49 protein-coding genes, 1 tRNA gene, 1 other RNA gene and 1 pseudogene (2 of these 52 only partly in view) are annotated in these 57,399 nt (G+C 69.7%); 18 read left to right on the forward strand and 34 right to left on the reverse strand.

Annotation, left to right across the window (positions count from 1 at the left end):
* The 4 genes from JOD64_RS06565 to JOD64_RS06580 form a co-directional block, all read left to right on the forward strand.
* Window positions 1-682, forward strand: the 3' portion of a protein-coding gene (locus tag JOD64_RS06565; protein WP_204941418.1) for an FAD-dependent monooxygenase. 557 nt of this gene lie to the left of the window's left edge; only the last 682 of its 1,239 coding nucleotides appear in the window; its start codon lies beyond the left edge, outside the window; it ends in the stop codon at window positions 680-682.
* A gap of 113 nt (window positions 683-795) precedes the next feature.
* Complete coding sequence (locus JOD64_RS06570) at window positions 796-1,725, forward strand: expansin EXLX1 family cellulose-binding protein (RefSeq protein WP_204941419.1); 930 nt, start codon at window positions 796-798, stop codon at window positions 1,723-1,725.
* Window positions 1,726-1,774: 49 nt separating this feature from the next.
* Window positions 1,775-2,305, forward strand: coding sequence for a hypothetical protein (locus JOD64_RS06575; RefSeq protein ID WP_204941420.1), 531 nt, complete (start codon window positions 1,775-1,777; stop codon window positions 2,303-2,305).
* 148 nt (window positions 2,306-2,453) lie between these two features.
* Window positions 2,454-5,249, forward strand: a complete 2,796-nt coding sequence (locus tag JOD64_RS06580) for a TIM-barrel domain-containing protein (protein WP_204941421.1) — start codon at window positions 2,454-2,456, stop codon at window positions 5,247-5,249.
* A 696-nt stretch (window positions 5,250-5,945) separates the two neighbouring features.
* Here JOD64_RS06580 and JOD64_RS06585 read toward each other — a convergent pair.
* From JOD64_RS06585 to rnpB, 6 genes and pseudogenes are all read right to left on the reverse strand, one after another.
* The gene (locus tag JOD64_RS06585) at window positions 5,946-6,209 is read right to left on the reverse strand and encodes a hypothetical protein (RefSeq protein ID WP_204941422.1); all 264 of its coding nucleotides are present in this window, start codon (window positions 6,207-6,209) and stop codon (window positions 5,946-5,948) included.
* Window positions 6,210-8,841: 2,632 nt separating this feature from the next.
* Window positions 8,842-9,060: pseudogene (locus JOD64_RS06590) on the reverse strand (tyrosine-type recombinase/integrase); the annotation flags it as partial.
* Window positions 9,061-9,568: 508 nt separating this feature from the next.
* Entirely contained in the window at window positions 9,569-10,240 is a 672-nt protein-coding gene (locus JOD64_RS06595) for a hypothetical protein (protein ID WP_204941424.1), read from the reverse strand.
* Between the two features lie 32 nt (window positions 10,241-10,272).
* Window positions 10,273-11,175: a hypothetical protein gene (locus tag JOD64_RS06600; RefSeq protein ID WP_204941425.1), complete on the reverse strand. Its 903-nt coding sequence runs from the start codon at window positions 11,173-11,175 to the stop codon at window positions 10,273-10,275.
* Window positions 11,176-11,543: 368 nt separating this feature from the next.
* Window positions 11,544-11,930 (reverse strand): hypothetical protein, encoded by a 387-nt coding sequence (locus tag JOD64_RS06605; RefSeq protein WP_239559438.1) that lies wholly within the window; start codon window positions 11,928-11,930, stop codon window positions 11,544-11,546.
* 194 nt (window positions 11,931-12,124) lie between these two features.
* Window positions 12,125-12,540, reverse strand: an RNA gene (gene rnpB / locus JOD64_RS06610) — RNase P RNA component class A.
* 130 nt (window positions 12,541-12,670) lie between these two features.
* Between rnpB and JOD64_RS06615 the strand changes: the two genes are divergently transcribed.
* Window positions 12,671-13,432 carry a sulfite exporter TauE/SafE family protein gene (locus tag JOD64_RS06615; RefSeq protein ID WP_204941427.1) on the forward strand — a complete coding sequence of 254 codons (762 nt, stop codon included), beginning with the start codon at window positions 12,671-12,673 and terminating at the stop codon, window positions 13,430-13,432.
* 13 nt (window positions 13,433-13,445) lie between these two features.
* Here the strand turns inward: JOD64_RS06615 and JOD64_RS06620 are convergent, their stop codons facing one another.
* A complete protein-coding gene (locus JOD64_RS06620; RefSeq protein WP_204941428.1) occupies window positions 13,446-14,678 on the reverse strand; it encodes an MFS transporter in 1,233 nt (410 codons plus the stop codon).
* A 54-nt stretch (window positions 14,679-14,732) separates the two neighbouring features.
* On the opposite strand from JOD64_RS06620, the gene JOD64_RS06625 reads away from it, so the two are divergent.
* The gene (locus JOD64_RS06625; RefSeq protein ID WP_204941429.1) at window positions 14,733-15,191 is read left to right on the forward strand and encodes a MarR family winged helix-turn-helix transcriptional regulator; all 459 of its coding nucleotides are present in this window, start codon (window positions 14,733-14,735) and stop codon (window positions 15,189-15,191) included.
* Between the two features lie 70 nt (window positions 15,192-15,261).
* Here JOD64_RS06625 and mctP read toward each other — a convergent pair whose 3' ends face one another.
* The 9 genes from mctP to JOD64_RS06665 all read right to left on the reverse strand — a co-directional run bounded on the left by mctP (window position 15,262) and on the right by JOD64_RS06665 (window position 24,892).
* Window positions 15,262-16,911 (reverse strand): monocarboxylate uptake permease MctP, encoded by a 1,650-nt coding sequence (mctP, locus tag JOD64_RS06630; RefSeq protein WP_204941430.1) that lies wholly within the window; start codon window positions 16,909-16,911, stop codon window positions 15,262-15,264.
* A complete protein-coding gene (locus JOD64_RS06635) occupies window positions 16,911-17,153 on the reverse strand; it encodes a DUF3311 domain-containing protein (RefSeq protein ID WP_204941431.1) in 243 nt (80 codons plus the stop codon). Before JOD64_RS06635 ends, mctP begins: the two co-directional genes overlap by 1 nt.
* A gap of 241 nt (window positions 17,154-17,394) precedes the next feature.
* Window positions 17,395-19,851, reverse strand: coding sequence for a M14 family zinc carboxypeptidase (locus tag JOD64_RS06640; RefSeq protein ID WP_204941432.1), 2,457 nt, complete (start codon window positions 19,849-19,851; stop codon window positions 17,395-17,397).
* 107 nt (window positions 19,852-19,958) lie between these two features.
* Entirely contained in the window at window positions 19,959-20,099 is a 141-nt protein-coding gene (locus JOD64_RS33910; protein WP_372434088.1) for a putative leader peptide, read from the reverse strand.
* Window positions 20,100-20,128: 29 nt separating this feature from the next.
* Entirely contained in the window at window positions 20,129-21,388 is a 1,260-nt protein-coding gene (locus JOD64_RS06645; RefSeq protein ID WP_204941433.1) for a bifunctional RNase H/acid phosphatase, read from the reverse strand.
* Window positions 21,389-21,391: 3 nt separating this feature from the next.
* Window positions 21,392-22,129 (reverse strand): zinc ribbon domain-containing protein, encoded by a 738-nt coding sequence (locus JOD64_RS06650; RefSeq protein WP_204941434.1) that lies wholly within the window; start codon window positions 22,127-22,129, stop codon window positions 21,392-21,394.
* Window positions 22,119-22,955 carry a Nif3-like dinuclear metal center hexameric protein gene (locus JOD64_RS06655; protein ID WP_372434227.1) on the reverse strand — a complete coding sequence of 279 codons (837 nt, stop codon included), beginning with the start codon at window positions 22,953-22,955 and terminating at the stop codon, window positions 22,119-22,121. The genes JOD64_RS06650 and JOD64_RS06655 overlap by 11 nt, the downstream gene beginning before the upstream one ends.
* Before the next feature lie 118 nt (window positions 22,956-23,073).
* The gene (locus JOD64_RS06660) at window positions 23,074-23,646 is read right to left on the reverse strand and encodes a flavoprotein (protein WP_204941436.1); all 573 of its coding nucleotides are present in this window, start codon (window positions 23,644-23,646) and stop codon (window positions 23,074-23,076) included.
* A 16-nt stretch (window positions 23,647-23,662) separates the two neighbouring features.
* On the reverse strand, window positions 23,663-24,892 hold the full coding sequence (locus tag JOD64_RS06665; protein WP_204941437.1) for a helix-turn-helix domain-containing protein: 1,230 nt from the start codon (window positions 24,890-24,892) through the stop codon (window positions 23,663-23,665).
* Between the two features lie 250 nt (window positions 24,893-25,142).
* On the opposite strand from JOD64_RS06665, the gene JOD64_RS06670 reads away from it, so the two are divergent.
* The gene (locus JOD64_RS06670; RefSeq protein ID WP_204945937.1) at window positions 25,143-25,814 is read left to right on the forward strand and encodes a bifunctional DNA primase/polymerase; all 672 of its coding nucleotides are present in this window, start codon (window positions 25,143-25,145) and stop codon (window positions 25,812-25,814) included.
* A 266-nt stretch (window positions 25,815-26,080) separates the two neighbouring features.
* Here the strand turns inward: JOD64_RS06670 and JOD64_RS06675 are convergent, their stop codons facing one another.
* The 5 genes from JOD64_RS06675 to JOD64_RS06695 are packed head-to-tail and all read right to left on the reverse strand — an operon-like array spanning window position 26,081 to window position 32,361.
* Window positions 26,081-26,803 (reverse strand): FAD:protein FMN transferase, encoded by a 723-nt coding sequence (locus JOD64_RS06675; protein ID WP_204945938.1) that lies wholly within the window; start codon window positions 26,801-26,803, stop codon window positions 26,081-26,083.
* 49 nt (window positions 26,804-26,852) lie between these two features.
* Complete coding sequence (locus tag JOD64_RS06680; RefSeq protein WP_204941438.1) at window positions 26,853-27,449, reverse strand: FMN-binding protein; 597 nt, start codon at window positions 27,447-27,449, stop codon at window positions 26,853-26,855.
* Between the two features lie 12 nt (window positions 27,450-27,461).
* Complete coding sequence (locus JOD64_RS06685; RefSeq protein WP_204941439.1) at window positions 27,462-28,874, reverse strand: ferredoxin reductase family protein; 1,413 nt, start codon at window positions 28,872-28,874, stop codon at window positions 27,462-27,464.
* A complete protein-coding gene (locus JOD64_RS06690) occupies window positions 28,871-30,253 on the reverse strand; it encodes a DUF1501 domain-containing protein (RefSeq protein WP_204941440.1) in 1,383 nt (460 codons plus the stop codon). The genes JOD64_RS06685 and JOD64_RS06690 overlap by 4 nt, the downstream gene beginning before the upstream one ends.
* Before the next feature lie 8 nt (window positions 30,254-30,261).
* The gene (locus JOD64_RS06695; RefSeq protein WP_204941441.1) at window positions 30,262-32,361 is read right to left on the reverse strand and encodes a DUF1800 domain-containing protein; all 2,100 of its coding nucleotides are present in this window, start codon (window positions 32,359-32,361) and stop codon (window positions 30,262-30,264) included.
* 431 nt (window positions 32,362-32,792) lie between these two features.
* On the opposite strand from JOD64_RS06695, the gene JOD64_RS06700 reads away from it, so the two are divergent.
* Entirely contained in the window at window positions 32,793-33,050 is a 258-nt protein-coding gene (locus JOD64_RS06700; protein WP_110565672.1) for a DUF3040 domain-containing protein, read from the forward strand.
* A gap of 4 nt (window positions 33,051-33,054) precedes the next feature.
* Here the strand turns inward: JOD64_RS06700 and JOD64_RS06705 are convergent, their stop codons facing one another.
* Window positions 33,055-33,963, reverse strand: coding sequence for an SWIM zinc finger family protein (locus tag JOD64_RS06705; RefSeq protein ID WP_204941442.1), 909 nt, complete (start codon window positions 33,961-33,963; stop codon window positions 33,055-33,057).
* Window positions 33,963-37,427 (reverse strand): DEAD/DEAH box helicase, encoded by a 3,465-nt coding sequence (locus JOD64_RS06710; RefSeq protein ID WP_204945939.1) that lies wholly within the window; start codon window positions 37,425-37,427, stop codon window positions 33,963-33,965. The genes JOD64_RS06705 and JOD64_RS06710 overlap by 1 nt, the downstream gene beginning before the upstream one ends.
* 191 nt (window positions 37,428-37,618) lie before the next feature.
* On the opposite strand from JOD64_RS06710, the gene JOD64_RS06715 reads away from it, so the two are divergent.
* Window positions 37,619-38,491 carry a carbohydrate kinase family protein gene (locus JOD64_RS06715; protein WP_204941443.1) on the forward strand — a complete coding sequence of 291 codons (873 nt, stop codon included), beginning with the start codon at window positions 37,619-37,621 and terminating at the stop codon, window positions 38,489-38,491.
* 23 nt (window positions 38,492-38,514) lie between these two features.
* Here the strand turns inward: JOD64_RS06715 and JOD64_RS06720 are convergent, their stop codons facing one another.
* On the reverse strand, window positions 38,515-39,033 hold the full coding sequence (locus JOD64_RS06720; RefSeq protein ID WP_204941444.1) for a DinB family protein: 519 nt from the start codon (window positions 39,031-39,033) through the stop codon (window positions 38,515-38,517).
* Between the two features lie 82 nt (window positions 39,034-39,115).
* Here JOD64_RS06720 and JOD64_RS06725 point away from each other — a divergent pair, with 82 nt between their 5' ends.
* Window positions 39,116-39,322, forward strand: a complete 207-nt coding sequence (locus tag JOD64_RS06725) for a DUF8847 domain-containing protein (protein WP_204941445.1) — start codon at window positions 39,116-39,118, stop codon at window positions 39,320-39,322.
* 8 nt (window positions 39,323-39,330) lie between these two features.
* Here JOD64_RS06725 and JOD64_RS06730 read toward each other — a convergent pair whose 3' ends face one another.
* Window positions 39,331-40,473: a polysaccharide pyruvyl transferase family protein gene (locus tag JOD64_RS06730; RefSeq protein ID WP_204941446.1), complete on the reverse strand. Its 1,143-nt coding sequence runs from the start codon at window positions 40,471-40,473 to the stop codon at window positions 39,331-39,333.
* Between the two features lie 90 nt (window positions 40,474-40,563).
* Complete coding sequence (locus JOD64_RS06735; protein ID WP_204941447.1) at window positions 40,564-41,043, reverse strand: GNAT family N-acetyltransferase; 480 nt, start codon at window positions 41,041-41,043, stop codon at window positions 40,564-40,566.
* A gap of 237 nt (window positions 41,044-41,280) precedes the next feature.
* On the opposite strand from JOD64_RS06735, the gene JOD64_RS06740 reads away from it, so the two are divergent.
* The gene (locus tag JOD64_RS06740; RefSeq protein ID WP_204941448.1) at window positions 41,281-42,024 is read left to right on the forward strand and encodes an SDR family NAD(P)-dependent oxidoreductase; all 744 of its coding nucleotides are present in this window, start codon (window positions 41,281-41,283) and stop codon (window positions 42,022-42,024) included.
* A gap of 149 nt (window positions 42,025-42,173) precedes the next feature.
* Here JOD64_RS06740 and JOD64_RS06745 read toward each other — a convergent pair whose 3' ends face one another.
* Entirely contained in the window at window positions 42,174-42,722 is a 549-nt protein-coding gene (locus tag JOD64_RS06745; protein ID WP_204941449.1) for a hypothetical protein, read from the reverse strand.
* 230 nt (window positions 42,723-42,952) lie between these two features.
* Between JOD64_RS06745 and JOD64_RS06750 the strand changes: the two genes are divergently transcribed.
* From JOD64_RS06750 to JOD64_RS06770, 5 genes are all read left to right on the forward strand, one after another.
* Window positions 42,953-43,723 (forward strand): IclR family transcriptional regulator, encoded by a 771-nt coding sequence (locus JOD64_RS06750; RefSeq protein WP_204941450.1) that lies wholly within the window; start codon window positions 42,953-42,955, stop codon window positions 43,721-43,723.
* Between the two features lie 401 nt (window positions 43,724-44,124).
* On the forward strand, window positions 44,125-45,561 hold the full coding sequence (locus tag JOD64_RS06755) for an extracellular solute-binding protein (RefSeq protein WP_239559439.1): 1,437 nt from the start codon (window positions 44,125-44,127) through the stop codon (window positions 45,559-45,561).
* On the forward strand, window positions 45,558-47,594 hold the full coding sequence (locus JOD64_RS06760) for an ABC transporter permease (RefSeq protein WP_204941451.1): 2,037 nt from the start codon (window positions 45,558-45,560) through the stop codon (window positions 47,592-47,594). The genes JOD64_RS06755 and JOD64_RS06760 overlap by 4 nt, the downstream gene beginning before the upstream one ends.
* 62 nt (window positions 47,595-47,656) lie before the next feature.
* On the forward strand, window positions 47,657-48,061 hold the full coding sequence (locus tag JOD64_RS06765; protein WP_204941452.1) for a PNPOx family protein: 405 nt from the start codon (window positions 47,657-47,659) through the stop codon (window positions 48,059-48,061).
* Window positions 48,037-48,333 carry a GYD domain-containing protein gene (locus JOD64_RS06770; protein WP_204941453.1) on the forward strand — a complete coding sequence of 99 codons (297 nt, stop codon included), beginning with the start codon at window positions 48,037-48,039 and terminating at the stop codon, window positions 48,331-48,333. The genes JOD64_RS06765 and JOD64_RS06770 overlap by 25 nt, the downstream gene beginning before the upstream one ends.
* A gap of 270 nt (window positions 48,334-48,603) precedes the next feature.
* Here JOD64_RS06770 and JOD64_RS06775 read toward each other — a convergent pair.
* The 6 genes from JOD64_RS06775 to JOD64_RS06800 all read right to left on the reverse strand — a co-directional run bounded on the left by JOD64_RS06775 (window position 48,604) and on the right by JOD64_RS06800 (window position 53,517).
* Window positions 48,604-48,678, reverse strand: a tRNA-Val gene (locus JOD64_RS06775).
* A gap of 77 nt (window positions 48,679-48,755) precedes the next feature.
* Window positions 48,756-49,220 (reverse strand): peroxiredoxin, encoded by a 465-nt coding sequence (locus JOD64_RS06780; RefSeq protein WP_204941454.1) that lies wholly within the window; start codon window positions 49,218-49,220, stop codon window positions 48,756-48,758.
* A gap of 87 nt (window positions 49,221-49,307) precedes the next feature.
* The gene (locus tag JOD64_RS06785; protein WP_204941455.1) at window positions 49,308-49,745 is read right to left on the reverse strand and encodes a DUF3052 domain-containing protein; all 438 of its coding nucleotides are present in this window, start codon (window positions 49,743-49,745) and stop codon (window positions 49,308-49,310) included.
* A 113-nt stretch (window positions 49,746-49,858) separates the two neighbouring features.
* Window positions 49,859-52,423 (reverse strand): thiamine pyrophosphate-dependent enzyme, encoded by a 2,565-nt coding sequence (locus tag JOD64_RS06790; protein WP_204941456.1) that lies wholly within the window; start codon window positions 52,421-52,423, stop codon window positions 49,859-49,861.
* A gap of 51 nt (window positions 52,424-52,474) precedes the next feature.
* On the reverse strand, window positions 52,475-52,879 hold the full coding sequence (locus JOD64_RS06795; RefSeq protein ID WP_204945941.1) for a MarR family winged helix-turn-helix transcriptional regulator: 405 nt from the start codon (window positions 52,877-52,879) through the stop codon (window positions 52,475-52,477).
* Between the two features lie 233 nt (window positions 52,880-53,112).
* Entirely contained in the window at window positions 53,113-53,517 is a 405-nt protein-coding gene (locus tag JOD64_RS06800; RefSeq protein ID WP_204941457.1) for a YjbQ family protein, read from the reverse strand.
* Window positions 53,518-53,814: 297 nt separating this feature from the next.
* On the opposite strand from JOD64_RS06800, the gene aceE reads away from it, so the two are divergent.
* Window positions 53,815-56,553, forward strand: a complete 2,739-nt coding sequence (gene aceE, locus JOD64_RS06805; protein ID WP_204941458.1) for a pyruvate dehydrogenase (acetyl-transferring), homodimeric type — start codon at window positions 53,815-53,817, stop codon at window positions 56,551-56,553.
* Window positions 56,554-56,722: 169 nt separating this feature from the next.
* Here aceE and JOD64_RS06810 read toward each other — a convergent pair whose 3' ends face one another.
* Window positions 56,723-57,172, reverse strand: coding sequence for an SRPBCC family protein (locus tag JOD64_RS06810; RefSeq protein WP_184177423.1), 450 nt, complete (start codon window positions 57,170-57,172; stop codon window positions 56,723-56,725).
* Between the two features lie 186 nt (window positions 57,173-57,358).
* On the opposite strand from JOD64_RS06810, the gene JOD64_RS06815 reads away from it, so the two are divergent.
* A protein-coding gene (locus JOD64_RS06815; RefSeq protein ID WP_204941459.1) for a GH1 family beta-glucosidase crosses the window boundary here: on the forward strand, window positions 57,359-57,399 show its start. Its footprint extends 1,309 nt past the window's final position; only the first 41 of its 1,350 coding nucleotides appear in the window; the start codon lies at window positions 57,359-57,361; the stop codon falls past the right edge of the window.

A 57,399-nucleotide genomic window follows, 5' to 3' on the forward strand; every position in this document is an offset into this window, starting at 1 on the left:
CGTGCCGGATCCGGGTGACCTGAACGACTGGTTCCTCATGTACAACGCGCCCGGCGGGCGGGTCGCGGGGATCCGCCCCGAGCGGGGTGGCACCGCGAAGGCCATGCTGAGCTTCACCTCGCCGCCACTGGAGTACGACCGGCGCGACGTACGCCAGCAGCAGCGCCTGCTCACCGACGCCTTCGCGGGGGTGGATTGGCGGGTGCCGGCACTGCTGGATGCGCTGCCGGACGCGCCGGACTTCTTCTTCGACAGCATCTGCCAGGTGCACGTGCCGAACTGGTCGCGGGGCCGGGTGACGCTGCTCGGCGACGCCGGGTACTGCGGCTCGCCGCTGACCGGTATGGGCACCAGCATGGCGTTGGTCGGGGCGTACGTGCTCGCCGGCGAACTGGCCTCGGCCGGCGGCGACCACGGGCGGGCGTTCGCGCGCTACCAGGAGGTCATGCGCGACTACGTCCGCCAGTGCCAGGAGTTGCCGCCCGGCGGGATCGGCGGGTTCGCGCCCCAGAGCCGGCTCATGATCTGGGCGCGGAACCAGTCGATGCGGATGATGGGGCACTGGCCGATGCGCGACATCCTCGCCCGACAGTTCCAGAAGGCGGACGCCATCACGCTGCCCGACTACGCCACCGCCTCGGCCTCCCGGCCCCACGGCGCGGCACACGGTCAGGTCGGGTAGCCGCCGGACGAGACCCGCCACTCTCAACGGATTGCGCCCCCGCCGCTCCGGCGAGTGACGGTCCGCTCGACGGCTTTGCGCCGCCGCGGCATGGTGCGGCAACATCAGGCGCCGTGACGGCACCAGACACGGTTCCCGAGAACGACGCCCCGGCCGGCAACAACGGCACGCAGCGGTCGAGTCGGCGGGTCAGACACTGGTTGGTCGGTGCCGGAGTCACCGCCCTGGCCGCCGTACTCGGCATCACCCTCGCCGTACGCGGCGGCGCCACCCCGGCCTGCGCCGCGCCACCAACGGGAAGCGCCGTCCACAAGGGAAAGGCCAGCTACTACGACGCGGGCCGCTCCGGCGGCACCTGCTCCTTCCCGAGCCCTCCGGCGGACCGGCTCTACGTGGCCCTCGGCGCATCCGAGTACTCCGGGGCGGCGGCCTGCGGCAGTTACCTGGACGTGAGCGGCCCGAAGGGCCAGGTCCGGGTCCTCGTCATGGACCAGTGCGGCGGCTGCTCACCTGGCAAGATCGACCTCTCCGAGGAGGCGTTCGCCAAGATCGCCGACCGGGCGCAGGGCATCGTGCCCGTGACGTACCGGGCGGTGGTGAACCCTCCGCTCGACGGAGGGCTCACCTTCCGGATGAAGCGCGGCGCCTCGCAGTATTGGTTCGCGGTGCAGATCGGCAACCACGGCAACCCACTCCGCTCGGTCGAGGCCAAGGGCCCGACCGGCGGTTTCCGCAAGGCGGCGCGTCAGCACGACAACTACTGGACCGTCGAGGGCGGCCTCGGCCCCGGGCCCTACAGCATCAGGGTCACCGACGTGTACGGGCGCCAGGCGACCGCCACCATCCGGATGGTCGCGAAGCAGGTCCAACGCAGCACGGCCGCCCTCGCCGGACCCGACGCCGCCCGTACGCCGAGCAGTTCGCCCTCGGCCCCGCCGACCCCCACCGTCGCGCCCTCCCCGACCTCGGCGGAGACGAGCGCACCGGCGCCGACCGTCGAAGCCCTCGCCGGCGCGGCCCCGCTCGACGCCCCCCGCTGCTGACCTATCCTCCCGGCGATCTAGGGCGGTGCACGGTTCTAGAGTGGCCGGCGTGCGGATCAAAGCCGTTGCCGGGACGACCACACTGATGCTCCTCCTGACCTGTGGGGTTGGCTGTGTGCCCTCGGCTCCGCCACCGCACCCGACGAACACTGACCTGACGAGGGCCTGGTGCGGGTCCTCCGGCGACCGGATCGACCTGCGCCAGGACGGGTCGTCGCGGCTGAGGCTGATCTCGGACGCCTACCTCTCGCACCTCCTCGACGACCTCCGCGACACCTGGAGCGACCAGTACGTCTGGGGCACCTACTTCGACGGCCGCCGGCCCGCCTCGGCGCAGGGCACCTGGCTGTTGAGCGAACACGAGCACGAAGACGACGACCATGACGACGAGCACCGATGGGTGCGACTCGACTTCGGGGAACGCACGGCCGCAGCGACACGCGACCCGGAATCCCCGGAGCGCTACAGATTCGGCGACGCGCTGCTGGTCAGCCACGACGGCAACGGGTTCGAGTTGTTGGCCCTCAACGGGAGGCCTGACCAGGGATGGTCGAGCCGGTTCACGCCCTGCGCTGATTGATGGGCGGGGTAACAGCGGCATCTGCCGACGTGCACGACCGTTGACGAAAGAGAGAAGGGACACCCGCCAGGGCCGGTTGACATGTGTTTCGGTCCAGTGACAGCGTTGTCATCGACTCATTTCTTCCATATGAGACGAGGGGCGCATCTTGCTCTATCGGGATTCACGCCGCCGCAGCGCTACAGCAGCCGCCGCAGCCGGCATTCTCATCACGGGGCTGATCCTCGCTCCGTCCGCGCCGGCCCAGGCCAGCCATCACAAGGCGCAGGACGGAGCCGTCCGGTCGGGTGACGCACGTTTCGAGGTGCTGTCCCCGACCCTGATCCGCACCGAGTACCAGAAGGACGGCAAGTTCACCGACGCCGCCACGTTCAACGCCATCGGGCGCGATGACTTCTCCCGTACGCGTTTCACGAAGCACGTCGAGCACGGTTGGCTCACCATCGAGACCGACGCGATGACGTTGCGTTACCAGGTCGGCTCGGGCACGTTCACCGCCGACAACCTCACCGTGCAGCTCAAGACCGGCAAGCAGGTCGTGCAGGGCAGCCCCTGGGCCGGCCACACCGCTCCGGACTGCGCGTTCGGCGCCCTCTGCGAGGCCGAATCGCTGCAGCTGAGCGGTCCCGGCGTGGCCACCGACCACCGGGGATACACCGGGCGCGGCTTCGCGGCCGGTTTCGCCTCGTCCGGCGACTCGGTCAAGTTCGCGCTCGACGCTCCGGAAGACGGCACCAAGCAGCTCACCGTCCGCTACGCCAACAGCGCTGGCGGCGACGGCCAGACCGTGGCCCGCACCCTGACTGTTCAGGTCGACGGCGACGCCGGCCACACGCTGACGCTGCCGCCCACCGCGAACTGGGACACCTGGGGCACGGCCAGCGTGCCGGTCGACCTCACCAAGGGCCGGCACGAGATCAGCGTCGTGCGGGGTCCCAATGACTCCGGCAACGTGAACGTCGACAGCCTCGCGGTGGTCAACGCGGGTGACTCATTCCCGGCACCGGCCACGCCCCAGCCGCAGCCCCTGCGGTTCGGCACGCTGGGAGAGGCCGAGACCGGCGCGCTGACCGGCGGTGCGAAGCCCGCGAACGACCACAACGGCGCTTCCGGTACGGGATTCCTGGCCGGCCTGGAAAGCACCACGTCCAGCGACACGCTGACCGTGACGGATGTTCCGTCCGCAGGTCGCTACCAGGTGCAGATCCGCTACGCCAACGGCCAGGCCGGCTCGCAGCCGAGCCAGGCGCGCACCATGTCGGTCACGGCGGGAACGGCGGCGCCGGTCACGGCGACCCTTCCGCCGACCAGCGGGTGGGACTACTGGAACACCGTTTCCGTCCCGGTCGACCTCAACAGTGGCACCAACACCGTGACGCTGGGTTGCCCCACGGACGCCAGCTGCAACGTCAACGTGGACACGGTCGCCGTCACGAGCGCGGCCTCCCCGCTGCTCGCCCCGCACGCGCCGCTCGGCGGCTACCGCCGGGGCCTGGATGGCGTGTCCGGTTCCGCACTCACCGCTCCGGGCCTGCTCTACCAGGACGGCTGGTACCTGCTCGACGACTCGGCCTCGGCCCTGAGCAACACCAAGCCCCGGCCCGCCGCCGAGCAGGACGGCTACGTCTTCGCGTACGGGCAGGACTTCAACCGTGGCTTGAAGGACCTGGCGACCCTGACCGGGCCCACGAAGCTGCTGCCGAAGTGGGCGTACGGGGTGTGGTACTCCGAGTACTACGACCGCACCGCGACCGAGTTCCAGGACCTGGTGACCCGGGCCAAGGCCGAGGGTGTGCCGATGGACGTTCTTGTCCTCGACACCGACATCAAGGCGCCGGACAGGTGGAACGGCTGGAGCATCGACCCCAGCCGGATCCCGGACCCGAAGGCGTTCTTCGACTGGGCCAAGAAGCAGGGCCTGCACACCGGCATCAACATCCACCCGAGCATCCTTGGCTCGGACCCGAAGTTCGCGCAGGCGCAGGCCACCGCGAAGGGCAAGCTGCAGCGCGTCGGCTGCAACGGCGGTGCCGACTGCTACGCGTTCGACTTCGGCGACCCGGACCAGCTCAAGGCGTACATGCATCTCCACGACGAGATGGTGCCGAAGGGCAGCAAGGGCCCGGACCTCTGGTGGTTGGACTGGTGCTGCGACAACACGAAGTCCTCGCTCGCCGGGGTGACCGGGGACGCATGGATCAACCAGCAGTACGCCGACAAGACCGGTTTCGCCTTCTCCCGGGCGTACGGCTCGTTGCAGGCCGGCGGCTACAGCAGCCCGACCCCGGTGTCGACCGGACCGTGGGCCGACAAGCGCACCACGCTGCACTTCACCGGTGACACCACCTCCAACTGGGAAACCCTGCAGATGGAGGTCGGCTACACGCCGGGCGAGTCGGCCGCGACCGGACTGGCCGCGGTCAGCCACGACATCGGCGGGCACACTGGCGGCCTGCAGGAGCCGGGCACCGAACCGGGCAGCACCAAGCTGCCGGACGACCTCTACGCCCGGTGGGTCCAGTTCGGTACGTTCCAGCCGATCGACCGGCTGCACTCCAACCACAGCGACCGGCTGCCCTGGCAGTACGGCCCGGTGGCGAGCGCATCGGCCAAGAAGTTCCTGAACCTGCGGGAGGAACTGCTGCCGTACACCTACGCCGCAGCCCAGGAGGCCACCCGCACGGGTACCCCCATCGTCCGCTCGATGTACCTGGCCTACCCGAATGAGCAGGCCGCGTACGCCACCGCCGGTTCCGAGTACCTCTACGGCCCGGACTACCTGGTGGCACCGGTGACGACGCCGGGCAACACCGCCACCACGTCGGTGTGGTTCCCGCCGGGCAACAGCTGGACCGACATCTTCACCGGGAAGACGCATCAAGGCGGCACCACGCAGAACATCACCACCACGCTGGACACCATGCCGGTGTTCAAGAAGCACTAAAGCCTGTTTGCAGAGATCCGGACACCGGCCGGGTGGGGCAACCCACCCGGCCGGTTCGTTGTTTGGCTGAGCTCAGCGTCGGTGGGGCCGGCGGGCCAGCGACAACCAGCCGAGGAACCTGGCGTGCAGCGCCGGCAGGTCTGGGCGCAGCCCCAGGCCGTACACGTCGTCGATCGGCCTCCTGCATCGACGCGGCCAGGTAGAACGCCAGCGCGATCGAATGACCGTAGAACTCGGTCGCAAGGGCGAGCTGTGCCGGGCTACACGGCCAGGGCGCCACGCAGTTGCGGCACAGCCACGCCGGACGCATCGGCAGGTGCGGGCGAGGGCGCCCGTTCATCCGACCCGTACCGGGTTCCGCCGGCGTTGGCTGGCCTGGTCGGTTTGGCGGGCAGGGCCTGCAACCGCACGCCCGCACGCATCACGTGGCTGCCCGGCAGCATGAGAAACCACACCTACACCACCCGTCGGCAGATTGGGCACCAACTTCCTCCTTCCCGGGTTCAGCGTTCAGCCAGGGGAAACCTAAGCAGGTTCGATTCGGGGTGTGCGCTAAATGCAGCAGGCTGATATCCCGCCACTCCTAAGCACTCCTCTTCCGTGGCAATTCAAGCTCGTAGCACTCCGACCCTGAGCGACCTATTAATAAGCAAGCGCTTGACAGCGCGACGGCTAGTTGACGCACCTTTGGCCGCCTCATTCATCTATCGCCGAAAGATGTTGCTTTAGTCGGTCGTGGCGGAATTGATACTCGGCCCCCACCCGGCGAAGGACTCCTCGGCGGTAAGCGTCATCGAGGAAGCGGGTAATTCGCCATGGCAGACGACCACTGGCACTAAACCAGCAGCGCGCCAGGAAAGACCAGACCTGATGCTGAATCCATGCGGGGGTGAAAATCGGCAGGAGCACCCCGGCCGCATACCCGGAGGCGAGCCCCAGAATTAGGACGAGCAGCAGCACGCCCCCTCCCCAAAGAACGAATACGACAAGCAGCGCAACGCCGAGCCCCCCTATCAAGCCAAGCGGGACCATTGCGATTATTCCAACCAATAGTGAGACTGTAATCTCGAATCTAAGATCCTGGTCTGCGGGCCGCATCGTGAGCAGCGCCATGACTTGGTATAGGAGTCCCCCCGTTAGCCCTCCTAATGCCCCGACGGCAAAGGCGGTCGCTGAGAACGCGGTGGCCTCGTAATAAAGGACACCGCCAAGTCCTCCAATGAATCCAACGAAAAGACCACACACATTTCCTGCCGTGGTCCCGAAGAATATACCGGCAGAAGGGCCGCGCTGGAGGCCATACGCAGCTTTGGGATCACCGGGAAGTTTCGATCCAATCATCAGCGCGAAAATCGCCCCGATCGCGTAACCAGCGACAGAGCCCGCAACGGTCCCGAGTGCGAGGCTGACGGCAATCCAAGCTAGAACCCCAAGAGCAGTCCCGGCAACAATACCAGCTGACAAAGTGCGGCCCGGGACGGCCTGGATAAGTTGCCACCGCCGAAAGGAAGGGGCTCTCTGGCGTTGCAACTGACGTGCCACGAATGCTAACCATTTTTTGGCGTTTACGAGACGATAGTTCCGCCTTGGCTCGAAGCTCTTGAACCTGATTGCCGCGGCAGGAGGGGGATACAGTGAGGGCAGGTACGCATCTAGTAGGTGCTTTTCGATAGCACGGACACTCGCGAAAGTTGTTAGGGAGACTGGCTTGGCATCGGGGTTAATGTAAGCCGTCCGGGCTAGATACACCATCAGCGGCGTGGATAAAGCCGCTGCGAGCACGCCTCCCGGTTGGTTCCTAAGGATGGCCAGAACCGGCGCCCACCGATCTTTGCCGTTGACCTGTCCAGCCGAGAGGTATTGCACTGCCTGCCGCCCTGTTACCGGCTCTATCTCCACCACCGCCGCCCTCGCGAGGGGGACGCCGATAGTCGAAATGGCGTTTTGGTACTCTCGCCTCCGGCAGGTGAGAACTAGAGGACGATTTCGACCAACGGCGGCGTTTAACGCTGCCACAGCGGGCGCTATCGAGCGCCTGGGTAACTCGTCGAGCCCGTCGAACACTGGCAGGATGGAGGAACTGTCGATGAGCCGTGTTGCCGTCGCTTTGCCGACCCGCCCTCGTCCGACCGCCGACGAGTAGCCTGCAACGAGTCGGCGCGCCAACCAGGTGTCTATGTGCTCCCGATTAGGATCCCACCCAGCTAAGTTTACTAACACCGGTACGGGCTCATCGTCTTGCCAATGTTCGAGCAATTTTAGGACCAGCAGCACGGCCAAAGAAGTTTTCCCTGCACCCGGCCCACCAAGAATGACTAACTGCCGGGCTGGCAATTGCCGCCACGCTATGGCGATCCCGTCAACATCGCCGTGCAGCCGCAATCGAGTCGCCCGCCCTGCGCTAGGGCCAAGCACCTCCGATGGCGCGGCAGCCACGGCCAAGCCAGTGGAGGACCATTGCACCTGAATGGGGTCTGGCTGACCCAAGCCGCGCATCGTCGCCTCATGCCCCCACTCCTGATGCACTAGGTGGGCCAGCTCGTGACACGTCTGCTTACGGTGGCTCACCTGATCTTGCGGCGCCGTCCGTAATGCAGCCCGCCACGACGCCAGACTGACCGCCAGACCCACCAGGGCCAGCAGTGATCCACCGATACTCCCCAGGTGATCTCCAGTTTCTAGCCAGTTTTCCGGGCCGGACACCAGAATCGCGAGGAAACCTCCTATTGCACCTACAGCTCCTAGCGCCGAGACGGCCCACCACAGTGAAGACCTCTGGTCACCGTTCCAAGACACCGGGTTATCTTGGCGACTCCGGGTGATCTGCGCTAGTCCCACAAAACTCTGGCGCACCAGTATCGCTGGTGGCGGGTTGACAGCGCACAGGCCAACCAGTAGGGCCTCCTGCCAGTGAGTGCCCGGGTCTGCAGCGAGTTCGTTGGCTTGTTACGACTTGCGTTGCCGCAGGACACCGGGCTGGCCCCGGGGTGTCCCGCCCAAACTGCGTTCTTCAGTAATGGTGACAGCAACAGCTGGGGCGGATAGGCGCTTGGCGACGAACTGGAACCGAGGCCCCATCCACTCACGGGGGGGGCGTGCAGGCGAGCTGTACAGAACTTGTCAGAGGGATGTCTCGTTCCCAACTTGTCGTTCCCAAGCTGCTGCCGGCTTCTGTTGTATCAAGGCACCACTCCGCGTGGTGCTGGGCGGCAAGCCCGGCCGGCGGCAAGCCGCCCCGCCCGCCTGCGGCCACCGGGGCGGTCAGCCACCGACGACCGCCGGGGCACCGCCCCCACTACAGGAGGAAGCAGGCCCATGGGGGATGTGACGACAGCCGGCGGCGCGAGCGCGACCTGGTCGCGTGATTCGGGCTCTGGCTGCCGCGCAGTCCAACCCCTGGCTGGCTCGCCAGCGTGTCACCACGTCGCTCCACACTGAGCCGACCCTCAGGGCGTCGCCAGGGCGTTCGTTAGGTCATCAACGCTACCCAGCGATGACCAAGGTCCGGTGGGCGACGGACGAGTCGACCTGTACGCCGGATTCTGATAGGTGCACATGCTCTGAGCTGGGCGAATGCGACCGCTCTCCCGCCTCAGGCCGTGTCGGGGCCGTCAGCAGGGTTGGGCCGAAAGAGTCGATCGATGGCGTTGCGGGTGCGTTCCTCGCTGGCCGGCATCAGGTGCGTGTACACCCGGAGGGTGAATCCGGGGTCGGAGTGGCCGAGGTAGGAGGCGAGAGCCTTGACGCTCTCCCCCGCATCTAGCAGGGCCGAGGCGTAGAAATGCCGAAGCGCGTGCATGCCGGTCGACCTCAAGGCGGCCCTGAACGGGCCGCACGCGCCGCCGCCTGGGCGCGCGTCCGTCGCTCCGCTGCCGCTCCGACTCGGGCCACGCAACACGCCCGGCGGCTGGCGCGAAAGCGCAAAGCCCAAGGGGCCGCCGTAGCACGACAGGCCGTTGACCGGTTAGTGATGGGCCCGCAGCCGGCCGGGCCGCGCGGCCACGAGCCCGCGCGGCGCAGGGAAGCGCACGCCGGCCGCGTCGGCCAGCTGGTGCATCGAGCAGAGTTGCGGGCTACTGCGCCTCCGGCGGGGGCGCTCCGGCTCCAGGATGGCCAAGGATCGTCGGCAGCTGCCGGGTCCGTGGGGGGTTGCGCTGGGCCATCCCGCCTGTCATCGACCCGGGCAAGCCGAGCAGACCACCGCCCGGTGCGCCAGCGTCCGTACTTGTGTCAAGGTCCGATTGACGTGGCGCACCGGGCGGCGGCCCGCTCCCCAGGAGGGCGGGTCGACGGCAGACGGGATGGCAAATGCGCGTCCATTACAGGCCGAGTTTGCGCCGGTCAAAAGCCTCTTGAAGGAGGGCGTAGTCAGCCATTGCTCGAAGAAGAGCAAGCATCTGGAGCAGAGCGTAGATGATGATGGCAACAACTAGAAAGAAGCCCGCCCTTGATCTCAAGCAATGGGAGTGGTCAACCAGATTTACATCTCCCGCGATGGCGAAATAAGCCATCGCCCCTACGCCCAACGAGAGTTGAGCCACCATCGTCCACAAGAACGTGAATACGAGGTCCCCGTACAAGGATCGAAAGCCAGAGCCGTAATGTTTCGGAACCAGGAGATGCTGCTCCTCGGGATTCCGAGCATTCGGCTTACCCTCCGCATCGATCGTGACCACTGGTGACCCAGGGCCATTGACGATCATGGTGTAGTAATAAGTGGTCTTCGGGATAGACAAGGCCAGGGCGGCGGCAGCCGTCGACGCGCCAAAGCCCAGTGCGGAATAGGCCAACAGGCCAGCAACGAAGTCCTTAACGGCGATCTTCTCAAGAGCTGGAAAGAACCCCAAGCGGAAGGCAGCAAAAGTCAACGCCCCCGCCCCAATCAGACTTATCGACATATTCCTGTGTAGGACCGTATCGGAGAATCGGGGGCCAAGGTGCAGGCGCGCAAAGCGGAAGTACCGCCCACGTGACGGCTTCGGACTCGTCATGATTCAACCCTAGAACAGGTGTACGACAAGTTTCAGGATGTACCCGATGCCTGCTCTGCTCTCTCCCTCACCAGGGGCAGCGCCACCTCCGCCAGCTCCTCGGCCGCCGCGAAGACCTGCTCGTCTTGCTCCTCCTGCGGCGCGGCCGAGTTGATCCGCGTTGTCGTTCGCATCTGGTGCTTTTCGAGGGTGAGGACTCGATCGGCTGCCTCACCCTCTCTCCGACCGACGACTCGGATGTTCCGGAGATTATTGAGACCCTCGCGAAGGTGCTGTTTGACCAGACGGATCGCGCCGGAGGTACGCGACAGCGACTTCCCCCGTGCGGCCTTCACGACCATCTCAGCTTCACCCGCATTCGAGTCATCAGCCAAGCGTGATAACAAGTCGCTTGAGTCATCCCAATCAGAGTTGGGCCGCGCGACAACCAATGCTGCTTCACGAATGCGAACCAGTTGGTTAATGTCTTCCTCGAATGAGGGTGAGGGCATTGGACTTAAATCAACTTGCAATTTTTCGACAAACCCGAGATTGCGGGCAATGTTGTTGAAATAGCGTTCGAGGTTAGTTGCACCGACGCCCACGCGTCGACTTTCGATGAAAACGCAGCGCTCCTCGGGTGCGACAGAGACTCGGGTGGACTGCACGAGCCACGTTCCCTCGGGTGTGCGCCCCTGCAAAGTCGTGCCGGTACTTTCGTCATAAAGGATCGGGACGTCTCTTGGGTTGCCGCTGACAAAGCGGAAATGATACATCCCTTGCCGCTCCACAGACCGAACGATGGCGAGCACCAGGTCGGAACTGACGTCGATTCTCGTACGTCCATAGGGAAGGTTAGCCAACCACCGGAAGAACTCTGGGTAATCCAACAGTCCCTCAGCCGTCCGGCCGTGCATCACATACGCCTTGATGAACCGGACCTGACTTTGTGGCACCTTCTCCTCCTATCCGCCACCCACCAGGAGGTTGACGGGCAATAGCAGGTGGCGATCCTAACTCCTTGATCAGGCAACACATGAAGGCCAATCACGACCAAATGGACTAAACGAACCTAAGGGCTCAGTCGCCTATCCGACATCCGCCCGCACCCCGTCCCGGTCCCCAATTTTTCAGGCCAGCCAGGCTCGCTGTGCCCCAGAGGAAGCGACGACCCAGCCGGGCCGACTCCCGACAGTGGGGCCACGGGGGGGCACGAGAGTCCATAAAAGGCCGTCAAGCAGCAACCGCCGATGGCAGTCTCGGAGGCCGTGTAAGCGCGTGACGGCATTTCCGCTGGCGGAAGGATTGGGCTCCTAGTTCCGCTTCAACTCAACGCGAAGTCCTTGATGCCCGTCGCTATAGCGGAGACACTTCCGACTAAGCCCGACACCGTGGCCAGTTTGGCGCTGGGTGTGGCCCACGTACCTCGGCTGAACGCTGCCCACCGGCTGAAGTAGAACAGCATCTTGAACTTCTGCCACCGATGCTCACGGAGGTGGCAACCGAGCAGCAGCCCACGCGAGTTGTTCCGGCAGAAGCCACCGCGGCTTCGGGTCGCGGCTCCACACCAGGCAGGCGCTTGGAAGAGCGACCAGAGCACGACCGCACCCGACAGCAGGTACAGCACTCCAGGCCCCACCTGGGTCGTCCACCAGGCGGTGAGTAGCAAGGCCAACGCAACAAGGCCCCAGTACCGGCGAAGGATCTTCATGTGCGATCTGTAACGCATGCGCCGCTGCCCGTAAACAGGACCGACAGAAGCCGACACCTCATCGGGCCGTCTATGGGCCGTCCAGGCCGTCGCGGGGCCGTCAGAGGCCGACCAAAGCTAACCAACGACGACCATTAACACCCGAAGAAACAGCAGGTCAGCCGCCATGTGACAGCGGCTGGCCTGGTGGGCGACGGACGAGTCGACCTGTACGCCGGATTCTGTGCGCGGCGCGTACCCCGAGGGGTTTGCGCCGGCGGCGGCCATCCATCTCGGCCTGCCGTTGCCGGCAGGCTCCAGCGGCCTACCCGCAGACATCGGGCGGGCAGCCCTCAAGCGTCTGCGCGGGGTCGTCATCTTGCGATGACGGCCCTTACTTGGCCTTGCTCCGGGTGGGGTTTACCGAGCCACCCCGGTCACCCGGGGTGCTGGTGGGCTCTTACCCCACCGTTTCACCCTTACCGTCCCCGTTGGGGTCGGCGGTCTGTTTTCTGTGGCACTGTCCCGCGGGTCGCCCCGGGTTGCCGTTAACAACCACCCTGCCCTGTGGAGTCCGGACGTTCCTCGGCGGCGGGCCGAAGCCCGCCGACGCGGCCGCCCGGTCGACTCGTCCGTCGCGCTCTCATCCTAACGACGTGCCGGCCGTCGGTATTGCCGCCCCGCCTGAGCAAGATCGCGCAGCTCACGTGCGGTGGTCCGGCGGATCCGCCGGACAGGGCGGGGGCTAGCCTCGTGGGGCTATGGATCTCTCCCACGCCGCGCTGCTGCTCGCCGCCGGTCTCGCCGCTGGCACGGTCAACGCGGTGGCCGGTGGTGGTTCGCTGATCACCTTTCCGGCGATGATCGCGGTCGGGTTGCCCCCGGTTCCGGCGAACGTCAGCAACTCCCTCGCCGTGTTCCCCGGGTATCTGGCTGCCGTGGCCGGCAGCCGGGCGGACCTGCCGCGCCCCCGCGCGCTGGCCACGCTGGTGCCCACCACCATCGTCGGCACCATTCTCGGGGCGCTGCTGCTGCTGGCCACCCCGGCCCGCGCGTTCGAGCTGGTCGTGCCGTTTCTGGTGCTGGGCGCGACCGCGGTCCTGGCCTTCCAGGACCCGCTGCGCCGGCTGGTCGGTCACCCTCGGGACCTGTCGCCGCGTCAGCGGACGGTCGCGGTGCAGACGATGGTCGCGCTCGGTGCGGTGTACGGCGGGTACTTCGGTGCGGCGCTCGGGGTGATGCTGGTCGCCGGGCTGGCCCTGGTGCTGGACGCGACCCTGACGCGGGTGAGCGCGATCAAGAATCTGCTCTCCGCGGTGGTGGGGTTGACGACGCTTGTGGTGTTCGCCCTGTTCGGCCCGGTGAACTGGGCGGCCGTCGCGGTGGTCGCGCCGGCCACCCTGATCGGTGGGTACGTGGGCGCCCGGCTGGTTCGCCGGCTGCCGGCGGTGCTGCTCAAGACCCTGATCGTGGTGTTCGGCACGGTGATCGGCCTCTACCTGCTCTATCGCGCCCTGAGCTGAACCCGTCCGCCGGTCAGTACGTCTCGCCGACCGGCTCCTCAGCGGCGTGCTCGGCGTCGGCGGCGGCCCGGTTCCAGCGGGACCAGAGCACCCGCTCGCCGTAGCCGGCGGCCATCAGGTGCGCGAAGGCCAGGTAGACCAGCACACCGACGGCGAGCACACCGAAGCCGACCCAGAACGGCAGCGACAGCGACTGCTCGGCGAGCTTGCCGGAGATGATCGGTGCCGGCGCGGCGGCACCCCAGCGGACCAGGTTGAACGCCCCGGTGGCGACCCGACGGTCGCTGGAGCCGAGACCGAGCGCCAGGTCGGTGAGGTTGGCGTTGGCCAGCCCCATGCAGAGTCCGGAGAGCACCAGCACCACGAGCGCCTCGGCGGTGCTGGTGGAGGTGGCGAAGAGAACCATGCAGACCAGCAGCCCGGCGATGGCGACGCCGACGGTCTGCACGGCGCCGATCCGGTGGGCCAGCCGGTGGCCGATCACCAGGATGCCGGTGGCCAGGCCGAGACCCCAACCGGTGAACGCCAGCCCCAGCGGGATGATGTCCAACCCCAGGAAGAGCGGCGTGTAGCCGAGCACCACGAAGAACACGAAGTTGTACGTGCCGGTCACCACGCAGAGGGCGATGAACGCCGGCCGGCGGTAGGTGGCGAAGATCTGGCCGACGCGTACCGGTGCCTGCCGGTTGGTGGGCTCGCGGAGTTTGCGGGCGGCCACGCCGAGGGCGAGGACCATGAAGACGCCGCAGACGAAGAACGGCAGGCGCCAGCTGATCTCGCCGAGCAGGCCGCCGATCAGCGGACCGACGGCGAAGCCGAGGCCGAGGGCGGTCTCGAAGAGGCCGACCACCCATTCCCGGTCGACGGCCAGGTTGACCAGCACCACCATGGCGGTGGCGAAGAACATCGCGTTGCCCAGCCCCCAGACACCGCGCAGCACGGACAGCTGCACGATGTTGTCGCTGAACGAGGCGAGGATCGCGGCGAGGCCGACCACGGAGACGCCGGTGATGAGCACCGGCTTGAAGCCGAACCGGCCGCTGGCCAGCGTCGCGGGGATCATGCCGAGGGCCATGACCGCGATGTACGCGGTGAACAGCAGCTCGACCTGCCAGGCGGTGACTCCGATCGCGTCGCCGATGGCCGGCAGGATCGGATCGACCACGGCGATGCCCGCGATGGCAAGGAAGGCCACCAGTGTGGTGGCGTAGATGGCACTGCGGTTCGGTTCGGAACGCCGATCCACTCCGACTCCTCAATTAGCTGTATGATGCAGGTACTTATCCTGTATCATACAGCTATGAGTGATGACCACGAGAGCACCCTCGGCCAGATCGAAACCGAGGTTGCCCTGCTGATGCGGTTCGGCGAAGCGACCCGGCGGGCCACCGGCACCGCCGAGCACCGGGTGCTCGACCGAGCGGCGTACGTCATCCTGCGCCACCTGGCCGACGCCGGCCCGCAGAACGTCTCCGCGCTCGCCGCCCGGCTCAACCTGGACGGCTCGACCGTGACCCGGCAGGTGTCCGCGCTACAGCGGGACGGCCTGATCACCCGCACCCCGGATCCGTCCGATGGACGGGGCACGGTCATCTCCCCGACCTCGGCCGGTCTGCAGCGGATGGCCGCCGTGCAGGCCGCCCGCACCCGGCTCTACGGCGACATGCTGGCCGACTGGAGCGCCGAGGACCGGGCCACGCTGGCGACCCTCCTGGGCCGCCTCAACCAGGCCCTGATATCCCGCAACCGCCAACGCTGACCGCGCCGGCCGCCGCGAAACAGGAACGCCCGGGCACCGATCACGTCGGCACCCGGGCGTACCCGAGAGGTCAGGCGACCGGTTCGCGGGCCGAGTCGGCGTCGCGTTCGGTGCCGGGGGTGACCCGGGGGTCGCCCTCGTCGGCGAAGTAGTCGTCCGGCGTGGTGCCGTCGACTCCCTCCTCCACCTTGGCGGCCCGCAGCGCCAGCGTCACCAGCGCCGCGACGGCCAGGTTGACCGCCACCGCCACGATGCCGACGTAGATCGTCCGGGTGGTGTCGAAGCCGAACTCCGACAGCGGGAACGCCGAGCCACCGAAGTGCTTCCGGGTCGGGCTGGCCACCTGGTAGAGCATCCACATGCCCAGGCCCATGCCCACCGCCCAGCCGACGATCAGCCCGGTGCGGTGGAACCAGCGGGTGTAGAGGCCCAACGCCACCGCCGGCAGCGTCTGCAGGATGATCACGCCGCCGATCAGCTGAAGGTCGATGGAGAACTGCGGGTCGAGGAAGACGATGCAGGCCACCGCGCCGACCTTCACCACCAGGGAGGTGATCTTCGAGACGTTCGCCTCCTGGGCCGGGGAGGCGTCCCGCTTCAGGTACTCCTTGTAGATGTTGCGGGTGAACAGGTTCGCCGCCGCGATCGACATGATCGCCGCGGGCACCAGCGCGCCGATGCCGATCGCCGCGTACGCCACACCGGCGAACCAGTCCGGGAACTGCTGGTCGAACAGCAGCGGCACGACGGTGTTGCTGTCGACCGTCCCCTCCTTCGCGCCCGGCAGCGGCTTCACGCCGGCCGCGATGGCCATGTAGCCGAGCAGCGCGATCAACCCCAACAGCAGGCTGTACGCCGGCAGCGCCGACATGTTCCGCTTGATCACGTCCCGGTTCCGGCTGGCCAGCACACCGGTGATGCTGTGCGGGTAGAGGAAGAGCGCCAACGCCGAACCGAGCGCCAACGTGACGTACTGAAGCTGGTTGTTGCCGTTGAGCAGAATGCCGTCGTTCGGGTTGGGTGAGGCGTCGAACTTCGCGTCCGCGGCGGCGAAGATGTCACCCCAGCCACCCAGCTTGTACGGCAGGTAGACGATCGCCACCAGGATGACGATGTAGATCAGGCTGTCCTTGACGAACGCGATCAGCGCCGGCGCGCGCAGCCCCGACTGGTACGTGTAGGCGGCCAGGATGGCGAACGCGATGATGATCGGCAGGTGCCGGGCCAGCGCGTTGTCGCCGGTGACACCCATCGTCTTGAGCACCGCCTCGATGCCGACCAGCTGCAACGCGATGTACGGCATGGTGGCGACGATGCCGGTGATGGCGATCAGCAGTGCCAGCACCGGTGAGTCGAACCGGTTGCGGACGAAGTCGGCCGGCGTGACGAACCCGTGCCGGTGCGACACCGACCAGAGCCGCACCAGCACCAGGAAGACCAGCGGATAGATGACGATCGTGTACGGCACGGCGAAGAACCCGGCCGCGCCGGCACCGAACATCAACGCCGGCACCGCCACGAAGGTGTACGCGGTGTAGAGGTCACCGCCGACCAGGAACCAGGTGATCCAGCCGCCGAAACTGCGGCCGCCCAGCCCCCACTCGTCCAGGTGCGCCATGTCCTTCGGTGCCCGCCACCGGGCGGCCACGAAGCCCATCACGCTCACCAGCAGGAAGAGGAACGTGAAGACGATGATCTCGGTGAGATGGTCCCGCCACATCAGCGGCCTCCCCGCTTCTTCGTCATCTGGTAGACCAGCGTCGTGGTGGTGACGCCGAGCAGGATGTACGCCAGTTGCAGCCAGTAGAAGCGCGGGAAGCCGAAGACCCGGGGCGAGTCGCCGTTGAAGAAGACCGGGATCAGCGGCACCACGATGGGAATGAAGAGCAACCAGTTCCAGGGGCTGTGGTCCTTAGCCCTGGACGGCGCCGTGGTGGGCGCCTCCGGTTCGGGTGCAGCCATCTGACACACCTCCGGGGAGTCGAGGCATTCGATGTAACGGCCGGAGGCTACGACCCTGTGATGGCCGTCACCGCGCCCGCTCGGAAGGTGCTGCGCTGAACGGTTTGTCGGCTGCGCCGAACGGCGCGCCCGGTTCGGCTGGCGGATGAGCAGGTGCGGCTGGCCGTCGACGGTGTGGGGCCCGGGTGCGGTTCGCACCCGGGCCCCACGACTGTCGATCGCTGGCTTCACCCAGCCGCGGTCACCGCTGTGCCGCCCAGAGCACGGCCCGGCCGAGCTGCGACTGCAGACCCTTGGGGTGCAGACGGAACGTCGGGTCGGTGCCGAACAGCACCACGCCGTTGCCCGCGGTGGAGACACCCCGCACGATGCTGGCCTGGTTGGCCGCCGAGGTCTGCCCGTTCGCGCCGTCGGTGGCCCACCAGCCGGCGAGCAGCGGGTCGGCCGCGTACGACTGCTCGACCTCGACGTTGGCACCCAGGTCGGTGAACCAGACGGGCTGGCTGATGAAGGTGTGCGGTATCGCCGAGGTGGTGACCGGTCCCCCGTGGTTCACGATGTTGGCCACCCCGCTGGCCAGGCTCGGCGCCGCGGTGGCGGTCACGGTCAGCAGCGCGGCGGCGTTGCTGAAGGACGCCCCGGCGGTGCCCAGGCCGACCACGCCACCGCCGCCGGCGAGGAAGCGGTCCAGGGCGGACCGGTTCTCGGCGGTCAGGTCCGCCAGGTTGACGTTGCCGGCGACCAGCAGCACGTCGACGTCCTCGGTCAACGTGTCGGTCAGCGTCGCGGCGGTCACCGCACGCGCCTCGAAGCCGAGGTCGGCGAGGGTGTCCCGCTCCTCGACCGTACCGAGATAGCCGACCACGACCCGGTCCAGCCGGGTGCCCCGCCAACGGGCCGGCGCCCGCTCGAAGCTGACCGCGTGGGCGCGGACCTCCGCACCGGCCAACGTGCGGTTGAACGGGGTGCCGGGAACGACCACCGACCCGTCTCCGAGCCGGTAGACCTCGACGCCCTTGGCGAGCAGCGAGTTCACCGCGAGCAGGTCGGCGGCGTCGCGCAGATCCAGGCGCAGGTCGGACCGGCCGGCGGGCAGCGTGCCCTCGGCCCGCCCGTCGTAGGTCCGTTCCAGGCGTACCCGGGGCAGGGTGTTCCAGAGGGTGTCCACGGTGGCGCCCCAGGTGAGGCCCTGACTCCAGGCTGCCGGTCCGGCGTACAGGTCGTCCACCCGGTCGGTGATGTCCGCGCCCGGTTCGAGCAGCGAGTTGACCAGGCCGCGCTTGGGCTGATGCATGTCCACGACGTACGAGCCGGCCTGGTAGCGGTTACCGCCGGCGGTGAACGGCTGCTTCGCCCTCCACACCCGGCCACCGCTGCCGATCAGCAGGTCGACCAGGCGGGCCGCCGCCGGCTCGGAACGCTGACCGGTGCCGCTCGGGATGACGTACGCCCGGGGGAAGGTGGTGTTGTAGTTGTCCTCCGGTCCCCAGCCGGGCACGTAGCCGTCGGGGAGGTCGCGCAACGGCTCACCGGCCAGGCCCCGGCGGTAGACCTCGGCCTGGTCGTGCAGCACCTCGGCCCGGTGGTCCTGGATGTAACGCAACGAGGTACGGATCGCCACCTCGTGCACGTCGGTGTTGATACCGGAGCGGCGTACCCGCTCGGCCGGGGTGAGCGATCCGCCGCGCGGGTTCAGCGGAGCCTCGATGGTGTACGGGATGCTGCTCTGCAACATGGCGAACGACGGCACGTAGATCGGTGGGAAGTCGTCCCACACGCCCGGCTCGTCGTCGCGGAACGGGATCCGGGCCCGCTGGGTTTCGGCGTACCCGAGGCCGCGCAGGCCCTCCTCGATCGCCAGCGCGTTGGGCAGGCCGTGCTTGATGTACAGGTCGTACTCGTTGTTGACGTTGTGCGGCGGCGTGCTCGGGTGCAGCAGGGTCGGGTTGACGTACCCGTGCAGGTCCAGCGTGATGATCGGCTTGGTGTCGATGATCAGGTCGCGGATGAGGTTGGTCTCCGGCTGCGCGACGATGGTCAGGTCGCGGTTGAGGTCGTAGCCGGCCGCGTTGGCCCGGGTGCCGGCGACTCGGCCGTCCGGGTTCGAGGTGATGTTGAAGACCAGTCGGTTGCGCCGCAACAGCTCGGCGACCTCCGAGGTGCGGTCGGTGGCGAAGCCCTCGATCACCCGCAGAGCGGCGTCGGTGCCCTCCCACTCGTTGCCGTGGATGTTGGCGTTGATGAAGAGCGGCGTCTTGTAGCCGGCGAGCAGCTTGCGGTCCCGCTGCGCCCGGGCCGGCTCGTCCTCGATGAGCCGCTTCCAGGTCTCCTGCTGTCGCGCCTCACTGCGGCTCTCCGGCGCGGTCACGGTGACCGCGTACAGGTCGTAGCCGCCCGCGGACTTCCCGGCGACCCGGGCGGAGACCCGGTCGCTGGCCCGCTGGAGCGCGTTCAGCTTCGGCGCGATGTCGTCGTAGGGAATCACGCCGATCGGGATGGAAGCGTCGGCCGGGTTGTCCGGCCAGACCGGGAGGGTGCTCTGGCGGGGGTAGCCGCGTACGTCGGAGAGGTCGACGGGGGCTGGCGGCACCGTGGGCAGCGCGGTGGCGGACGCCGGCTCGGTCAGGGCCACGGTCGCGAGCAACGCGGCGCTCACCGCTGTCGCGGTGAGCCGGGGTAGACGTCTTGTGGACAGCATGACGGATCTCCTGTCGGAGGGGGACGCGCAGGCGGACGCACCGCGGGGCCGGAGACCAGCGGGGATGGGAAACGCCTACAGCGTGCGGGGGAGGGAGGAACCCGGCGTCAGATGGAACGTCGACAGGCGGCGCTGGCGACGCGCAGGAGGTCGATGTGACCCCGCTTCGTCAGGTGAACGCTTCGCACGAACCGATCTTGAACCGGGGTCCATCCACTGTCAACAGTTTCCGCACAGGTTCGGCCCATCGAGCCAGAACCCTCCCGACAGATGGGAACTAGTCGATCTCGGCGAGGTGGGCGGTGTCGTTGACCGTGCGGACGGCGACGCCACCGTCGGGCCACAGGTCGAGCACCGAGATGCCGGCCGCGTCCAGGAAGAGCCGATGCAGGAACCCGTCGCCGGCCGCGAGCGCGTCGCGCAGCACCAGCTTGATCGGCGAGACGTGCGAGACGACCACCACGGTCTCCCCGGGGTACGCGGTGAGGAGCCCCGCTATGACGCGGTGGGCGCGTTCAGCGACGTGGGTGAACGACTCCCCGCCCGGCGGGGCGATCCGGGGTGAGGCGAGCCAGGCGTCCATCTCCCCCGGCCACTGCTGGCGCACCTCGGCGAAGGTGCGCCCCTCCCACTGGCCGAAGTCGCACTCGATCAGGTCGTCGTCGGTGCGGACCGGCACGTCACCGAGTGCCTCGGCGATCACCGCCGCGGTGGACGTACACCGGGACAGCGGTGAGCTGAGCACGGCCGCGACGGACGGGGCCAGCGCGGCCACCCGGGTGCCGGTGGCTCGGGCCTGGGCCCGGCCCCTCTCGGAGAGCGGCACGTCGCCGCGCCCGGAGTAGCGCCGCTGCTCGGTGTACTCGGTCTCGCCGTGCCGGACCAGGATCAGCCGGGTGGCGGTGAAACTCGGTCGCGGCTCCCACGAGGCCGGCGCGGTCGCCGGGTCGCTGCCGACGATCGGGGCGGCGGGCGTCGTCGAGGGCTGGCCGGCGGTCGCAGCCGTCGCAGGACGGCCGGGGGCCGCGGTCGTCGCAGGACGGCCGGGGGCCGCGGTCGTCGCAGGACGGCCGGGGGCCGCGGTCGTCGCAGGACGGCCGGGGGCCGCAGTCGCCGACGGACGACCCGCGGCGGCGTCCATGGCGGCGTTGGCGAGCGCGTCGGCATGCCGGTTCTGCTCGCGGGGGATCCAGGTGAACCGGACCGCGGTGAACCGGCCCACCAACCCGGCGGCCTGCGCGGCGAGGGGTCGCAGGCCGGGGTGCTTGATCTGCCACCGGCCGCACATCTGCTCGACCACCAGCTTGGAGTCCATCCGGACGTCCACCTCGGCGGCACCCAGCTCGGCGGCGGCGGACAAACCGGCGATCAGCCCCTGGTACTCGGCGACGTTGTTGGTCGCCGTGCCGAGCGACTCGGAGCGCTCGGCGAGCACCTCCCCGGTCTCCGGGTCGCGCACCACCGCGCCGTAGCCGGCGGGGCCGGGGTTGCCCCGGGACCCACCGTCGGCCTCGACGGCGACCACGCGCGGCGCCACGACCTACAGACCCGACTCGTTGGTGCGAACCATGATCCGTCGGCAGTCCTCGCAGCGGACCACGTCGTCCGGGGCGGTCTTGCGGATCCGGGCCAGGTCGGCACCGGAAAGCTCCAACCGGCACCCGCCGCAGCGCCCCGCGCTGAGCAGTGCGGCACCCAGCCCGGTGTCCTCGCGGATCTTGTCGTAGAGGTTGACCAGGTCGCTCGGGAGGTCGGCGGCGAGCGGCTGACGGGCCCCCCGCTTGAACTCCTCCTCCTTGGCGATCTCGGCCATCGCTTGGTCGCGGCGCTGCTCGGTGGCGGCCCGCTTGTCGCGGGTCTCGGCCAACCGCTGCTCCACGCCGTCCAGCACGCCCTGGGCGGTCTCCCGCTGCTCCATCAGCTCCAGCTCGGCGTCCTCCAGGTCGCCCTGGCGCCGGTTCAGCGAGACCAGCTCGTGCTGGAGCGCCTCCAACTCGCGGGCCGGGCCGGTGCCGGCAGCGAGCCGGTTCTGGTCCTTCTCCTTACGGGCCCGGACCTGCTCGACGTCCTTCTCCAGCCGGGCGATGTCCCGGTCCAGGTCGTCAACGGCCACCTGGGCGCGGACCCGCTCGTCCTCCAACGACGACAACTCCCGGGCCAGCGACTCCAGCTCGGCCCGCTCGGGCAGCGACCGCCGGCGGTGGGCGAGCTGGGCGAGGTTGGTGTCGATCGCCTGGAGGTCGAGCAGGCGGCGCTGCACCTGAGGGTCAGCCTTCACGGTCGGGCTCCTTGTCGTCCACAGCGGGTGCGGCGGCGTGCACGGTCCACGGGTCGGTGTCCAGGTCGGACACCAGCGTCTCGACGCCCAGTGCCTCCCGTAGGAGGGCGGCCAGGTCGTCCAGCCACGGTCGTTCGGTCGCCCAGTGGGCGGCGTCGATCAGGGCGGGACCATCGGCGGCGAGGTGCTCGCCGGCCGGGTGGTGCCGCAGGTCGGCGGTGAGGAACGCGTCCACCCCGGCGGCGGTCGCGGCGCCGAGGAAGCTGTCCCCCGACCCGCCGCTGACGGCGAGGGTACGAACCATACGCCCGGGATCCCCCGCGGCGCGAACTCCCCAGGACGTGACGGGGAGCACGGCGGCGGCGTGCCGGGTCAGCTCGGCGAGAGTCATCGGCTGGGGCAGCTCGCCGATCCGACCGAAACCCCGGTCGTCGCCGTGAGCGGGAGAGCCGGGCGCGGGCCGCTGCAGGGGACGCAGCCCGGTCAGCCGGAACCGGGCGGCGAGGGCGTCGGAGACGCCCGGAGCGGCCACGTCGGCGTTGGTGTGCGCCGCGTAGAGCGCCACCCCGGCCCGGATCAGCTGGTGGATGATCCGCCCCTTGAAGGTCGTCGGAGCGACCGACGAGACCCCGCGCAGCAGCAGCGGATGATGCGAGATGATCATGTCCACGTCGGCGGCCAGCGCTTCGGCGACCGTCTCGGGCACCACGTCGACCACACAGAGCACCCGGCGGACCGGGGCGGCGGGCTCGCCGAGCACCAGGCCCACCCGGTCCCACTCCTCGGCCCAGACCGGCGGATAGCGCCGTTCCAGCTCGGCCACCACGTCGGTCACCGTGGGGTCGGATCCGCTTGTGCTCACGGCGGGCCAGCTTACCGGCGCGGGGGCGGTCCAGTGGTGACGCCCGGCCCGACCGCGCCGAGCGGAAGGCCCGCCGTGAGCCCTAGGCGGCGCTCACGGAGACGGTGTGCAACGCGGCCAGCGGCAACGCCCACGGGAAGTCATGCAAATGCTGCTCCCCCGTGCCCGGTGGGTGCAGGGCGATCACGTGCTCGCCGAAGAGCACCGTGACGCCCCACTCGGCCAGTCGAGCCACCCCGGCACGAAACGCCGGGTGGGCGGCCATCGCGGCGTTGGTGTACGGCACCGCGACGAGGGGGACGCCCTTGCCCTGCGCCTCGACCAGCAGACCGAGCGCGAGGGTATCGGTGATCCCGGCCGCCCATTTGTTGACCGTGTTGACGGTGGCCGGGCAGACGATCATGGCGTCGGCGGGCGGCAGCACGTCCGGGTCACCCGGATTCTTGTAGTGCGTCCGCACCGGGTGGCCGGTCTGCCGAATCAGGGCCGACTGGTCGACGAACTTTGCGCCGTCCGGCGTGGTGACCACGCAGACGTCCCAACCGTCCTGTTGGGCAAGGTCGACCAGACGACCGACGTGCCGTGCCAGCGGCGAGCCGCAGGCGATGACGTAGAGCACCTCGCGGTGCTCGCTGTTGCGCAGTGAACCGGCCATCAAACCGGCTCCGCGCTCATACCCCTACTCCCATGTGCTCAGCCAACTCCGCTACCGGAGAAGGCGGCGCACCACGTGTGCGACGAAGGACGTCCGACATCACCTCGTGCGCGATCGGCCGGCAGCGGATCTCCGACGGGGCGAGCCGATCACCGAGCAGGAGCATCTCCCCGGCGTTCGCCACATCACCCAGTTGGGCGTAGCCGCGGGCGATGTCGAGCAGATGGTGGGCGCGGCGTTCGGGCAGCAGCGCGTTGAAGGAGGGCTCCGCGATGCGCAGCTGGTGCACCTCCACCGCCCGCCCCCCGTCGCCCAGCTCCACCGCGGCGGCGGCCCGGTGCAGTTCGACATTGGTGGGGCCGAACGACGTCCAGTAGTGGTTGTAGTCGCCGCCGAGCAGGGTGGCGGCCTCCTGCGCACAGTTGATCAGGTCGTCGACGCTGGCCGAGTCGCCGATGCGGGACGCGGCCATCGCGCCCTGGAGCAGCAGCATCCCGTAGACGGAGAGCCGGGCCGGGGAGACCTCGTTGCTCCCTCCCGGGGCCAGCCGGTTGGCGATCTGCACGTTCAGCTCGAGCGCGGGACGAGCCCGCCCCATCGCGACCAGGGCATTGCACACCCGGGTGGTGGCGATGCCGGCCAGCAGCGGGTCGTCGGCCCGCTGGGCCACCGCCATCGACCGGTCCGCGGCCAACCAGGCGAGCTCGCACTCACCGAGCTTGCGCAACACCGAGGAGGCGATCTGGTAGACCTGCCCGAGCAGGTGAGCCGCCTCGGCGGCCCGCTCACCGCCGTAGGCGGCATCGGCCGCCTGGGCGTCGCGCAGCAGCTTGGGCAGCGCCCGGGTGAGCATCCCGTAGCGGCCGTACTGGTAGGTGAGCCAGGCGTGGTTGACGGCCTTGCGCATGTCGTCCAGCGGCGGCGGGCACGGCACCGCGTCGAAGTACGCGCTCATCGAGTCGTACCGTTCCAGCGCCGCCCGGATCTCCTGCACCTCGACCTGGTCGATGCAGTTCAGCGCGTCGGTGCGGCGCTCCGGGTCCTTGCCCATGAGGAGCTGAACGTCCACCTGGAGGATGTCGGCGATCTCGTAGAGGACGGAGAACTTGTCCAACCGGCGGACGCCGCGTTCGACCTTGTCCACCCAGCTCTTCGACTTGCCCAGCCGGTCGGCGAAGACCTGCTGCGACATCTTGCGTCGGCCCCGCCAGTAGGCAACTCGCCGTCCTATGGGTAGCTCGTCCATCTCCCCATCCTCCCCTGCCGCCAGCGACCAATCGGGTCGGGGCGATGTCCGCGGGTGCGGCGACTTTCGCTCACATCTTCAGGTTTTCGCTGGTCGCACACGATGTACGTCAGCCGTACAGCCAGTCCTCGTACTTTTCGTGCAAGTTGCACGGGCCGTTCGTCAACCTCAACGATCGTGGGTTACGGCAGTGACGGTGCTCGACACGCGACCTGGCGATCGCCGGGCCCGACGAGAGGAGATGGCACACATGTGGGGGAACGTCGTACCGCGCGTCGCCGAACTGTCGCCGCTGGAACGGGTCCGGCTGCGCCGGGTCGCCATGCGATACGCCACCCACGGGTGGGAGGTCACCCCGGGCGCCTGCCTGGCCCGCAGCCGCTTCGTCTGCGGCCGGGCCGGATGTCCCACCGTGGGCTGTCACCCCGCCCTGGAGAACTGGGAACTGGCAGCCAGCGCCGACCCGTCCCGGGTGGCCACCTGGTGGCGCAACCGCCCACACGGGGTGCTGCTGCCCACCGGCCGGGCCTTCGACGTGCTGGAGGTCCCCGCCCACCTGGGCCGGCACGTGCTCGACGCGGTGCAGACCCACCCGGCCGGCACCGGCGTACGCGGGCCGGTGCTGGTCACCCCCACCGGGCGGTGGATGTTCCTGGTCCGCCCCGGCGATCCGCTCCGGCCGGAGCTGGAGCACTGCTTCCACGTCGTCCGGCACGGGCCGGGCTCGTGGATCCCCGCGCCGCCCACCCGGCTGCCGGAGGGGACGGTCCGCTGGGCGGTCGCCCCCGAGCAGGCCCGCTGGCAACTTCCGGATTCGTACCTCGTGCAGAACACGTTGATCGGGGCGCTGCGCGCCAGCGGGGTGACGCTCGCCCCCGACCTGCTCCCCGGCCACCTGCCGCTACCCCGACGAGGCAGGTGAGACAGGCCCTGTCGACGATTCCATCCGGTGCCCGACAGCGTCGCCGGGGCGCCGGTCCTCGTTGACAGGGGGACGGCGCGAACGCGCGCCACGAACGGGGGAACGATGTCCACGGACGACAGGGCGCAACATCCCGGCGGCGGCACCGAACCGCCCCGACGCAGCCACCCACGGCACCGCTGGGCCGGCACCCGGCCGTCTGGTTCACGCCCCGGCCGCCCACGCCCCACCGGCTCCCGCCCGGCCGGCACCAACCGCCCGCTCCGCTAGTCGGTCAGCGGGACGTTGGCGGAGTGGTACTGCCGGGCGTCGTCGGTGACGACCGCGTGGCTGTGCTCGTCGAGGCGGTCCAACCAACCGAGACCGGTGACCCCCATCGCCAGGGCGGCGGTGGCGTACGCGTCGGCCACCCCGAGGTCGGTGCCGACCACGGTCACCGAGCGCAACCCGCTGGCGGGCGTGCCCCGGCGCGGGTCCAGCACGTGCCGGCCCCGCTCGTAGACGCCGGAGGTGGCCACGGCCAGGTCGGTCCCGGTGAGCACCAGGCAGGTCGCCATCGCGTCCCACGGGTGCCGGATGCCGATGCGCCACGGTGCCCCGGACGGCGAGAGGCCGCGCACGCGCACGTCACCGCCGGCGTTCACACAGTGGTTCGCGGCACCGGCGGCCAGTAGGCGATCCGAGGCGACCTGGGCCGCCCAGCCCTTGACGAAGCCGGACGGGTCGAGCCGCCCGGTGGCGTACGCGTCGAAGAACCCGTCGGTGTCGCCCCACAGGTCGGCGCAGGCCTCCAGCACGAACCGCAGGTCCGCCGACGCCTCGGAGAGCAGCACCTCGCCCCGGTCGAAGCGGCACACCTCGCTGTCCGGCTTGTACGTACTGAACCGGGCGTCCACCTCACGCATCCAGGCGAAGACCTCGTCGGCCAGCTCGTTGAGGGTCGCCGCCGGCAGGTCCTCGGCGAGGTCCAGGGTGACCGCCGTACCCATGATCTGTTCGACCCGGCACAGCCCGGGTCGGGTCATCGCGGCCGGCACGTCAGAACGCCTGCTCGATCGCGCCTCGCAGCGACTGCTTGTAGGAGTCGCTGGTCTCGGTGGCACCGGAGACGGTGTTGACGTTGGCGCTCTGCTTCCGCACCACCTCGCCGCCGGTGCCGTCGTACCTGCCGCTGACGTCGTCGCTGTGGATGTCGGATTCACCCCCGCTGGGCAGTGAGAGCGCGACGGCGTCGACGATCCGGTTACCGGAGACGACGATCTGCACCTGCACGTACCCGTACTCGTTGTCGACGCCCGGCCCGGTGATCCGGCGGTTGGTCGGCTGCGGCGCCTTCGTGGTGGTGCGCGGCGCGGTGGGAGCCTTCGTAGTGGTGCGGGTGCCGGGCGGCCGGACGGTGCTCTTGCTGGGTTTGGGCGACGACGTCGCGCTGGGAGCCACCGACGGCGTGGGCGCCCCGGCCGCCGGGTCGACCGGCGGGTCGGCGCTCGGGTCGACATCCTGCGGGGTGGGGTTGACCGGCTGGGCGCTCGGCAGGTTCTGGGCGACCTGGGTGGCCCCCGGCGAACCCTTGAACACCACGAGCGCGGTGGTGCTGGCGGCCAGGCCGGTGATCGCGAGCAACGCGCGACGCATGGAATGCCCTTCCTACAACTCGAACGTGGCCAGGTGGATCTGCCGTCGGGGCACGCCGGCCCGGCGCAGCGCGCGGACCGACTGTTCCACCAGACCGGGTGGCCCGCACAGGTAGACGTCACGCCGGGCCACGTCGGGCACGAGTTGACGCAACCCGTCCGGGCTCATCAGCTGACGGGGGCCGGGGTCGTCGCGGGATCCGATGACGTACCAGATCGCGGTGTCCCGCTCCTGAGCCAACCAGTCCAGCTCACGGCTGAGCAGCACGTCGGCCGGGGTACGGGCCCGGTAGATCAGGGCCGCGCCCGGCGGCAACTCCTCCAGCATGGCCCGGATCGGCGTGATGCCGCTGCCACCGGCGATCAGCAGGGCCCGCTCACGGACCCGGTGCGCGGCCGTGAAGGTGCCCGACGGGCCCTCCGCCCAGACCCGGGTGCCCGGTTCCAGGTCGCGCAGGTCCGCGGTGTGCGCGCCGACGACCTTGACGGTGAGCCGCAACCAGCGACCGTTCCCGGCGGCGGAGACGGAGAACGGGTGTGACTGCCACCAGCAGCCCCGGGCGAAGAAGCGCCAGCGGAAGTACTGGCCGCCGAGCATCGCCAACCGACCCAGCCGCTCACCGGTGAGGTAGATCGAGATGGTGTCGGGGCTCTCGGCGACAACGTCGGCGACCCGCAACCGGTGGCGCAGGTTGAACGCCAGCGGCGCGATCACCCGACCCCAGAGCAGGGCGGCCACCACCAGCAGATAGAGCGCGATCCAGCCGGTGCGGACCGGTCCCGGCTTGTACAGCTGCGCACCGTGGGTGAACTGGTGGCCGAAGCCGAGCAGCAGGATCAGGTAGCTGGACAGGTGCAGCACGTGCCACAGCTCGTAGGGCAGCGCCCGCCGGATCGCCCGGATGCTGCTGAACCCGACCAGCATCATGATGCCGGTGGCGACGAACGCCGAAACCATGTCCTCGTAGTCACCGAGCAGCGTGCCGACCTCGGCGAGAACCGACTGGTTCCGCAGGTCCGCGTAGCCGACGAGGATCAGCGACAGGTGCGCCAGCACGGCGACCAGCAGGGTGGCACCGACGTCGCGATGCCAGCGGGCCATCTGCTCGCCGCCGATCCACCGCTCCAGCACCGGCAGCCGGCTCATCATCAGCACCTGCACCAGCAACAGGTAGCCGGCGATCAGGCCACTGATCCGGCCGGCCGCGGTGACGGTGGCCGCGGTGCTCCGCAACGAACCGGCGGGGGTGCCCAGCCACCACGGCAGCACGCTGGCGAACAGACCGACCAGGAGCAGCACGGCCAGCAGCCGCCGGCCGCCGGGTCCGCGCCGGGCCGGGATCTGCGGGGGGACCGCCGACCGGCCGCCGTGCTGGGACGAGGTCCCGGTACGACGGCCGGCGGCGTGGGTGTGCGAACGCGTCACGCGTACAGCTTCATCGGGGCGTACTTCTGGCGGGGGAAGACCTTCTCGACCTCGGCGTTGGTGAGACCGAACCGGCCCTGAGCCACCGCGCCGTAGATGTTGAACATGTTGTTGTACTCGGGCACGTCACCGGAGTCCAGCTTGTCCAGACCGTTCCAGTTGCCGAGCACCGAGCCGGCCAGTTTCTTGCCGGAGAGCAGGGTGACCACCCCGCCGTGCCCGTGGTCGCTGCCGCCACTGTTGGAGCCGACCCGACGGCCGAACTCGCTGGACACCATGATCGTCACGTCGGCGGCCTGCGGGCCGAGGTCGGTGAAGAAGGCGGCCATCGCGTTGGCCAGCTCGTTCAACCGGCGGTGCAGTTGGCCGCCCGCACTGGTGCCCTGGTTCTCGTGGGTGTCGTAACCGCCCATGCCGACGGTGGCGACCCGGACGTTGGCGCCACCCTTGATCAGCTGGGCGAGTTGCTTGAAGGCGTTGCCGACGCCCTCGTACTTGACACCCTCGACCGGCTCGTACGGCTTGGCGGCCAACTGCTGGGCGGTGGCCAGCGCGCCCATGCCCTCCTGCACGGCCTCCTCGACCGGGTGGTTGATCCCGGTGAAGAGCCCCTTGATGGCCTTCTCGGTGGCGGCCCGGAAGCGCTCGTCGCCGTTGAGCCGCAACGACCCGACGTTGTTCAGCGACAGTGCGCCGTTGTTGCCCACCAGTGAGCGCGGCAGGGTGCTGCCGATTCCGACGCTGCGGAACGCGGTGCCCTTGCCCAGGTTGTCGACCAGACCGTCCAGCCAGCCCCGGCCGCCGGTCTCGTTGGGGAGCCCGCCCAGGTTGCAGGCGTCCGCCGCCTGGAAGTGGCTACGCGACAGTCGCTCGTCGGAGGCCGCCGGGATGAAGCCCAACTGGCCGGCCGTGAGCCACTTCTCCAGCGGCTTGAACGCGCTGGTCAGCTTGAAGCCGCGGTCCAGGGCCAGCGAGTCGTTGCCGAGCAGCAGATCGGGGCGGGCCTTGGCGAGCACGGGGTCGTTGTCCGGGGCGATCAGACTCAGCCCGTCCAGCCCCCCGTAGAGGAAGACGTGGATCAGGGTGCCGGTCTTGGTCGCCGCGAACGACGCCGACGTGGTGACGAACTGCGCGGTGGCCAGGGCGGTCGCGGTGGCCGCGGCACCGACGACAAACGTCCGCCGGGTGACGCCACGACCGTCCTGCTGGGCCTCCTCCAGGTTCTCCAGCGTGCGGTAGCGGTCGAACTCGGCGGCGTTCTCGGCGGCGACGATGTCCGCCTCGGCACGCAGCAACGCCTCGGCCGGGTTGTCGGCGAGCCGCCGCACGTCGGGGCATTCGGGGTGCAGGGGGAAAGAGTTGTACACAGTCTTCTCCATCGGGTGCCTCACCTGAGGTGGTGCTGGGGGGAAGCGAGGATCGCCCGCGCGACGGCGGTGATGGCCCCGTTGAACGTGGCGTCGACCTTGGCGGTCGCCGGCACGCCGGCCACGCCGAGGATCAGGTTCTTCTCCCGCGCGCTCAGCTTCTGACCCACCAGCCGCTGGGAGAGTGCGTCCACGTACGCCCCGGCGGTGGCCGGCGGCTTGGCGACCAGCTTCTCCGGGGCCGTGTACGTGAAGGTGGTGCGGTAGCCGGCGATGATCTCGCCCGCCTCGTTCCAGCCGTTGACCATGGTGCCGGCCGACGTCCAGGCGACGTAGACGTCCGGGTAGCCGTCCGGGGTGGGCTGACCCATCGGCGAGTGGCCCAGCTCGCGCAGCTTGTCGTGGATCTGCCGCAGGCCCCGGGCGTACGGGGTGCGCTTGTTGTCACCGTTGTTGTGCTTCGGCGACGCTTCCGGCGAGACGCCCAGGACGCGGTACGTGGCGACCAGGTACTCCATCGGCCGACGCACCTTCTGGCCCACGCCAGCCCAGAACTCGGAGGAGCAGAACAGCGCCATCAGCACCGGCTTGATCATGCCCTTGTTGGTCGTGTACGTCTTGGCCAGCCGATCCACAAGGGACTTCGGTGGGGTGTCCGAGACGAACCGTGTCGCCAGGCTCTGCGCGACGTACTTCGCGGTCGACGGGTGCAGCGCGATGTAGGTGATGTACGCGTCGATCGCCGCGTCGGCCTTCTTCGGGTCCGCCGAGTTGTTCGCGTGGCTGAAGCCGAGGATCTTCACCTTGCCGACGTAGTGCTGCTCGGGCTTGAAGACGTACTTGCCGTCCCGGTCGACGCCGCGGCCCGTCTGCAGCATGGCCGCCTGCCGGACGTCCTGCTCCTCGTAACCACCGTCGACGCCGACCGAGTAGAGCTCGAGGTTCTCCCGGGCGAGGTTCTCGTTGATCGCGTCCTTGCGGGAGTCCTTCTGGTTCAGGTAGATCAGCAGCGCGGGGTGCTTGTTCGCGGCGACCAGCATCTCCGGGTAGCTGCCCAACGCGTGCTTGCGCACGACGTCCTGGTCGAACGAGTTGCGGTACACCTCACCGCCGTCGAAGTCGGCGGCGACGTGCAGGAAGTCGTTCCAGAAGTCGACCATCACCTCGAACAGCTGGCGGTTCGACCAGATCTGCCGGGCGATGGTGGCGTCGACCATCTCGCGCTCCGGCTGGGCGCCCTGGTCGTTGAGCTGGTCCCGCTGGGCACGCAACTGCTGCGTGTCGAGCTTCAGGGTGGGCAGCTCGGTAAGCTTCAGCTCGGCCTTGCTCGGCTCGATCTTCTCCGGAGCCAGCTGGGCGCGGATCCAGGCGTCGATGCCCTGCCTCTTGATGTCGGCGATCACCGCGGGCGTCGGCCCGAAGGTGGCGCGCCGGGCCAGGTGCAGGATCGGGTCCTTGGCCAGCACGGTCTTGACGGTCACCTGGGTCGCCGCCGCGGCGGCGGCCGGACCGGACAGGGTCCGTCCACTGGTCGGCGCGTTCTTCTTCAGCGCCTCGCCGGCCCGGGAGCCCATGTAGCTCTCGTTCTGCTCGGTGTAGGTGCGCACCGTGCTGGGCTGCTGGCCGCTGGGCCGCGCGGCGGTGCCGTCGGTCACCGTGCTGCCGGTCGCGTCGCCGGCCACGGCCTCGTCGCCGAACAGGCCACGGAGCTGCGGGGTCATGGCGAGCGCGGCGCCACCGGCGACGACGGCAGCGGTGCCGCCGAGGGCGACCATGGCCTTGCGCCGGCCGACCTTGCGACCGGACTCGTCGTCATCGTCCAGGGTGGGGAGTCCAGTGCCGGCCGGCCGCGTCGGCGCCGGACGACCGAGACCCTCCGGGCCGACCCACTGCGGGCCGCGCGGGGCGGGGGCGGGGTGTCCGGCGTGCGCGTACCCGTCGCCGTACTGCTCGCGTGGGTCGGCCTGGGCGGGGTAGCCACCCTGGTAGGGGTGGGGCGTGTCGTACCCGTAGGGCGCGGACGCGCTGGGGTCGCCGTAGCCGTCCGCGCCGTGGTGCTGGCGTCCGTCCCAACCGCGGTCGTCCCGTGGTCGACGTGGTGGCACATTCTGGTCAGCCATGTACCAATCCCGATTTCTGATGAGCGCCGGAAGCTGCGACCGGGCAGGTGCGGCAGGTGCGGCGACTGTTGCCTGAGGGGGTTGCTACGGCAAGGTAACCAAGGCCCCAGGTGCCTTCAAGGTGGGCTGAACACCCTCCTGCGGGCACTTAAGACAGCGCTCAGTGCGACATCGGAGGCAGGCGGCGGGCCCGAGGCATCCATGGACCTTCCCAGCAGGGCGTACGCGTGGCAGCCGGGTACGGATCGGACCACGACGCCGTACGCGACACTTTCCACGCCGTACACCCCCACAGGCAAACTTAAGGTTGGGGTAAGCCGGACATGAGGTGCCCTCGCGTCGAGGAAAAGTAGCGGCAGCAGGCGAGCGTGAGCCGCCACCACAGCGGGTATGCCGCCGAACCGCTGAACGCGTGAGGGGAAGGCAGCGCCATGCTCAGCAAAGAGGATCAGCGCAGGTTCGACCAGATCACCCGTCAGCTCCGGGAAAGTGACCCGGCCTTCTTCGCCCGGCTGGACCACCGGGTCCGGGCCCGGAGGGGCCGCTACCTGATGTTGTTGACCATCGTGCTGTGGGCGTCGCTGCCGGCGATAGCCGTGTTCGCCGGTCGGCTGACCGGTGCGATCTGCGCGGTGGTGCTGGTGGCCAACGCCGCGATCATGTGGCGGTTCCGCCGCCGCTGGACGTGACGGCTCACCGATCGGCCGGGCCGAACGCCCGGTACGCGCGGCGCAGGCGTTCGAGCAGTCCCGGCCCGCCAATCGCCGGCGCTGGCGCTCCCAACTGGCGCAGCAGCAGATCGGGGCCGGTCACCAGTCGGGGCGGCCGATCGGGCAACGGCACCGGCGGCAACCAGAACCGGTCCGCCGACTCGGCCAGTGGGGTCGCCGACAGCCCGGCGAGCGCACGGGCCGCACCGAGGGGCGCTGCAATGTCCACTTCGGACGCGATTTCGTCCGAAGTGGACGGTGCAGCGACCGGGGCAGGTGGCGGAGCGGCACCGGTGGCCTCGGCCCGCCGGGCGCGAAGCTCGTCGAGCAGCTCGGCACGGGATCGGCCGCGCCAGTGCAGCAGCTCGAACGGGTCCGCGTCGAACGCCTCGGCCAGCAGGTAGAACGTCGCCGCGAGGTGTTTGCACGGCACCGCGAAGTCGGGGCAGTTGCACCGCTGGGTCAGCTCGTCCACCCCGGCCGGGAAGAGCGGCGCGCCAGCGGCGACGAACAACTCCTCCAACTCGTCGGGAAGGTCCCCGGCGAGCAGGCGGGCGCTGAAGAACGCCTGCCCGGCCAGCTCCGCCTCGATGCGGGACCAGAGCGCGGCCGGGAACGGCTGCAACGCGATGGACACCTGGTACGGCTGCGGCCGGGAACCCTGCACCACCGCGCTGACCCGTCCGGGTGCGATGTCGAGCGTGAGCACCTGACCGGCCCGCGCGTACGACCGGCCGCGGGTCAGCCGGGTGCCGAGCGCGAACGACTCCAGCACCTCCAGGAAACGCCGGGACCACCAGGACCGGCCGATCGCGCCCCGGGCGCTGCGCGCCCGCAGCCCCCCGTCGACGCGGCGGGGACGCCCGTAGTCGGCGAAACGGTCGGTGCTCATCACTCGACCACCGCGCCGGCCTCCAGGGCGAACAGGTCACGCAACTGGCCGGTGGACAACTCGGTGATCCACTGCTCGCCGGTGCCGACCACCCGTTCGGCCAGGCTGCGCTTGTCGGCGATCATCGCGGCCACCTTCTCCTCCACCGTTCCGGCGCAAACGAACTTGCGGACCTGCACCCGTCGGCTCTGCCCGATCCGGAACGCCCGGTCGGTGGCCTGGTCCTCCACCGCCGGGTTCCACCACCGGTCCACGTGCACCACATGATTCGCGGCGGTCAGCGTGAGCCCGGTGCCACCGGCCTTGAGGGAGAGGACGAACAGCGGCGGACCCTCCGCCGACTGGAAGCGCTGCACCATGGCGTCCCGCTCGGCCTTGCCGACGCCGCCGTGCAGGAACAGCACCTCCCGGCCGAACCGCGCCGACAGGTGACCGCGCAGCATCGCGCCGAACTCGGCGTACTGCGTGAACAGCAGAGCCCGCTCCCCCGCCGCCAGCACCTCCTCCACGATCTCGGTCAGGCGGGCCAACTTGCCCGACCGGCCCTCCAGCGGCGAACCGTCGCGCAGCAGCTGGGCCGGGTGGTTGCAGACCTGCTTGAGCCGGGTCATGGTGGCCAGCACCAGACCGCGTCGTTCGATGCCGTCGCTGGTCTCGATCCGGGCGAGCATGTCGTCGACCACCACCCGGTACAGGGCGGCCTGCTCGGCGGTGAGGTTGCAGAGCACCTCCATCTCGAGCTTCTCCGGCAGGTCCGAGATGATCGACGAGTCGGTTTTGAGTCGGCGCAACACGAACGGGCCAGTGATCCGGCGTAACCGCTCGGCGGCCTCGGCGTCGCCATGCCGCTCGATCGGCTCGGCGAACCGTTTGCGGAACGTCGCGGCCGGCCCCAACAGGCCCGGGTTGGCGAACTGCATGATCGACCAGAGGTCGGCGAGCCGGTTCTCCACAGGCGTACCGGTCACCGCCACCCGCTGCCGGGCGGGCAGGGCGCGGACCGCCTCGGCCTGCCGGGTCGACGCGTTCTTGATCGCCTGCGCCTCGTCCACCACCACCCGGTGCCAGTCGATGCCGGCCAGGTCGGCGGCATCGCGGGCAGCCACCGAGTAGGTGGTGAGCACCAGGTCCGCGCCGTGCGCGGCCGCGGTGAACTCCGCTCCCCGCGCCCGCTCCGCACCATGGTGTACGTGCACACGCAACCCCGGCGTGAACCGCGCTGCCTCCCGCTGCCAGTTGCCGACCAGCGACATCGGACAGACCAGCAGGGTCGGTCCGGCCTCTGCCGGGTCCCCGGCGAGCAGCGCGAGCAACTGCACCGTCTTGCCCAACCCCATGTCGTCGGCGAGCACGCCACCCAGGCCGAGCGAGCGCAGGAAGGCCAGCCAGGCCAACCCGCGCTGCTGGTACGGCCGCAGCGTCCCCCGGAATCCCGGCGGCGGGTCCAGCGGGGTGAGCCGTCGCTCGACCGCACCGGCCAGCAGGTCGCCCAGTGCCCCGTCGGCGGTCACCTCCAGCACCGGCAGCGCCCCGGTGGCCTCGCCGTCGGCCAGCCCGAGGCGGAGCAGGTCGACGACGGTCAGCTCACCTGCGGAGCGGAGCAGGCGCAGACCCGCGGCGAGCCGCCCCGGATCCAACTCGACCCACCGGCCGCGTAGGCGCACCAGCGGCGTCTTCATCTCGGCCAGCGCCGCCAACTCCTCGGCGGACAGCGGCTGGTCACCGAGCGCGATCTCCCAGCGGTAGTCGACCAGGGCGTCCAGACCAACACCCGCGTCGGTGCCACCCACCGTGCCCGGCGCGGTGCGACTGCGGGCCCGCAACCGGGCCCCGAGCCGCGCCGACGGACGCTGCCACCAGGAGGGCAGCAGCACCCCGAAACCGGCCGCGTGCAGCACCGGAGCACCCTCACTGAGGAAGCGGTGCGCTCCCTCGACGTCCAGTTTCATCGCCTCGGGGGCGGCGGTACGCAGCGCGGCATCCAGGTCCGGCCAGAGCCGGCTGGCCCGGCCCAGCTCGGCGAGCAACGTCTCCTGTGGGCTGGCCGTACGGCCGGCCAGCCCGGAGAGCGTCTGTGGCGCCCGCCAGACCTGCCCGGCGTCGACGTGCAGACCCGGTTCGTCAGCCGCCTGCAACCCGAATTCGAGCCGCCAACGCCCACCACCGACCGTCTCGACCGGCACCGGGGCAGTGTCGGCCTCCGGATTGGTGCCGGCCTGCGCGTTGGTGCCAGCCGGCACCGGGGCAGTGTCGGCCTCCGGATTGGTGCCGGCCTGCGCGTTGGTGCCGGCCGGCATCGGGCGGGTGGCCAGGATCGGCTCGGTGACCTCGTCGGGGGCTGGTTCCACCAGCCGGAAACTTGCCCGCACCGGACCGCCGGCGGCGTCGCGCTGCCAGGCGTCCAGTTCGGCGCGAAGGGTGGCCAACGCGGCTGGGTCGACGGTGAAGTCGCGCTGGGGGCCGGCGAGCGCGGCCAACCAGGCCGGCGCCGGACCACCGGGCCGCAGCCCCCGGGCCAGCGTGGTGGTCGCCAGAGCAGCCCGCGCGGCGGCGTCGGTCAGCGCGTCGAGGGCATCCGCGACCAGCGCGGCGGCGGTCAGCTCGACCCCGCCATCACCGGTGGCCACAGAGGCGGTGCTCGCCGGGACGGTAGCGGCTGAGGCGGTGGCCGCCGGGACCGTAGTCGCTGACGCAGTGGCCGCCGGGACCGTAGTCGCTGAGGCGGTGGCTGCTGCGGCGGTGTTCGGCGTGGTCCGCACACCGGCGGCGGCCGGCGCGGCAGCGGCGGCTCGGGCGGCTGGTGGCAGGGCCAGCGCGAGCGACCGCGCCCAACCGGCGTCGGTGCCGGTCAGCAGCGGACGCCAGACCGCCCGCGCCGGCACCGTGGCGGCAGCACCCACCGGCCCCGTGGCGGCAGCCCCCGGCGGCGCCGGTTCGCCGGCGCCTGGCGGCACCGGGGCGGCAGCGCCGGGCAGGTGGGAATCCGCAGTCGTGCTGACGCCGGGGAGCACGCGGCCACGGGTCACCAGGTCGGCGGCGAAGTCAGCCAGTTCGGCGAGGTGACGCAGGGTCGCCCCGGCCACTGCCGGGAGTTCTTCCAGGTTGCGCAGCAGCGGCAGCGCGTCGTCCGGGGCGTACACCAGCACGGGCACCCGCCACCCGGCCAGGGTGAGCCGGCCGCGGGCCGGAGGTGCGACGGCGGTCCGGATCAGCTCGGGTGAGTCGGTCGGCGCGCCCGCCCGGGTGGGCAGGGTGAGTAGCACGGTGTCCGGGCGGGCCGGTTCGGCGGCGTCGGCGAGGACGGCGGCCAGGTCGGCGTGCCCGGCGGCGAAGGGGTGCGAGCGCACCCGGGGCGGCCGGCCGGGGCGGGCCGGCGGGGGCGGCGCGGCGCTGTCCTCGGCCCAGACGGCGAGGCCGGCGGTCGAGCCGTCGCCGGGCAGCCACAGCCCGTGGATGACCAGCACCTGCTCCCCCTCGTCGCCGCCCGCGCCCAGGATAGGCGGCCCCGACGGGCAACGATCCGCGCCCACGCCCCGCCCCTGACCCAAACCGCCAAGCCTTCCCGCGATCTTGCAGTTCGTGTTGGCGTTTCCGGCCCTATGTGCCTTATGTCGGGGCAGAAAGTGCGGACCGACCCGGGTTAGCGTCTGTCCCCATGGTCGACCTTCTGGTGCTCGGCGGACTTGGGGTGGATGTGCGGGTCAGGGTGCCGGCGCTGCCGCTACCGGCCGCCGACTCGCACACCGTCGAACCCATCGCGCTGCGCGTCGGCAACACCGGCGCCGGGGTGACGTTGGCTGGCCGGGCGCTCGGCCTGCGGGTACGGGTGGTGGACACCCTTGGCGTGGACCCGGCCGGCGATCTGGTCCGGGCGGCGCTCGCCAGGGCCGGGGTGCCGGCGGTGCTGGCCGAGGACCGGGGTGGCACCCGGCGGTCGGTGAACCTGGTGGACCCGGGCGGGCAACGCACGTCGCTCTACGATCCGCGCCCGTGGCGGGGCAGCCCACCGTTCTCGCCGACGGAGATGGCCGAGTTGGTCCGGGGCGCCCGGCACGTACACCTCTCGATCATGGATTGGTTGGTGCCGCTGCTGCCCACCGTGCGGGCCGCCCTCCCGGCGGGCGTGGGGCTCTCCACGGACCTGCACGACTGGAACGGGGAGAACCCCTACCACCGGCCGTTCGCCGAGGTCGCAGACCTGGTCCTGGTGAGCGGCGTACGGCTGGCCGAACGGGCCGCGTCACTCGCCGGCACGATGGCACCCCGGACGGTGGTGGTCACCCGGGGCGCGGACGGCGCAGAGCTCTACCCGGGTGACGGCACGCAGGTGCCGGTGCCACCCGTCGCCCCGCCGGGACCGGTGATCGACAGCAACGGAGCAGACGACGCCTTCGCGGCCGGGCTGATCGCCGGTCGGCTGCGTGGCCAGCCGCTGGCGGAGGCGGCCCGGTACGCGGCGCGGGTTGCCGCTGCGGCCTGCACGCACGACGGCATGGAGTACCCGCCGGGTCTGTTGCCCACGGCGTGAGGGCGTGGCGTGACGCCGTCGGCTCAGAGCGCGCCGGACTCGCCGTCGGTCAACTCCCGCAGGATGTCGGCGTGACCGGCGTGCCGAGCCGTCTCCTCGATCATGTGCACCAGGATCCAGCGCAGCGACACCTCACCGAGTTGCGGGTGCGGCACCACGTGGTCGAGGTCGAAGCTCGCGGCGGCGGCCCGGGACCGCGCACAGGCCCGCTCGTACGCCTCGGTGAGCCCGGCGATGGTGTCCTGCTCGCCGAGCGTGAAGCTCGCCACCGCGTCCTCGTCGGAGGTCAGGTAGACGTCGCCGGGCTCGGGGGCCAGCAGGGTCGGAAACCAGTTCCGCTCGACCAGGGTCAGGTGCTTCACCAGCCCGGCGAGCGTGGTGGCCGAGGGCACCAGCCGCCGGCCGGCGTCGGCGTCGGAGAGACCACGCAGCTTGCGCAGCAGCACAGCACGGTGGAAGTCGAGGAACGACTCCAGCACAGCACGTTCGTCGCCGGTGCGGGCGAGCACCGGCCCCAGCGTCGGATCGATCGTCTGCTCCATCTGCCGACCCTAGCCACGGCCCGGGTCTCGCGCTGCCCCGCTATCCGCTGCGCGCGGCCGGCCCGACGGGCAGGATGGGCGCATGGCTTCATCCGTGCAGATCCTTCTCGTCGGCGGCACGGCGGACGGGCAGACCATCACCGTCGAACTGGACAGCAACGGCCGTCCACCGCTGACCCACCATCACGTCGGTCCGGGTGGGCTGGCCGAGGCGCAGATCTACGAGTTGGAGACCGCCCGCGAAGAGGCCCGCGAGTGGCACTACCGGTGGACCGGTCCCGCGGTGTGAACGCCCGCTCAGACCCGGGTGAGGGCCTGGGCGCGCAGGCCCTCCAGGACGCCACGGGTGACCTCCGAGGTGCCGCGCGCCTGCTCGCACACCTCCGCCACCCGCCGGGCGGTGGCCTCGGCGCGCTGCTCCCGCTCGTCCCACAGCCGGTCGACCTCGGCCAGTAGCGGCCCCTCGACCTCCCGCTCCACGCCACGCAGTGCCGGCACGCCGAGCCGCTGGGCCAGGTCGAAGACCTTGCCCGCGTACGGCAGGGGGAGGAACGGTGTACCGACCATCGCCGCGAAGATCAGGAAGTGCAGGCGCATGCCGACGGCCAGGTCGAAGTGGCGCATCAGCCCGAGTACCTGCTGTGGGGAGTAGGTGCCGTGCAGGATTCGACCCCGGTCAGCGGCGACCATGTGGGAGAGCACCCCGTGGGCGTGCCGGATGTCGTCGCGTTCCATCGGTACGAACAGCACGTACGCGTCGATCCGGTGCACCAGGAAGTCACCGATCTGGGCGAGCAACCGGTGGTAACCGTCCACGTCGAGCCGTTCGGCGGCCCGCCCCGGCTCCCGCACGCTTATCCCGACCAGCCGCTTACCGACCGGCACGCCCTCCTCGGCCAGCAGGTGGGCCGGGAAGTCCTCCGGCTGCAACAGGAACGCCGGGTCCGCGGTGACGGTGATCGGGTTGAGCAGACCAGCCTCCTCCAGCACCATTCGGGACTCCTGGTCACGAACCGTCACCTGGGTCGCACCGGCGAGCGTCTCCCGGACCATGCCGGTGTCCACCGCGTCGCTGAGCGGCCCGACCCCCACCGCGTACGTGATCAGGGGCAGGCCACGCTCCTGAGCGACCCGGACGACCCGCAGGTAACGGCGGGCCTCCCGGTCGTAGAGGATGCCGCCGCCGCCCAGGATGAGCAGGTCGAGCTGGGCGAGGACCAGGGCGGAGTCGGTGCGGCTGACACCCTCCCAGGGCACCGCCTCGACGTCCGGGTGGGCGGCCCTGGTGTGCTCCGGGTTGCGGGAGAAGACGATGATCCGGGCATTCGGCTCCTGCATGCGCAGATCGGTGAGCAGGCCGGTGAGGATCGCCTCGTCGCCGAGGTTCCGCCCACCGTACGAGCCGAGCACACCGATGGTCAGTCCGGCACCGTGCGTCATCCGTCGCTCCTCCCCAGGTGCGGTCCGCGCCGGTTTCCCGCTGGGCAGGTGAACAGTCCTGTAGGGGAACCGTCCTGGATCTGCGCCGGCTCAGCCCGCCGGGTCGATCCGCTTCGCCATCTGCTGCGAGGTGACCTCGAAGCCCAGACTGCGGTAGAGCCCGATCGCCACGGTGTTCGTACCGAAGACGTTGAGACCCAGCTCGGGCACCTCACGCTGGGCGAGTTCGGCCTCGATGAGCTGGATCATCCGGCGTGCGTAGCCGCGTCCCCGGTGCTCCGGGTGCACCTCGATGTTGTGGATCCAGGCCTGGCGCGGGGCGGCCGCCGTCGGCAGGGTCACCCAGATCCAGCCAACCTCGGTGTCGCCGACCCGCCCCACCCGCAGCAGCGCCCCCTCGGTCGTTGCGCCCGCCGGCAGCGATTCCCGGATCTGGCTGGCCGACCGCTCGCGGGCCGCCTCCGGGGTGAAACCTCGGTGGACCACCAGGTCCTCCGCGTACCCCTCTTCCAGCGAGACCAGCAGCCGGACCAGCTCCTGCTCCGTCATCGGCGTCAACGTCAACGTCATGGCGCCCTCCCCCTTTCGTGGTTGCCACGGCGTAGTGCAGCAGACCCAACCCGGACACGCCACCGGGTTCCATTGCTCACCCGTGATCAGGAGGTCTGCGTCACGACACGCCGGGACCGATGACGCCAACCTCTTGATCACCGCACGGGGTGGGTGGCGGGTATTGGACTTGGGGGTGGGAGGGAGGGGTCCGTTTGCCGCCAGACGGGGAGGGCGGGCGGCCACATGATCATTGGCATGACGACGACACTCAACGACAAGGTCGCCCTGGTGACCGGGGGCTCCCGGGGCATCGGGGCCGGCATCGCACTGCGCCTGGCCGAGGACGGGGCCGACGTGGCGCTGACCTACCGGCAGGACGCGGAGCGGGCCAGGGCCGTGGTGAAGCAGATCGAAGCCCTGGGCCGACGGGCGCTGGCCATTCAGGCCGACGGCGCCGACCCGACCGCCGTACGGGGTGCGGTCGACCGGGCGGCCGCCGACCTGGGTCGGCTGGACATCCTGGTGAACAATGCGGCGGTCTTCCTGGTCGGCGGAATGGACGAGCTCGATTCGGCAGACGTGGAACAGACGATCGCAGTGAACATCCGGGCACCGTACGTCGCCGTGCAGGCGGCGCTGCGGCACCTGGGCGACGGCGGACGGATCATCAGCATCGGCAGCAACGTCGGTGAACGGGCGGTCTTTCCCGGGTTGACGCTCTACTCGATGAGCAAGACCGCTCTGGTCGGGATGACCCGGGGCCTGGCCCGCGAGCTGGGCCCACGGGACATCACCGTCAACCTGGTGAACCCGGGGCCCACGGACACGGACGCCAACCCGGCGGACGGACCGAACGCAGCGGCCATCAGCGGATTCACTGCCGTCGGCCGCTACGCTCGCCCCGCCGACATCGCGGCAACCGTCGCGCACCTGGCCAGCCCCGAGGCCGGCTACGTGACCGGCGCCGTGATCAATGTGGACGGTGGCTTCACCAGTTGAGAAACCCGGGCGGCGTCGCCACCACATCCGGCGCCGCCCGGCCTCCACCCTCTCCCGGCCGGTGGGTGGCTCGATGCCTGGCGAGGCAGGTCGCCCAGCGCACCCAGTTGACCGGCGCGTAGCTCGCCCGCCCCTCCAGCTCGGCGGCGTCAGCCGTCCCGGTCCAGCACCGGGCGTACGGCATCGACGAACGAGATCCGGCGGCTGGTCCGTACCTCGATCGCCGCGAGCCAGCGTTCCCGGTGCCGGTCGCGCAGCGACACCGCCGCATCGCCCAGCCCGTCGCCGAACCGGCGCTGGTCGGCGTACTCGGTGGTGAGGCTGGTCAGCACCGACCGGGCCGCCGACGCGACGTCCTCCGGGCCCTCCAGCAACACCAGGTTGTACGCCTCATCGACGGCGCGCATCGCCGCGTACGCGTCGTCGTAGCCAGGCACCGGGTCACCCCCGCCGGCTTCGAGCCACCGCCGGTCCAACTGCCGGTACGCCTGATCGCAGGCGCCCAGGAATCCCACGTAGGCGTTCCGCCGCAGCTCGTCCCGGCGCGTCGCTCGCCGCTCGACGCTGTCCTGACGGGCGACGGTGAGCTGGTGGGCCAACTGCCGACGGGTGCTGAGCGCACCGACCAGCCCGGTCAGGGCGGCAGCGGCCAACGTGGACAGCGAGGTGATCAGCGCGACGGCGACGGTGTCCTGCACCCGCCCATCATGACGCTTGCGCCGAGCGGGCCTGCCTTCCCCTTCGATCGTTGGCAGTTGGGCAACTCGACACGCCGGGCGCTCCCCTGCTGAGCTGCCAGCGATCGCTGCCGTGGATCATGGGGTGACTCTGCAGCCTGGCGCCCGGGGCTGGCGCGGTTATCCTCTTCGGGTGCAGGTCCGTGTGGAGTCGTTGACACGAGTCCGGCACTTCGAAGGGACTGATCGACATGCCCCGTGTGGTGCCAGCGGTCATTCGCGCACTCGACATCCTCGAACTGTTCCTGGACCGCCCTCAACTGTCCGCCCGCCAGGTGATGGAGCTGCTCGACCTACCCCGCACCACCGTCCACGAACTTCTCGTCACACTTGAGGCTCGCTCGTACCTGATCTCGGTTCCGGGCCAGCCGGTGCAGTATCGGCTCGGCATGCCGCTGTTCCAACTCGGTGCGGCGTTCGCCGGCCGACTTGACCTGGTCCGCGAGGCGCAGTGCGTCGTACGGGACGTGGCCGCCGGGTGTCACGAGGCGGTCCACGTGGCCGTGCTCGACGGCGCCGATGTCATCTTCCTCGTCAAGTTCGACAGCACGCACCCGGTTCGGATGGTTTCCGCGGTCGGGCGGCGGCTGCCAGCCCACTGCACGGCGGTCGGCAAGATCCTGCTGTCGAGCCTCGATCAGGCGGACCTGGACACCGTCCTGGCGAAGGGCCCCCTGCCGGGCATGACGCCGGACAGCATCACCGATCCGGAGCACCTACGCGCGCATCTCGAACGTGTCCGGGCGGAGAGCGTCGCGGTCGACATCGGCGAGTCCGACAGTGCCATGCGCTGTGTCGCCGCGGCGGTCCGCGACCATTCCGGCGCGACCATCGCCGCGATGAGCCTGTCCGCGCCGATCATTCGCTGGACCCCTCAGGCGCAGGTGGAGTGGACCGGGCTCGTTCGGGAGGGCGCGGCCACGCTGTCTGCCCGCATGGGCTACCGGGCTCAGCCTCGATAGTCGGTATGCCGGTTCGGTCCGAAACGACATCGAAACATTGACAACCTTTAGTGTGTTGCCCTAGCGTCGCGTCCACTCGATACGGTATCTCGAACTCAGTTCGAAATTTCGAACGGCGGTGGCCCGTGACCCGACCGGCCCGGAGTGTCAGCGCCGCTATCTCAGCCCGCCTCATGGTTGCCGTGCTACCCGGCGAACTTCCGACGGCGCACGGCGACACGGGCGGGCTGGTCGCCACCGTGGCAACCCCACCGACTCTGACGACGAGTAAGCGAACGGACTGAGCGGTGCCAGCGACGTATCCCGTGGTCCCCGCCGTAGAGACACCCCTGAGCACAAGGATCGCGGTGTTCGTTAGGTACGCCTGTCGACGTGCAGTGGTGCGGAGATGAAGGAGGCGAATGTCCATGGAGAACAACCCGGTGTGGTCCCGGCGCGGCTTTCTGGGGATGGGGGTGGGGGTGCTCGGCGCGGCTGGTCTGGCCGCGTGTGGGGGCAACTCCGAATCTCCCACCAGGGTGCAGGCGGAAGTTCCGCAGGAGCTGGTCGACGCCGCGGCGGCGATGAAGGGCTCCGCGATGGGGATGCTGTCGCAGAAGCTCTACTCGACGGCGGCGAACGAAGCCCTCGACAGCTCGATCAAGAAGTTCGCCGACACGACCGGCACGAAGATCGAGAACAGTCTGGTCCAGGCGGACGCCGGTGACGTGGTCGCCAAGATCGACGCGGAGGTCAAGGGCGGGGTGGCCCGTGACCTGGCGTTCATGACCGACTCACGGTTCGTCGCGCAGTTCCAGGCGCTGGGTGACCTGGAGGACGTGACGGACGTCGTCACGGCGCTGACGGCCAGGTACGGCGAACCCTGCGCCGAGGCCAAGAACTTCTGCGTCTTCGACGGCAGGTGGTTCGCGATCCCGTACCACTTCATCGGGATCGGGTCGTTCCTGCGCAAGGACTGGATGCAGGACAAGGGCATCTCCCCCAAGGACATCTACAGCTGGGAGGAGCTGCGGGACCTGTGCCTGGAGATCTCCGATCCGACCAAGCGCCGGTTCGGCTGGGGCATGACGGTGAACCGGTCCGGTGACGGCAACGGAATGATCGAGGCGCTGATCAACGCCTACGGCGGGTCGATCGCCGCCAACGACGGCCGGAAGGTCACCTTCGACTCACCGGAAACGGTGCAGGCGGTGACCTTCCTCGGCGACATCTACACCAACCCCAAGTACAAGCCGATGTTGCCGCCGGGGATCGCCAGCTGGACCGACACCAGCAACAACGAGAACTGGCTCGCCGGGATCCTCGGCTACACCCGCAACCAGTTCAGCGTCTACGCGGACTCCAGGACCAAGAAGAACCCGGTGCACGCGAACACCCACGTGTTCTCCGACTGCATCGGTCCGGCGACCGACAATCCCCTGCTGCTCGGCCAGTCGCAGGGCTTCGTCGTCTTCAAGGGCGCCAAGAACCCCGCGCTCGCCAAGCTCCTCGCCCAGTACCTGGTCAGCGCGCCCGCGCTGCTCGGGGTGGCGAAGGAAGCGCCCGGCCTGGTGATGCCCGCCTGGGAGAAGGTCTGGGACGCCGACCCGTTCTTCACCAGCGGCGACCCGGCGTTCCCCATGCTGCGCAAGATCACTGAGTTGAAGCTGCCGCTGAACACGAAGAACGGCCTGGCATTCCCGCAGAAGGCCAGCGCGGGCCAGCAGGCGGTGGGGTCGGCCTACGTCCTCACCGACATGATGCAGCAGGTCGTGCAGGGCACGGCGCCGGCGCAGGCCGTGACGGCCGCCCACGCGAAGATGGTGCAGATCTTCAACCAGCAGGGGCTGCGGCAGTGAGGTCGGTCCGTCCTGCGCGGGTCCCGGCGGCGAGGAAGTCCCTGCCGTCGGGACCCGGCTCTCTCACGGCGACCCAGCGGCGGCTGGGTCGTGACTGGCGGCTGGCAGCACTGTTCCTGGCGCCGATGGCCGTGCTGGTCGGCGGGCTCGTCCTCGTGCCGATCGCTCGGTCGATCATCACCAGCACCACCGAACGGCACGGGCAGGACACCGTGTTCGTCGGCCTGGACAACTACCTCGCGCTCGTCAACGACGAGCAGTTCCACACGGGCGTGGTGAACTCGTTCGTCTTCACCGCGTACGCCGAGGTTTTCAAGGTCGTGCTGGGGTTGGCCGCGGCCCTGCTGCTGCACCACCGACGCCGCGGGCGGGCGGTGCTGGCCGGGCTGCTCCTGGTGCCGTGGGTGGTGCCGACGGTGGTCACGGCGTTCAGCTGGCGCGCGCTGCTCGACCCGATCTTCGGCAGCGTCAACACGCTGCTCACCGTTACCGGGATCGGGCCGCTGCTGGCGAGCGCGCACCTGGTCGACAGCTGGCCTGCGGGTTGGCTGTCCGACCCGTCGCTGGCCATGCCGTCGGTGATCCTCGTCAACGTCTGGAAGGGCGTGCCGTTCTTCACCGTGTGTTTCCTCGCGGGGTTGAAGGCCATCCCGGCGGACCTGTACGAGGCGGCGACCATCGACGGCGCCTCGTCGTGGCAGCGGTTCGCCAACGTGACGCTGCCCGGACTGCGCCACGTGATCACCGTGACGGTGACCCTGTCGTCGATCTGGACGTTCAACAACTTCGACCTGGTCTGGTTGCTGACGCAGGGCGGCCCGGGCGACGTGACCGCGCCGTACGTGCTCGTCGCCTACTCGAAGGCCATCCTGCAGCTCCAGTACGGCGCCGGCGCGGCGGTCACGCTCGTCATGCTGCCGATCATCGGCGGGCTGGTGTTCGTGCTGGTCCGGTTGCTGCGCCAGGACACCAACAGCAAACTGCCCCGGCGACGCCGGACAGCGCGGTGGATCGGGGCACGGCGGTGGGCCGCGACGGCCCGCAAGGCGCCGCCGTGGGTCGTCGCCGCGCTGGTCACCGGCCTGCTGGCCTGGGCATCGCCGCAGATCTTCTGGAAGGCGGCGGTGGTCCTCGGTGTGATTCTGCTGGTCGCGGCGGCGGTCGGCCGGGTGGTCTCGACCCTCCAGTCCCGAGGCGGTCGACGGGCGTCGTCAGTGGTGTCGGGCCTGGGGTCCTGGGTCGCGCTGGCCGGGTTGCTCTTCTTCGTGCTGGGCCCGCTGTACTGGATCGCCGTCACCGCCTTCAAATCCGAGGGCCAGGTCGTCATGCGCACCGACGACCTGTGGCCAACGCCGTGGACTCTGGAGCAGTTCGGCGCTCTCTTCGACAACCAGCCGTTCGGTCGCTGGTACCTCAACACACTGCTGGTGTCCGCGGCGTCCACGACGGTGGCACTGGTCTGCGCCGCCCTGGCGGGTTACGCGCTGGCGCGGCTGCGGTTCCGCGGGGCGCAGGGCTTCACCGTCACCGTGCTGCTCACCTACGTGATGCCGGGCGCGCTGCTGTTCATCCCGCTGTACCAGATGCTCATCGGCACACGGCTCACCGACTCGTTGTGGTCCCTGGTGGTGACGTACCCGACCTTCACGCTTCCGTTCGCCACCTGGCTGCTGGTGGGGTACTTCTCGTCGATCCCCGTCGAGTTGGAGGAGGCCGCGCTGGTCGACGGCTGCACCCGCGTCCAGGCGTTCGGCCGGGTGGTGCTGCCCCTTGCCAAGCCAGGGCTGCTGGCGGTCGCGCTCTTCACCCTGACCAATGCCTGGAACGAATTCCTCTTCGCCTTCGTGTTCATCACGAAGGACGAGTACAAGACTCTCCCCGTCGGGATGCAGTCGATGATCGCCGGAGACGTCGTGCCGCAAGGACAACTCGCCGCGGCGTCGCTGCTCGTCAGCATCCCCGTGGTGATCATGTACGCCCTCGGGCAGCGCTTCCTGACCGAAGGCCTCACCGCAGGCGCGGTTAAGGGCTGACCTGGCCCAGGTGTGTGTTCTGGTCAGGCCGTCGGCCAGGTCCGTCCATTAGGGTCGGCGGCATGACGCCAGCGCTTGCCGCCAGTGCCTTCGACTCTCTGCGCCTCGACGCCGTGCCCGACCAGGAGGCGCTGCGCCGGGTCTACGAACTCCCCAGCGACGCGGCCGTGCGGAAGCAGATGACCGAACTCACCGAGCAGACCCGGCGGTTGGTCGGCTGCCCGTCGCTGGTCCTGGTCGCCAGCGTGGACGCCGAGGGCAACTGTGACATCTCCCCGCGCGGCGGCCCCGCCGGGTTCGTCGACACGGCCACGGCCACGGCCCCTGGAACGGGGGTAGTTGACGCTTGCATCATCCGTTCTGGTGCGCACTTGATGCAGATTCCGGCCATTATGCCCGGAATTACCCTTACGATGAGGTCTCTTCATGGAGGTGAAGGACCATGCCGACCTATATCGCGTTGCTGAACTGGACCGATCAGGGGATCCGTGGCTACAAGGACACCGCGAAGCGCGCCGAGGCCTTCGCCGCAGCGACCCAGAATGTCGGGGCGAATCTCCTGAACATCTACTGGACCGTCGGTCCGTACGACCTCGTGGCCGTCGTCGAGGCGCCCGACGACGAAACCGCCAGCGCGGCACTCCTGCAGCTCGGCGGGGCGGGCAACGTCCGTACCACGACCCTGCGGGCCTTCGGTCGCGAGGAGATGGATCGCATCATCGCCAAAACGGCTGGCTAATGCCTTCCACACTGCCAGGATGGCGCGCCCGGCGCAGCCATCACTTCTAGGGCGGAGCTGGCATAACGAGTCAGCAGCCACGCGTCGTTGGTGCGATCGCGCGCTGACGATCGCTTGAGGCCGGCCTCTTGGGCGAGTGCAGTCCGTTCGATGTCTCCGTACCCTGACGGCATGGCCCAGCTCGTCGGGCTGGTGTCAGCCGTGGATGTCAGGCACCCGCCCGACCAGGCAAGGCGCTTGGGCTCGGGCGGGTCATACCTGGTCAGGTGGTGGTGGGCGCGGCAGGTTTCGAACCTGCGACCCCCCGCTTGTAAGGCGGGTGCTCTCCCACTGAGCTACGCGCCCGGATCGCCCGTGCGGCGGGCCGGTGGCTGGCAAGCTTACCTTGCTCGCCGCCGGCCCGAACGCACGGCGTACTCCGGTCAGTTGGTCGCTTCGGCGATGGCCTTGCGCCAGCCCTGCTGGTCCCGGGCCTCGCCTGGGCCGTTCATCTCGGCGAAGCGGACCACGCCGGTCCTGTCGATGACGAAGGTGCCCCGGTTGGCGAAGCCGGCGACGTCGTTGAAGACCCCGTACGCCTGGGCGACGGCACCGTGTGGCCAGAAGTCGGCCAGCATGGGGAACTGGTAGCCCTCACGGTCGGCCCAGATCTTGTGGCTGTAGACCGAGTCGACGCTGACCGTCAACACCTGGACGTCGTCGTTCACGTACTCGCCGAGGTTGTCCCGCACCTCGCACAGCTCGCCCTGGCAGGTGCCGGTGAAGGCGAGCGGGTAGAAGACCAGCAGCACGGTGCGCTTGCCCCGGAAATCCGAGAGCCGGACCTCCTGGTTGTTCTGGTCCTTCAGTACGAAGTCGGGTGCTTCTGCACCAACCTCGATGGGCATGCGAGATCTCCTCGGGTCGAGTCAGGTAAAACAGCACCAACCTGCCACCCGGCAGTGCGGACCGCCGGGCGGGCAGTGCGGCGTGGGCTACTTCTTGGCCTTGGCCCCTCGGCGCAGCACCAGCCGTGCGCCGCTCCAGTCCCGGCCGGCGTTGACGGTCGAGGTCTGCTGAAGGCCGGCGGTGGGCGCGGACTCCGCGACCTCGCTCGGCTCGACGTGCCCGTCACGCCCCGCCTTCGGGGTGAGGAGCCACACGACCCCGTTGTCGGCCAGCGGGCCGAGGGCGTCGACGAGAAGCTCGAACAGGTCACCGTCGCCCTCGCGGTACCAAACCAATACCGCGTCGACGACCTCGTCGGTGTCCTCGTCGACCAGATCTCCACAGCAGTCGGTCAGGGCGTCCCGGAGATCCTGGTCGACGTCGTCGTCGTACCCCATCTCCATGACGACCATCCCCGGTTCGATTCCGAACCGGTCCGCCAGGCTGCGTACCCCGTCGGCGGCCTGACCAGCGGTCGCGCTCACTGTCGCGTGCCTCCTCATCTCGTCCCTGCTCGCGGCGTCGGTGCCGACGCCGTCAGGCAAAGTCCACACAGTTGTGCGTCCGCGCGCAAGTGGCGCACCGGGTGGAACGGAATTTACCGTGCCAGCAGCGTACGGGCACCGTCGGTAATGGCTTCCGCGGAGACCAGAACCTGACGCGCTGCCGGACCTAATGGTACAAACGAGTCAACTCCCGCAACTCGCCGCGCGGCACCGACATATCCGGCGTCGACCAGCGCGGCGATCACACCTTCGCCGACCCCGCCCGAGCGGCGTGTCTCGTCCACGACCAGCACCCGGCCGGTCGCCGACGACTCCCGGATGATGTCGGCCACCGGCAGCGGGGCCAACCAGCGCAGATCCACCACCCGGGTGCCCACTCCCTCCTCGGCGAGCACCGCCGCGGCCCGCAGCGACATCCGCACCCCGTTACCGAAGGTGATGATGGTCAGGTCCTCGGCCGAGCCGACCCGGTAGACCCGAGCCCGCCCGATCGGCACGTGCCCGGCCACCCACCCGCCCGGCTCCGGATAGCCGGCCAACCACTCGCCGTCACCCTCCGCGTACAGGTCGCGGGTGTGGTAGAGCGCGATCGGCTCCAGGAACACGCACACACTGCCATCCACCGCCGCACTCGCCAGGCAGGTCCGCAGCATGGGCGCGGCGTCGTCCGGCCGCGCCGGCACCGCGACCACCAGACCGGGCACATCCCGGAGTACGGCCACCGAGTTGTCGTTGTGGAAGTGCCCGCCGAACCCCTCCTGGTACGCCAGCCCAGCCACCCGCACCACCATCGGGTTGCGGAACGCCCCGCGCGAGAAGAACTGCATGGTGGCCGCCTCGCCGCGGAGCTGATCCTCAGCGTTGTGCAGGTACGCCAGGTACTGGATCTCCGGCACGGGCAGCATCCCGGCCAGCCCGGCGCCGAGGCCCAGCCCGAGCACCGACGTCTCGTCGAGCAGCGTGTCGAAGACCCGGGCCGCCCCGAAACGGTCGCGCAGCCCCTTCGTCACCCCGTACACGCCACCCTTGGCGGCCACGTCCTCCCCGAAGATCGCCATCTGCGGGTGGTCGAGCATGCCGTCGGCGAGCGCCGCGTTGATGCTCTGCGCCAGCGTCATCGGGCCGGCCAACTCCGGCGGCTTACCGCCGAACGCCTCCGCCCGGGCGCCAGCGCCGGGCCCGCTGGCCCGCGCCGCGGCGTCGGCCACCGCCCGCGCCAGCCGCACCGGCCGGCGGGGCGCCAGCGCCGACACCACGTCGGCCGCGGAGGTCAGCTTCGGCTCGCCCAGCACCTCCTCGGCCAGCCGGCGTACCTGCCAGCCGAATTCGTCGTACCGGGCCAGCAGCTCCTCGCCGGTCGCCACGCCGGCGTCGACGAGCAGCCGCGCGGTGGCGGCCACCGGGTCCCCGCCCAGGTCCTCGGCCAGTTCAGCCGGGCTGCGGTACGCCGTTTCCGCGTCCGCCCCCGCGTGTCCCATCAGCCGTACCGTGCGCAGGTGCAGCACGGCCGGTCGCCGCGTCCGGCGCACCCAGGCCGCAGCCTCGGCCGCCACCTCGTACGCCTGCACCGGGTCAGCCCCGTCCGCGCTGAAGTAGCGGATGCCCGGTTTGGCCCGCAGGGTCGCCTCGACCCAGCCCTCAGGTGAGCGGACGCTGATGCCCAGCCCGTTGTCCTCGCAGACGAAGAGCACCGGGATACGCAGCCCGGCGTGGTCGTACCAGCCAGCGGTGTTGAAGGCGGCGGTGGCGCTGGCGTGGTTGACCGAGGCGTCGCCGAAGGAGCACACCACGATCGCGTCCGGCGGCCACGGGGCGTGGGCGGCGCCCGCCCCGCTGCCGACCCGCACCCCGGCACCGGTACGCCGTCCGACGCTGTCCAGCCGCCGCAGCCGCTCCACGGCCAGTCCCATCCCGACCGCACGGGGCAGGTGCGAGGCGATGGTGGAGGTGGTCGGCACGACGGCCAGGTCGGCCCGGCCGAACACCTTGTGCCGACCGCCGGCGATCGGCTCCTGGCTGGAGGCGACCATCCCGCGCAACACGTCCCGGGCCGCGTCCGCGTACGCCGCAAACCCTCCGACGGACGGCTCCGGGTTGCCGGACGGCTCAGACCCGGACCGCTCAGACCCAGACTGCTCGGACCCAGACGGCTCGGACCCGGACTGCTCGGACCCAAGCGACTCGGACCCGGACGGCTCGGACCCGGACCGCTCCGGATCGCCGGACCGCGCTGAAGCTCCGGGCCGCCCCGGGTCGCCGGACCGCGCTGAATCTCCGGACGGCTCCGGATCGCCGGACCGGTCCGGGTCGGCGGCTGCCTGCGCGGCGCGGAGGCAGTAGAAGGCGCCGGAACGGTAGTGCAGCAACGCCGGATCGGTCGGGCGCAGCGCGGCAGCGACAGCGGCGTTGCCCTCGTGCCCGGCGGAGCCGATGGTGTAGAAACCCTCCCCGAAGCTGCGCAGCCAGCGGCCGGCGAGGTCGAGCTGCCGGCTGGTCACCTGCGCGTCGAACAGGTCCAGCAACTGCACGCCGGTCAGTGAGGCATCGTCGGTGACCGGGTCGGCTGGGTCACGCCGCCGCTCCGCGGCGGGCAGCGCCGCCAGCGTCTCCCGGAACCGGTCGTCGAGATCTTGCGGGGTGGTCACGTTGGACAGCATTACCGACGGGAGCCCCGGTCGCCCAGAGGGACACGGCCGGCGCGGGTCGGCTCATTCCGGCCCACAGGGCTCCGGACAGCTGCCGTCGGACATCTTCCAGACCAGGTCACGAAGGGTGCTCAGCTCCCGATCGGTCAGCCCGGACAGGAGTCGGGAGTCGGACATCACCCCGGTCACCTGATCCCGGACGTCGCGGCCCTCCCCGGTCACCACAAGCGTCTTCTGCCGACGGTCCGCCGGGTCGGTACGACGCTCCACCAGCCCCGCCTGCTCCAGCTTGTCGACCAGCACCGTCACGTTGGATCGGTCGCAGCCCAACCGCTCGGCGAGATCGCGGGCTGGCAGCGGGTGGTCCGGGTCCAACTCGTGCAGCGCGCGGGCCGCCGCCGGGGTGAGCCCCAGCTCAGCGAACGCGGAGCCCTGCCAATGCCGCAGGGCGCTGGTCAGGTGCGCCATCCGGCGCACCACTTCGGTGGCGAGACCGGCCCGATCCACCTGTCCACCTGCCGCCGAACCCGCCTCCTGCGTCACGGCCACATCGTACGCAGCGCGCCGTCCGTCCAGTTCAGCGCTCAAGTTCGGGCCGCACACCGGTAAAGATCTGCCCAAGATCAGGGAAAGTGCTGCCTCGGCACGCGTTGAGGCAGCACTTCCGGTGAAGTTGTGCGGATCTTGGGACGGGACGGCGCTCAGCCGGCGAGGAAGGAGAAGCGGACCTGGCGGGTCGGGTTGTCGCCGTTGGTGTCGACCAGGCAGATCGACTGCCAGGTGCCGAGCGCCAGCCGCCCGCCGAGCACCGGCACCGTGGCGTACGGCGGGATGAACGCCGGCAGAACGTGATCGCGGCCATGGCCGGGCGAGCCGTGTCGGTGCCGCCAGCGGTCCGTGGCGGGGAGCAGGTCGGACAGCGCGCTGAGCAGGTCGTCGTCGGAACCCGACCCGGTCTCGATGATCGCCAGGCCGGCGGTGGCGTGCGGCACGAAGACGTGCAGCAGGCCGTCGCCCTCGCCGGAGACGAACTGCTGGGCCTCCGCGGTGATGTCCCGGACGGTCGGCCGGGCCCCGGTCTGGACGGTGATCACGTCACTGCGCATACGTCGCATTCTGCCGCAGGGCAGGATCAGGAACAGCCGCCACCACCGGAGTCGCCGGTCACCGCCACCGGAGTTCACCCCCGCCACCCGAATCCCCGCCGCCTGCCGTCCCGGCGAACGGCTCGAAACGACCCGGCGAACGGCTCGAAACGACGGAAGAAGGCGTCCGTCGCGCTAAGTTACCGGCGAGTACCTGTGTTCAGCATCGCGTCGGGGGGGCCTAGACGTGACGGCGGGTGGCACCAGGGGGCAGGATGGCGCTAGAGACCTATCCCACACACAACCGAGGGAACGCCTGTGGCTACGGAACGCAAGCGCCCGGTGATCAGCGACGGCCTACCGAGCCAGCTTCCGGACATCGACCCTGAAGAAACCAGCGAATGGGTCGAGTCGCTTGACGGTGTCATCGACGATCGCGGTGCCAAACGTGCCCGGTACGTCATGCTGCGCCTGCTGGAGCGGGCCCGTGAGCGCCAGGTCGGGGTTCCGCCCCTGACCACCACCGACTACATCAACACCATCCCGTCGGAGCGCGAACCGTGGTTCCCGGGTGACGAGCACGTCGAGCGGCGGATCCGGGCGTACGTCCGGTGGAACGCCGCCATGCTGGTGCACCGGGCACAGCGCCCGGAGATCGGCGTCGGCGGGCACATCTCCACCTTCGCCAGCTCGGCGTCGCTCTACGAGGTGGGCTTCAACCACTTCTTCCGGGGCAAGAACCACCCGGGCGGCGGCGACCACATCTTCTACCAGGGTCACGCCTCGCCCGGTATGTACGCGCGGGCGTTCCTGGAGGGGCGGCTCAGCGAGCACCAGCTCGACGGGTTCCGTCAGGAGCTGTCCCACCCGGGTGGTGGGCTGCCTTCGTACCCGCACCCGCGACTGATGCCGGACTTCTGGGAGTTCCCCACCGTCTCGATGGGTCTCGGCGGTCTGAACGCGATCTACCAGGCCCGGTTCAACCGGTACCTGCAGCACCGCGGCATCAAGGACACCTCGCAGCAGCACGTCTGGGCGTTCCTGGGCGACGGTGAGATGGACGAGCCGGAGACGCTCGGCGCCATCGGCCTGGCCGCCCGCGAGGAGTTGGACAACCTCACCTTCGTGATCAACTGCAACCTGCAGCGGCTGGACGGCCCGGTCCGGGGCAACGGCAAGGTCATGCAGGAGCTGGAGTCGTTCTTCCGGGGTGCCGGCTGGAACGTCATCAAGGTGGTCTGGGGCCGCGAGTGGGACCCGCTGCTCGCCGCAGACACCGACGGCGCGCTGGTCAACCTCATGAACACGACGACCGACGGCGACTACCAGACCTACAAGGCGGAGTCGGGCGCGTACGTGCGGGAGCACTTCTTCGGCCGCGACGCGCGTACCCGCAAGATGGTCGACCCGCTGAGCGACGACGAGATCTGGAACCTCAAGCGGGGTGGGCACGACTACCGCAAGCTGTACGCGGCCTACAAGGCGGCTACCGAGCACACGGGTCAGCCCACCGTCATCCTGGCGAAGACGATCAAGGGCTGGACGCTCGGCTCGCACTTCGAGGGCCGCAACGCGACCCACCAGATGAAGAAGCTGACGCTGGAGGACCTGAAGACCTTCCGCGACCGGCTCTACCTGGACATCCCGGACAAGGCGCTGGAGGACAACCCCTACCTGCCGCCGTATTACCACCCGGGCGAGAAGTCCGAGGAGATGGCGTACCTCAAGGAGCGGCGCGAGCAGCTCGGCGGGTACCTGCCGTCCCGGCGGACCAGCACCAAGCGGCTGGCCATCCCCGGCCCGGAGCGGTTCGCCGACGTCAAGCGCGGCTCGGGCAAGCAGAAGGTGGCCACCACGATGGCCTTCGTCCGCCTGCTCAAGGACATCATGAAGGACAAGGAGTTCGGCAAGCGCTGGGTGCCGATCATCCCGGACGAGGCGCGCACCTTCGGCCTCGACTCGATCTTCCCCACCGCGAAGATCTACTCGCCGCACGGCCAGCGCTACACCTCGGTCGACCGGGAGCTGTTCCTGTCGTACAAGGAGTCGACCACCGGGCAGATCCTGCACGAGGGGATCAACGAGGCCGGTTCGGTCGCCTCGTTCACGGCGGCCGGCTCGGCGTACGCCACCCACGACGAGCCGATGATCCCGATGTACATCTTCTACTCGATGTTCGGGTTCCAGCGGACCGCCGACGGGCTGTGGGCAGCCGCCGACCAGATGGCGCGGGGCTTCCTGCTCGGCGCCACTGCGGGGCGTACGACGCTCAACGGTGAGGGCCTGCAGCACGAGGACGGCCACTCGATGCTGATCGCCGCCACCAACCCGGCGGTGGTCGCGTACGACCCGGCGTTCTCGTTCGAGATCGCGCACATCATGGAGCACGGTCTGCACCGGATGTACGGGGACGCGCAGGAGAACGTCTTCTACTACCTGACGGTCTACAACGAGCCGATCCTGCAGCCGGCTGAGCCGGCCGGCGTGGACGTGGAGGGCCTGCTCAAGGGCATCTATCGCTACTCCCCGGCACCGCAGGTCGACGGCCCGAAGGCCAACGTGCTCGCTTCGGGCACCGGGATGCAGTGGGCGCTCAAGGCCCAGCAGTTGCTCGCCCAGGACTGGGGGGTGGCCGCCGACGTCTGGTCGGTGACCTCCTGGACCGAGCTGCGCCGCGACGCCGTGGAGGCCGAGGAGTTCAACCTCCTCAACCCGGCCGCCGAGGCGAAGGTTCCGTACATCCAGCAGAAGCTGGCTGATGCGGACGGCCCGAAGGTCGCGGTCAGCGACTGGATGCGTGCGGTGCCGGATCTGATCGCCCGCTGGGTGCCCGGTGACTACACGTCGCTCGGCACCGACGGCTTCGGCATGTCGGACACCCGGCACGCGCTGCGCCGGCACTTCCACGTCGACGCCGAGTCGATCGTGGTGGCCACGCTGCGGCAGCTCGCCCGCAGCGGGGCGGTGGCGGCCACCGTGCCCGCCGAGGCCGCCAAGAAGTACGCGATCGACGACGTCAACGCCGCCCCGGTCGGCGAAACCGGCGGCGACAGCTGACAGGTGCACAACCGAGAAGGGCCCGGCGCTGACGCGCCGGGCCCTTCTCGTTGCATCCCTACCCCACGTGATCGACGCGCACAGGGGGCGGGAGGGGCGGTGGTCCGGGGTCCCTGGCGGGGATCCGGACCACCGCCGGGGCGGGTGACGCCGGGAGGATGTGCGCTCGTCAGCCGACGGCGGCCAGGTCGGTGAGCCGGGCCAGCGAGTCCTCCAGGTCGGCGCCGACCCGACGCAGTCCGAGGCGCAGCAGGGCCGCCTTGACCGGGCCGGCCGGCCAGCGGACCACGATGAGCCGCACGATGGTGCCGCCCTCTTCCTCCTCGTCGGAGGTGAGCTGGACGTAGATCTCGGTGCGCGCTTCCGCACGGGCGCCGGCGCCCTTGGCCCGTTCCCGCCAGCCGATCAGCGTCGGCTCCTGGTAGGCGATCACCTCGGCCTCATGCGCCGAGCCGCGCCCCGCCTGGACCAGTTGTCGCCGCCCGAAGCCCTCTCCCGAGAGCACTTCGGCCGCGCGGACTCCCGCCAGCCAGGCCGGCAACTGCTCGGCCCGCTGCACGACATCCCAGACCACTTCAATTGGCGCCGCCACGTGCGCACTGCGTTCAACGAGGATCATTTCCGTCTTCCTCCGGTGAGGACATCCCACGATATCGGCACTCTATGCGTTAAATCGGACTTACCGGGACGGGTTCGGAAAAAGACACGCCGATCAACCATTGCGGATTGCGCCATTGCGGCCTATGGCGCATTCATCGAGAGCGCCCTAAAGTCCCGAGCACGTTTCACGTTGACCGGAGGGCGCATGTCGATCGCACCGATGCCCCAGTACCCCACCGGCTTCCG

The organism is Micromonospora luteifusca (genome assembly GCF_016907275.1).
In the GTDB taxonomy this organism is placed as follows: domain Bacteria; phylum Actinomycetota; class Actinomycetes; order Mycobacteriales; family Micromonosporaceae; genus Micromonospora; species Micromonospora luteifusca.

What these genes read in the sequence shown, in the direction of transcription:
- JOD64_RS06595 (WP_204941424.1), bottom strand. Translation starts at nt 10,240, where the DNA reads ATGACGAGTCCGAAGCCGTCACGTGGGCGGTACTTCCGCTTTGCGCGC.
- JOD64_RS06605 (WP_239559438.1), bottom strand. Translation starts at nt 11,930, where the DNA reads ATGAAGATCCTTCGCCGGTACTGGGGCCTTGTTGCGTTGGCCTTGCTA.
- JOD64_RS06615 (WP_204941427.1), top strand. Translation starts at nt 12,671, where the DNA reads ATGGATCTCTCCCACGCCGCGCTGCTGCTCGCCGCCGGTCTCGCCGCT.
- JOD64_RS06625 (WP_204941429.1), top strand. Translation starts at nt 14,733, where the DNA reads ATGAGTGATGACCACGAGAGCACCCTCGGCCAGATCGAAACCGAGGTT.
- mctP (WP_204941430.1), bottom strand. Translation starts at nt 16,911, where the DNA reads ATGTGGCGGGACCATCTCACCGAGATCATCGTCTTCACGTTCCTCTTC.
- JOD64_RS06635 (WP_204941431.1), bottom strand. Translation starts at nt 17,153, where the DNA reads ATGGCTGCACCCGAACCGGAGGCGCCCACCACGGCGCCGTCCAGGGCT.
- JOD64_RS06640 (WP_204941432.1), bottom strand. Translation starts at nt 19,851, where the DNA reads ATGCTGTCCACAAGACGTCTACCCCGGCTCACCGCGACAGCGGTGAGC.
- JOD64_RS33910 (WP_372434088.1), bottom strand. Translation starts at nt 20,099, where the DNA reads ATGGGCCGAACCTGTGCGGAAACTGTTGACAGTGGATGGACCCCGGTT.
- JOD64_RS06660 (WP_204941436.1), bottom strand. Translation starts at nt 23,646, where the DNA reads ATGGCCGGTTCACTGCGCAACAGCGAGCACCGCGAGGTGCTCTACGTC.
- JOD64_RS06665 (WP_204941437.1), bottom strand. Translation starts at nt 24,892, where the DNA reads ATGGACGAGCTACCCATAGGACGGCGAGTTGCCTACTGGCGGGGCCGA.
- JOD64_RS06670 (WP_204945937.1), top strand. Translation starts at nt 25,143, where the DNA reads ATGTGGGGGAACGTCGTACCGCGCGTCGCCGAACTGTCGCCGCTGGAA.
- JOD64_RS06675 (WP_204945938.1), bottom strand. Translation starts at nt 26,803, where the DNA reads ATGGGTACGGCGGTCACCCTGGACCTCGCCGAGGACCTGCCGGCGGCG.
- JOD64_RS06680 (WP_204941438.1), bottom strand. Translation starts at nt 27,449, where the DNA reads ATGCGTCGCGCGTTGCTCGCGATCACCGGCCTGGCCGCCAGCACCACC.
- JOD64_RS06690 (WP_204941440.1), bottom strand. Translation starts at nt 30,253, where the DNA reads ATGGAGAAGACTGTGTACAACTCTTTCCCCCTGCACCCCGAATGCCCC.
- JOD64_RS06695 (WP_204941441.1), bottom strand. Translation starts at nt 32,361, where the DNA reads ATGGCTGACCAGAATGTGCCACCACGTCGACCACGGGACGACCGCGGT.
- JOD64_RS06700 (WP_110565672.1), top strand. Translation starts at nt 32,793, where the DNA reads ATGCTCAGCAAAGAGGATCAGCGCAGGTTCGACCAGATCACCCGTCAG.
- JOD64_RS06705 (WP_204941442.1), bottom strand. Translation starts at nt 33,963, where the DNA reads ATGAGCACCGACCGTTTCGCCGACTACGGGCGTCCCCGCCGCGTCGAC.
- JOD64_RS06715 (WP_204941443.1), top strand. Translation starts at nt 37,619, where the DNA reads ATGGTCGACCTTCTGGTGCTCGGCGGACTTGGGGTGGATGTGCGGGTC.
- JOD64_RS06720 (WP_204941444.1), bottom strand. Translation starts at nt 39,033, where the DNA reads ATGGAGCAGACGATCGATCCGACGCTGGGGCCGGTGCTCGCCCGCACC.
- JOD64_RS06725 (WP_204941445.1), top strand. Translation starts at nt 39,116, where the DNA reads ATGGCTTCATCCGTGCAGATCCTTCTCGTCGGCGGCACGGCGGACGGG.
- JOD64_RS06730 (WP_204941446.1), bottom strand. Translation starts at nt 40,473, where the DNA reads ATGACGCACGGTGCCGGACTGACCATCGGTGTGCTCGGCTCGTACGGT.
- JOD64_RS06735 (WP_204941447.1), bottom strand. Translation starts at nt 41,043, where the DNA reads ATGACGTTGACGTTGACGCCGATGACGGAGCAGGAGCTGGTCCGGCTG.
- JOD64_RS06740 (WP_204941448.1), top strand. Translation starts at nt 41,281, where the DNA reads ATGACGACGACACTCAACGACAAGGTCGCCCTGGTGACCGGGGGCTCC.
- JOD64_RS06750 (WP_204941450.1), top strand. Translation starts at nt 42,953, where the DNA reads ATGCCCCGTGTGGTGCCAGCGGTCATTCGCGCACTCGACATCCTCGAA.
- JOD64_RS06755 (WP_239559439.1), top strand. Translation starts at nt 44,125, where the DNA reads ATGTCCATGGAGAACAACCCGGTGTGGTCCCGGCGCGGCTTTCTGGGG.
- JOD64_RS06765 (WP_204941452.1), top strand. Translation starts at nt 47,657, where the DNA reads ATGACGCCAGCGCTTGCCGCCAGTGCCTTCGACTCTCTGCGCCTCGAC.
- JOD64_RS06770 (WP_204941453.1), top strand. Translation starts at nt 48,037, where the DNA reads ATGCCGACCTATATCGCGTTGCTGAACTGGACCGATCAGGGGATCCGT.
- JOD64_RS06780 (WP_204941454.1), bottom strand. Translation starts at nt 49,220, where the DNA reads ATGCCCATCGAGGTTGGTGCAGAAGCACCCGACTTCGTACTGAAGGAC.
- JOD64_RS06790 (WP_204941456.1), bottom strand. Translation starts at nt 52,423, where the DNA reads ATGCTGTCCAACGTGACCACCCCGCAAGATCTCGACGACCGGTTCCGG.
- JOD64_RS06795 (WP_204945941.1), bottom strand. Translation starts at nt 52,879, where the DNA reads ATGGCGCACCTGACCAGCGCCCTGCGGCATTGGCAGGGCTCCGCGTTC.
- JOD64_RS06800 (WP_204941457.1), bottom strand. Translation starts at nt 53,517, where the DNA reads ATGCGCAGTGACGTGATCACCGTCCAGACCGGGGCCCGGCCGACCGTC.
- JOD64_RS06810 (WP_184177423.1), bottom strand. Translation starts at nt 57,172, where the DNA reads ATGATCCTCGTTGAACGCAGTGCGCACGTGGCGGCGCCAATTGAAGTG.